Source organism: Eubacterium sp. AF19-12LB, assembly GCF_003479125.1.
Classification (GTDB): Bacteria; Bacillota; Clostridia; order Lachnospirales; family Lachnospiraceae; genus Eubacterium_U; species Eubacterium_U album.
On sequence record NZ_QUGP01000007.1, the window covers coordinates 104,627 to 154,647 of the forward strand.

The 50,021-nt window shown below is 33.0% G+C and carries 44 protein-coding genes and 2 pseudogenes (1 of these 46 cut by a window edge); 45 read left to right on the forward strand and 1 reads right to left on the reverse strand.

Features of this window, described 5'->3' with window-relative positions:
• From DWX29_RS08630 to DWX29_RS08830, 43 genes and pseudogenes are all read left to right on the forward strand, one after another.
• Positions 1-1,020, forward strand: the 3' portion of a protein-coding gene (locus tag DWX29_RS08630; RefSeq protein WP_118565643.1) for a hypothetical protein. Its footprint begins 357 nt before the window's first position; only the last 1,020 of its 1,377 coding nucleotides appear in the window; its start codon lies beyond the left edge, outside the window; the stop codon is at positions 1,018-1,020.
• 39 nt (positions 1,021-1,059) lie between these two features.
• Positions 1,060-1,935: a DUF2971 domain-containing protein gene (locus tag DWX29_RS08635; protein WP_118565644.1), complete on the forward strand. Its 876-nt coding sequence runs from the start codon at positions 1,060-1,062 to the stop codon at positions 1,933-1,935.
• A 133-nt stretch (positions 1,936-2,068) separates the two neighbouring features.
• Positions 2,069-2,218 carry a hypothetical protein gene (locus DWX29_RS12690; protein ID WP_158574525.1) on the forward strand — a complete coding sequence of 50 codons (150 nt, stop codon included), beginning with the start codon at positions 2,069-2,071 and terminating at the stop codon, positions 2,216-2,218.
• A 33-nt stretch (positions 2,219-2,251) separates the two neighbouring features.
• Complete coding sequence (locus tag DWX29_RS08640) at positions 2,252-2,941, forward strand: response regulator transcription factor (protein WP_118565645.1); 690 nt, start codon at positions 2,252-2,254, stop codon at positions 2,939-2,941.
• Positions 2,917-4,182, forward strand: coding sequence for a HAMP domain-containing sensor histidine kinase (locus tag DWX29_RS08645; RefSeq protein ID WP_118565646.1), 1,266 nt, complete (start codon positions 2,917-2,919; stop codon positions 4,180-4,182). Before DWX29_RS08640 ends, DWX29_RS08645 begins: the two co-directional genes overlap by 25 nt.
• A 177-nt stretch (positions 4,183-4,359) precedes the next feature.
• Positions 4,360-5,034 (forward strand): ABC transporter ATP-binding protein, encoded by a 675-nt coding sequence (locus DWX29_RS08650; RefSeq protein ID WP_015520995.1) that lies wholly within the window; start codon positions 4,360-4,362, stop codon positions 5,032-5,034.
• A complete protein-coding gene (locus DWX29_RS08655) occupies positions 5,031-7,475 on the forward strand; it encodes an ABC transporter permease (RefSeq protein ID WP_118565647.1) in 2,445 nt (814 codons plus the stop codon). Before DWX29_RS08650 ends, DWX29_RS08655 begins: the two co-directional genes overlap by 4 nt.
• Positions 7,476-7,746: 271 nt before the next feature.
• Positions 7,747-7,890: a hypothetical protein gene (locus DWX29_RS12965; RefSeq protein ID WP_243053250.1), complete on the forward strand. Its 144-nt coding sequence runs from the start codon at positions 7,747-7,749 to the stop codon at positions 7,888-7,890.
• Between the two features lie 415 nt (positions 7,891-8,305).
• Complete coding sequence (locus tag DWX29_RS08665) at positions 8,306-8,740, forward strand: Rrf2 family transcriptional regulator (protein ID WP_118565648.1); 435 nt, start codon at positions 8,306-8,308, stop codon at positions 8,738-8,740.
• Positions 8,741-8,920: 180 nt separating this feature from the next.
• Positions 8,921-9,316 carry a pyridoxamine 5'-phosphate oxidase family protein gene (locus tag DWX29_RS08670; protein ID WP_118565649.1) on the forward strand — a complete coding sequence of 132 codons (396 nt, stop codon included), beginning with the start codon at positions 8,921-8,923 and terminating at the stop codon, positions 9,314-9,316.
• A gap of 42 nt (positions 9,317-9,358) precedes the next feature.
• Positions 9,359-9,967, forward strand: coding sequence for a 4Fe-4S binding protein (locus DWX29_RS08675; protein ID WP_118565650.1), 609 nt, complete (start codon positions 9,359-9,361; stop codon positions 9,965-9,967).
• 3 nt (positions 9,968-9,970) lie between these two features.
• Positions 9,971-10,915, forward strand: coding sequence for a Sir2 silent information regulator family NAD-dependent deacetylase (locus DWX29_RS08680; RefSeq protein WP_118565651.1), 945 nt, complete (start codon positions 9,971-9,973; stop codon positions 10,913-10,915).
• Positions 10,912-11,688 (forward strand): protein-ADP-ribose hydrolase, encoded by a 777-nt coding sequence (locus tag DWX29_RS08685; RefSeq protein ID WP_118565652.1) that lies wholly within the window; start codon positions 10,912-10,914, stop codon positions 11,686-11,688. The genes DWX29_RS08680 and DWX29_RS08685 overlap by 4 nt, the downstream gene beginning before the upstream one ends.
• Before the next feature lie 162 nt (positions 11,689-11,850).
• A complete protein-coding gene (locus DWX29_RS12695) occupies positions 11,851-12,006 on the forward strand; it encodes a hypothetical protein (protein ID WP_158574526.1) in 156 nt (51 codons plus the stop codon).
• A 94-nt stretch (positions 12,007-12,100) separates the two neighbouring features.
• Positions 12,101-12,451 carry an arsenate reductase family protein gene (locus tag DWX29_RS08690; protein WP_118565653.1) on the forward strand — a complete coding sequence of 117 codons (351 nt, stop codon included), beginning with the start codon at positions 12,101-12,103 and terminating at the stop codon, positions 12,449-12,451.
• On the forward strand, positions 12,448-12,900 hold the full coding sequence (locus DWX29_RS08695; RefSeq protein ID WP_118565654.1) for an 8-oxo-dGTP diphosphatase: 453 nt from the start codon (positions 12,448-12,450) through the stop codon (positions 12,898-12,900). Before DWX29_RS08690 ends, DWX29_RS08695 begins: the two co-directional genes overlap by 4 nt.
• Before the next feature lie 173 nt (positions 12,901-13,073).
• On the forward strand, positions 13,074-13,346 hold the full coding sequence (locus DWX29_RS08700; protein WP_243053251.1) for a HigA family addiction module antitoxin: 273 nt from the start codon (positions 13,074-13,076) through the stop codon (positions 13,344-13,346).
• A 490-nt stretch (positions 13,347-13,836) separates the two neighbouring features.
• Complete coding sequence (locus DWX29_RS08705; protein ID WP_118565655.1) at positions 13,837-15,111, forward strand: substrate-binding domain-containing protein; 1,275 nt, start codon at positions 13,837-13,839, stop codon at positions 15,109-15,111.
• An 80-nt stretch (positions 15,112-15,191) separates the two neighbouring features.
• Positions 15,192-16,700: a sugar ABC transporter ATP-binding protein gene (locus DWX29_RS08710; RefSeq protein ID WP_022088107.1), complete on the forward strand. Its 1,509-nt coding sequence runs from the start codon at positions 15,192-15,194 to the stop codon at positions 16,698-16,700.
• Positions 16,701-16,718: 18 nt separating this feature from the next.
• Positions 16,719-18,371 carry a branched-chain amino acid ABC transporter permease gene (locus tag DWX29_RS08715; RefSeq protein ID WP_022088106.1) on the forward strand — a complete coding sequence of 551 codons (1,653 nt, stop codon included), beginning with the start codon at positions 16,719-16,721 and terminating at the stop codon, positions 18,369-18,371.
• A 315-nt stretch (positions 18,372-18,686) separates the two neighbouring features.
• Positions 18,687-20,291, forward strand: a complete 1,605-nt coding sequence (locus tag DWX29_RS08720) for a response regulator (protein ID WP_022088105.1) — start codon at positions 18,687-18,689, stop codon at positions 20,289-20,291.
• An 84-nt stretch (positions 20,292-20,375) separates the two neighbouring features.
• Complete coding sequence (locus DWX29_RS08725; RefSeq protein WP_117910730.1) at positions 20,376-22,265, forward strand: sensor histidine kinase; 1,890 nt, start codon at positions 20,376-20,378, stop codon at positions 22,263-22,265.
• Positions 22,252-23,220 (forward strand): substrate-binding domain-containing protein, encoded by a 969-nt coding sequence (locus tag DWX29_RS08730; RefSeq protein ID WP_118565656.1) that lies wholly within the window; start codon positions 22,252-22,254, stop codon positions 23,218-23,220. The genes DWX29_RS08725 and DWX29_RS08730 overlap by 14 nt, the downstream gene beginning before the upstream one ends.
• A complete protein-coding gene (locus DWX29_RS08735) occupies positions 23,213-24,241 on the forward strand; it encodes a galactose ABC transporter substrate-binding protein (RefSeq protein ID WP_022088102.1) in 1,029 nt (342 codons plus the stop codon). The genes DWX29_RS08730 and DWX29_RS08735 overlap by 8 nt, the downstream gene beginning before the upstream one ends.
• A gap of 23 nt (positions 24,242-24,264) precedes the next feature.
• Positions 24,265-24,828, forward strand: coding sequence for a DUF6553 family protein (locus DWX29_RS08740; protein ID WP_117910727.1), 564 nt, complete (start codon positions 24,265-24,267; stop codon positions 24,826-24,828).
• A gap of 107 nt (positions 24,829-24,935) precedes the next feature.
• Complete coding sequence (locus DWX29_RS08745; RefSeq protein WP_118565657.1) at positions 24,936-25,556, forward strand: methylated-DNA--[protein]-cysteine S-methyltransferase; 621 nt, start codon at positions 24,936-24,938, stop codon at positions 25,554-25,556.
• A 300-nt stretch (positions 25,557-25,856) separates the two neighbouring features.
• On the forward strand, positions 25,857-26,084 hold the full coding sequence (locus DWX29_RS08750) for a histidine kinase dimerization/phospho-acceptor domain-containing protein (RefSeq protein ID WP_118565658.1): 228 nt from the start codon (positions 25,857-25,859) through the stop codon (positions 26,082-26,084).
• A gap of 293 nt (positions 26,085-26,377) precedes the next feature.
• Positions 26,378-28,810 (forward strand): cation-translocating P-type ATPase, encoded by a 2,433-nt coding sequence (locus DWX29_RS08755; RefSeq protein ID WP_022088098.1) that lies wholly within the window; start codon positions 26,378-26,380, stop codon positions 28,808-28,810.
• Positions 28,811-28,969: 159 nt separating this feature from the next.
• A pseudogene (locus DWX29_RS08760) lies at positions 28,970-29,038 on the forward strand (L-serine ammonia-lyase, iron-sulfur-dependent, subunit beta); the annotation flags it as partial.
• Between the two features lie 43 nt (positions 29,039-29,081).
• Positions 29,082-29,750, forward strand: coding sequence for a response regulator transcription factor (locus DWX29_RS08765; protein ID WP_118565659.1), 669 nt, complete (start codon positions 29,082-29,084; stop codon positions 29,748-29,750).
• Positions 29,747-30,760 (forward strand): sensor histidine kinase, encoded by a 1,014-nt coding sequence (locus tag DWX29_RS08770; protein ID WP_118565660.1) that lies wholly within the window; start codon positions 29,747-29,749, stop codon positions 30,758-30,760. The genes DWX29_RS08765 and DWX29_RS08770 overlap by 4 nt, the downstream gene beginning before the upstream one ends.
• Positions 30,761-30,882: 122 nt before the next feature.
• Complete coding sequence (locus DWX29_RS08775; RefSeq protein WP_118565661.1) at positions 30,883-31,650, forward strand: ABC transporter ATP-binding protein; 768 nt, start codon at positions 30,883-30,885, stop codon at positions 31,648-31,650.
• The gene (locus tag DWX29_RS08780; RefSeq protein WP_118565662.1) at positions 31,640-33,676 is read left to right on the forward strand and encodes an ABC transporter permease; all 2,037 of its coding nucleotides are present in this window, start codon (positions 31,640-31,642) and stop codon (positions 33,674-33,676) included. The genes DWX29_RS08775 and DWX29_RS08780 overlap by 11 nt, the downstream gene beginning before the upstream one ends.
• Positions 33,677-33,968: 292 nt before the next feature.
• Positions 33,969-35,348 carry an aminopeptidase gene (locus DWX29_RS08785; RefSeq protein WP_117910717.1) on the forward strand — a complete coding sequence of 460 codons (1,380 nt, stop codon included), beginning with the start codon at positions 33,969-33,971 and terminating at the stop codon, positions 35,346-35,348.
• Between the two features lie 276 nt (positions 35,349-35,624).
• On the forward strand, positions 35,625-36,386 hold the full coding sequence (locus DWX29_RS08790; protein WP_118565663.1) for a tRNA threonylcarbamoyladenosine dehydratase: 762 nt from the start codon (positions 35,625-35,627) through the stop codon (positions 36,384-36,386).
• Positions 36,387-36,401: 15 nt separating this feature from the next.
• Positions 36,402-37,559, forward strand: a complete 1,158-nt coding sequence (locus tag DWX29_RS08795; RefSeq protein WP_118565664.1) for an ATP-binding protein — start codon at positions 36,402-36,404, stop codon at positions 37,557-37,559.
• A gap of 66 nt (positions 37,560-37,625) precedes the next feature.
• Positions 37,626-37,712: pseudogene (locus tag DWX29_RS13140) on the forward strand (hydrolase); the annotation flags it as partial.
• Between the two features lie 255 nt (positions 37,713-37,967).
• Positions 37,968-39,374 carry a phosphoribosyltransferase family protein gene (locus DWX29_RS08805; protein WP_022088088.1) on the forward strand — a complete coding sequence of 469 codons (1,407 nt, stop codon included), beginning with the start codon at positions 37,968-37,970 and terminating at the stop codon, positions 39,372-39,374.
• Between the two features lie 62 nt (positions 39,375-39,436).
• Positions 39,437-39,769: a cupin domain-containing protein gene (locus DWX29_RS08810; RefSeq protein ID WP_022088087.1), complete on the forward strand. Its 333-nt coding sequence runs from the start codon at positions 39,437-39,439 to the stop codon at positions 39,767-39,769.
• A 567-nt stretch (positions 39,770-40,336) separates the two neighbouring features.
• Positions 40,337-41,527 (forward strand): transglutaminase-like domain-containing protein, encoded by a 1,191-nt coding sequence (locus tag DWX29_RS08815; RefSeq protein ID WP_118565665.1) that lies wholly within the window; start codon positions 40,337-40,339, stop codon positions 41,525-41,527.
• A 98-nt stretch (positions 41,528-41,625) separates the two neighbouring features.
• Complete coding sequence (locus DWX29_RS08820; protein WP_118565666.1) at positions 41,626-42,120, forward strand: DUF4358 domain-containing protein; 495 nt, start codon at positions 41,626-41,628, stop codon at positions 42,118-42,120.
• A 14-nt stretch (positions 42,121-42,134) separates the two neighbouring features.
• The gene (locus DWX29_RS08825) at positions 42,135-43,547 is read left to right on the forward strand and encodes an MBOAT family protein (protein WP_022088084.1); all 1,413 of its coding nucleotides are present in this window, start codon (positions 42,135-42,137) and stop codon (positions 43,545-43,547) included.
• Between the two features lie 104 nt (positions 43,548-43,651).
• Positions 43,652-44,785 carry a DHHW family protein gene (locus DWX29_RS08830; protein WP_117910710.1) on the forward strand — a complete coding sequence of 378 codons (1,134 nt, stop codon included), beginning with the start codon at positions 43,652-43,654 and terminating at the stop codon, positions 44,783-44,785.
• A gap of 99 nt (positions 44,786-44,884) precedes the next feature.
• On the opposite strand, the gene DWX29_RS08835 is transcribed toward DWX29_RS08830, so the two are convergent.
• On the reverse strand, positions 44,885-47,656 hold the full coding sequence (locus tag DWX29_RS08835; RefSeq protein ID WP_118565667.1) for an ABC transporter ATP-binding protein/permease: 2,772 nt from the start codon (positions 47,654-47,656) through the stop codon (positions 44,885-44,887).
• A gap of 340 nt (positions 47,657-47,996) precedes the next feature.
• Here DWX29_RS08835 and add point away from each other — a divergent pair, with 340 nt between their 5' ends.
• Positions 47,997-48,989, forward strand: coding sequence for an adenosine deaminase (gene add / locus DWX29_RS08840; RefSeq protein ID WP_118565668.1), 993 nt, complete (start codon positions 47,997-47,999; stop codon positions 48,987-48,989).
• The gene (locus DWX29_RS08845; RefSeq protein WP_118565669.1) at positions 48,989-49,888 is read left to right on the forward strand and encodes a Precorrin-6B methylase 2; all 900 of its coding nucleotides are present in this window, start codon (positions 48,989-48,991) and stop codon (positions 49,886-49,888) included. The genes add and DWX29_RS08845 overlap by 1 nt, the downstream gene beginning before the upstream one ends.
• Positions 49,889-50,021 lie beyond the last annotated feature (133 nt).

The following is a 50,021-nucleotide window of genomic DNA, read 5'->3' on the forward strand; positions in this document are numbered from 1 at the left end:
CAGATACATAAACTTGATAAGACAGATATTGCTATAAGCGCAATTGCAGGTATTGTTGGCGCAGCAGTTGATATTCTTATGGTTGGAATTCCACAAAAAGGTCCAGAAGGCTTAGAAGCCGGTACCCTTTCAAACTTTATTAGAAAGAAATTTGATGAGGCTTTTCCAGCAGACGAAATGGAAAAATTGGCTAATTCTAAAGAGAGTAAGGTTCCCTTTGACGCGCAAGATAATAGAAATACAACAATTCGTGTTGAAGGTTTATCAGCTTATTATCATAGACTACTTTCTCTTGGCCATGATCCGTTATTGGGTTTTGTAGTTGGAGTGTTTGATATACTAACGGGAAGAATGACAACTATTGATAAGACTGGAAAATTCGTATCGCAGGTTATGGAAAACTATGCTGATAGAAAAGAAAGCAATATCTTTGCAGCATTGGCAAAACAGCTAGTTCATTTTAAATCAGATATTACTACTTCAATGGGATTGCCAGCCCCTTTAATGGGAGTGTTTAATCTATTTCAGTTTGGTAGTATTGGAGAGTATGAGCAGACTGTTGCTGAAATTGTACAGGGTATGTACTATGAAGGATATGACTTTATTCATTTCTGTTCAATGTCAATTCCTGTAATGATAACAGAAGTGATTGTCAGAATATCTTATGCGATTAAGAGAATAAACGAGGGGAAGAGTATACGTGACTCCATTCCATTTTCTTTGAATAGGGAAAAACATCCGAAATTGGCAACAATGCTTTTTATAGCACATTCCGGTGCAACAGCAATAAACGCTGGAAAAGTATATTTTACTAAGGATCCATTGGCAATAAATTATACTCAATGGATTGCTTTTGCAAAATATTCATATAAGCAGCTTAAGTGGGCCATTGTTGAAAAGCCTTTTGCAAGAGAGGCATATGTTAGCGGCAAGCTAGAGGATAGCTGGAAGGAACTTGAATCAGAAATTAGTGAGTCTTTTAATGATTTTTTAAAAGATTATTACGTGGTATTTGAATAAAAAATAGAATTGCTTTAGCAAGGTGAAGGGGGCTATAATTTGACAAGAGGAGAATTACGAAGACGCGAACAGGCAGTTGTTGCAGGATTTGTAGAAAGAGATGGAGATAAGGCTTTTAGATATGTTACGGAAATAATAGATATCCATGCGAATGATGGTGTGTTGTTTAGATTTAGACCACCCAAGACATATGAAATTGATACATTAGAATCAAAAAGAATATTCTTATGTAGACCATCAATTTATGAAGATAATGGCGATTGTGAGATACTTTTTGACATAGAAGACTTATGTAGATATTTTATGGTTGAAATGAAGCCTGATAAATATAAAAAGCTTGCAAGTTTAGTAAATAAAGATTTTTATAACTCTGTTATGGAGGCCATAGAGATTAGACCGGAATTTATAGAATTAAAAAAGAAAATACAAGATCAAGCCTTAGTTTCATGTTTTAGTGAACAATACAGTGAAAAAATGTGGGATGAGTATGCTAAGAATTCAGAAGGTATATGTTTAGTGTATAATTTAAGAGAGATTTTTATAAATTTACCTAAGAATTTGAAATTTTATCCGGTAAGGTATGTTGATGATAGAAAGAATCAATACGATATTAAGTTTACATCCCATGAATATAATAATGGTGACGATCCAGAACCTGAGCATCTGAAATTTCTTTTATCATGTTTAACAAAGGATAAAGTGCCTTATAGTAGTGAAGCTGAGTGGCGACTATTTTACGACAATGCTTCATTAAAAGATAATGAAAAAGGACAATGCTTTGATTTTGCTATAAAGCCTAAAGCGGTAATTATGGGAAGAAATATAGATAGAAATAAAGATTTTAGAAAAAGAGTTGAGGAATATGCATCTAATAATTGTATTAAGACTTTACGTGCTCAAGATATAATAATATAATTATTTTGTCCGCCGGAATGGTGCAACTTTTTGTGATTTACATATAGGGGTGCAAAAAACTATAGAAACACCAAATTGTGCGCGAATGTTAATGCGAACTAAAGTTTCAATGCATGTGTAGACTGGTGTTCTTTTGTCCAAACTGAAACAAAAGCCGGATGATTACATTAATGTCACGATTGAACTTGATGATGTGTATATAACATCTGCAGAGACTAAGGCAACATATGATGAGATAAAGAAGTATGTGGCTGAACGTAATGCCGGAATTGAAGCATTTTAAGATGAATAGTTAATAAAGAGAGGTGCATATGCTATGCCAGGTATACTCGTGGTTGAAGATGATGAAAATTTAAATCGTGGAATTACATTCTCACTGAAAAAATCCGGATATGAGGTTTTTTCAGCAGAATCAGTGAAAAAAGCGAAAAGAATTGCAAGTGATAATAATGTGGATGTTACCATTTGTGATGTGAATCTTCCGGATGGAAATGGACTGGAATTTGTAAGGTGGATGAGATGCAATTATAATACATACATTATTTGTCTTACAGCACTAGATCAGGAGATGGATCAGGTCATGGGATATGAAGCAGGGGCAGATGATTATATTACAAAGCCGTTTAGTCTTTCGGTACTTCTTTTGAAAATAGAAGCACATTTCCGCCGCAGACAGGAGAAAACGGAAGCCGGAAAGATGATTTCGGGAGATATCGTATTTATCGCAGGAGAAATGAAAGTCCTGATAAAGAGTCGTGAAATTAGTCTGACAAAAACGGAGTTGAAAATGCTGACTTTTTTTCTTCAGAATCCGAAACAGATTCTTTCAAAAACACAAATATTGGAAAATGTGTTTGAGCTGGAAGGGGATTTTGTGGATGAAAATACAATCGCTGTCAATATCAGAAGACTCCGTGAGAAAATCGAAGACAATCCGGCTGCACCGGTCTATATAAAGAATATCAGAGGTCTTGGGTATATATGGAATCAGGAGGTAAGGCAGTGACAAAGAGATATCGCAAGAAGATTACAGTAGTGCTCTCCTTGGTATTACCTGTCATATTATTGTTTGCAATATTAAATTGCTTTACCACGTATGTGTTTTATGAAGATTATAAATATAAAATGAATCTTATGACAGAAATTGCAGCAAAGGAAAAATTTTCCGGGCTGGATGCTGTTTCGGAATTGCTTAAGGATAAGGATATTGAAACCAACGAACAGGGAAGGCGATTATTGGAGCAATATGGATACTGGGGAAATAAAGGGAATGTGTTTTATTTGCAATTCCGGCATCAGGTTATGGTGACCGGTGCTGTAAGCACTGTGATATGCGTGCTTCTTTTGATTATTTTATTTTATTGGAAGAAGACAGAAGATGCGTGTCATCAGAAAATTTTAGACCAGTTAGAAGAAATTCTGATCAGATTCCGTGAAAATAAATTTGATGATTTACTTAAAACGGAAAATCACGCTGAACTGGAAAAATTGAATGACCAGCTTGAAGCAATCGGACATCATATTCAGTTGCTAAAGGAAGAAGCACGGGAAGAAAAAGAGAGCACGAAAGAAATGGTTTCTGATATCTCTCACCAGTTAAAGACACCGGTTGCAGCTTTGGATACATGTTTTAGTGTGCTGATGCAGAATGACTTAAGTGCCACAGAACAGGAGGAGTTTCGTATTCGTTGTCGGAGTGCTCTGGATGGACTGGAGACATTATTGCAGTCGCTTCTTGAAATATCCAAGATGGAAACCGGACTGATTCAGATTAATAAGAAAAAACTTTCGCTTATGGATACTGTCATATCTGCTGTGAACCGTACTTATCCAAAAGCGGATGAGAAAGAAATTGAATTCGTTTTTGACTATGCAAAAGAGCTGGAAACATGTATGGTTGTGCAGGATAAAAGGTGGCTTGGTGAAGCTGTGATCAACGTTTTGGATAATGCAATCAAGTACAGTCCGGGTGGTTCAAAAATATTTATCCGGTTACAAAAAAGAAACGATCTTGTAAGAATGGAAATTGAGGATCAGGGAATCGGTATTCCGCAGAATGAGTATCACAAAATTTTTCAACGATTTTACAGAGGAGGTTCCAGGGAGGTCAGGGAAGAGAGTGGCACGGGAATCGGACTTTTTCTATCGAGAGAAATTATCGAAAAACACGGAGGTACGATTACGGTAACCTCCGGCAAAAAGAAAAAAGGAAGCACGTTTGTGATTCAATTACCATATGTTGATTAAATTTTAAGTGAGCAGAAATCTTACAATTCTGTAAGATTTCTGCTCGTTTTTTGAAAGTGAAATGAAAGATTGTCCTGATACAATTTGGATGTAGGTTGAAAAATGACCAAATATATAAACAGGCAAAGAAAGCGTGCTGAAAAGGTACGCTTTACAGAATTGAAAAGGAGGCAACACATGAGTGTGATATTAGAAACCAAGCAGCTTTGTAAGTTTTATGGCGCAGGTGAGAATCAGGTCAAAGCGGTCAATCAGGTGGACATTCAGATTGAGCAGGGAGAATTTGTCGCAATTGTTGGAAAGTCAGGTTCCGGTAAAAGTACATTACTTCATATGCTTGGAGGGCTAGACACCCCGACAAAAGGCAGTGTTACTTTAGCAGGAAAAGATTTATACAGGATGAAGGAAGATGCCCTTGCTGTTTTCCGCAGAAGAAAAATCGGATTTGTTTTTCAGGCATTTAATCTGGTTTCATCTGTTAATGTCTGGGAAAATATTGTACTGCCACTGGGGCTGGATGGAAGAAAAGTGGATGAAGCGTATGTAAATGATATTATTGCAACTCTGGGGATTGAAAAGAGGATTTACAATCTGCCAAATCAGTTATCCGGAGGACAGCAGCAGAGAGTAGCAATTGCAAGAGCACTGGTGAATCGTCCGGAAATTATATTTGCAGATGAGCCGACAGGAAATCTTGATTCCAAGACCAGTGATGAGGTGATCGCCCTGCTTAAGATGACAGCAAAAAAATATGGACAGACAATTGTAATGATTACCCATGATGACGAAATTGCACAGGTTGCTGATCGTATTCTGGTAATTGAGGATGGACAGGTGGTGGATTTTAGATGAAGACAATAAGCAGGATTGCATATAGCAATGACAAAAAGAACAAGACAAGAAGTATACTGATTATGATGTCCATATGTCTGACTACGATGCTGCTTGTGATTATCAGTACTGTGGGAAATGGAATGATTCGTTTACAGAAAAGTCAGGCGGCAGGCTCATATGGAAGCAATTATGGTTTGTTTGTCGCAGCAGATGCCTCGCAGTTAAAGGAAGTAAGCCGACGTGCAGAAATAGATGCAATAGGAATTATGTGTACAGAAGGCATAATTAAAGGCAACGAAAACGGTGGTTTTGTCTGCATGGATGAGACTACAAGAAAAATGCTTCCTTATAATAAAGAATATGAGTTAAAGGAAGGAAAGTATCCGGAAAAAATGCAGGAAATTGCTGCCGGAAGAGCTTTTTTTCGTGCAATGGGATATGATGATGTAAAGGTCGGAGATACGGTTACACTGGATTACCGTGCAGGGATGCAGTCAGAATATAAGCCGGAAGAATTTGTTGTCAGCGGAATCCTATATGATCGGGATGAGTATACCATCGAGGCATCTTATGTTGCTTTCGGGTCACAGGAGTTTTATGATGAGCACGTCGCAGAGAATGACAGACAGTATAATATTTATTTTACTTTAAATGATTCTGCAAATGTATCTATGAATAATATTGAACCGGTTATAAAGCAGATTGCAGCAGCTTGTGGAATCGAAGAAAAAAACGTTATAGTCAATGATCTCTATTTGCAATGGGTCTTGCAGCCGAGTTATGAAACGATTGCGGTATGTGGAATTCTGATTCTTGCAATTGTACTTTTCTCTGTTGTGGTCGTTTATAATATTTTTCAGGTCGGTATTGTCAACAAGATACAGGAGTATGGAAAAATCAAGGCTCTGGGAGCGACAAAAAAGCAGATGAAACAACTGATCTTCAGAGAGGGCATTTTTTTGACCTTTTTTTCAATGCCGGTTGGATTGCTTTTTGGCTTTCTGATTGCAAAATGCGGTTTTAACTGGCTGGTAGAACAGGGAAACCTTGTATCAACCGGAACTGACTCTATGGGAGTCCAAAATCAGCAGGTGCCACTGTTTTCCCTTCCTGTTATGCTTCTATGTATTTTCGTATCATTTCTTACCGTTGCTTTGGCACTGCGTAAACCAATGAAAATTGTTTCACGGATTTCACCTATCGAAGCAACACGGTATTTAGAAAATGCAGAAACACAAAAAAAAGGAAAACGAAATGGCAGAAAAAATGTCACCGTATTTTCAATGGCAATGGCAAATGTAACGGGTAATCCCAAAAGAACTATTGGTACTATCCTCACAATGGGTTTTTCTTGCGTATTGTTTGTGACTATCTCTAATTATGTGGGAAATATTGACACGGAGCATGAAGCACGTCGTTACATAAATCATGGACAATTTGAACTGCAGCTTGACTATTCTGATGAGTATGATGAAAGATATCCGGAGAATAATCTGGATACGATTCTGACGGATAATCCATTGAATGATTCGCTGATTGAAGAAATCAAAAGCATTCCGGGAGTGACAGATGTCATAACGAGAGAGATTGTCTCTGTAAATCTGAACGGAACAAGATTTCCGGCTGATATTGTGAGTAAAAAGGATTTTGATTTTATGCGCCAAGATGGGGATATTGGCTCTATGGACTATGATCAGGCGGTAAAGAATGGTGATATTTTCTTTGGCTGGTCGGCGTGGATGGAACAAGATGGATATGCTCCGGGTGAATCCATTGCATTTGACTTTGAGAATGGAAGTGGAACCTATACCTATCAGGGGAAGATTGCAGGATCCTTTGTAAATGCGGACACTTATCTTGTCATTCCGGAAGGTGTATACCGTTCCATGCATCCGAGAGGAACAGCCTATGGCTATCTGTGGGTGGACTGTGATAAAAAAGATGTGGCATCTGTGGAACAGAGTCTGAATACTTTGATTTCTAAATCTTCACATATAAAAATGGATACTTATCATGCGCAGTTACAATATGCAGAAGTCGCAGCCCGCATGATGAAGCTTGGCTGTTATCTGTTTATGGCGGTTGTAGGACTCATCGGTTTTATGAATATGGCAAACACCATGATTATGAATATTACGACAAAAAAGCAGGAATATGGTGTATTGCAGGCTGTGGGTATGACAAATAAACAATTAAATTTATGCCTGCAGTTACAGGGACTGATTTTTACGGTTGGCACCATATGCGTAGCTTTGATCATTGGTCTGCCGCTCGGCTATGCACTTTTTTCCTATGCAAAACATAATGGAATATTTGGAATGAATATCTATCATGTTCCAATCGTACCAATTTTTATTATGATTTTTTTGGTCGGTCTGTTGCAGATTGTACTTTCCTGCGCTTTAAGCAGTAATCTGAAAAAGGAAACGCTGGTTGAAAGAATAAGGTATCAGGGATAGCAAGTAACCAGGCTGTCACTCGGACAATGAGTGACAGCTTGGTTTGCGAGTATACGTCAAAAGATTCTGTGCCCTTGTATTTTCCCTTATCAGAGTTCGTAAACTTATATGGGAATATATAACACAAGGGAAACAATAAGGGAAAGTTCACCTGAGACAAATCCAGCGTTTTCAAGGGTTTACAGAGAATTTAATAACAAAATATAACAGTTAATAAATCTCTTAAAATAGGTGAAATCTCAATCGGTATTTTTAAGGAGATAGATATAAAATGACCTTTCAATTAGTTTGTATAGAACCAAAAGAATTAACGCAATACAAGTCTGATATGCAGGAAACATTTCAGAAAGGTTTTGAAGATGCTTTCGGGAAAACAGATGCTGTTATTCTGCCTGAAAAGGACATTGACCAGTAGGTGAATGCGGAGGGTTCTGCTGTCTATAAAGCTGTTGTCGATGGAGAAATGGTGGGCGATGCAGTTGTTATTATCAATGAGAGTACACAGCATAACCATCTTGACCTGCTTTTTGTAAAGAACGGAGTTCAGAGCAATGGTATTGGTAAGAAGTGGTTCATTTCCATAAATAAAATATTGTTGAAGAAAAAGACTTTCCTCTGTATAAAATTCATCGTTTCACGTTTGGCTTATATAAATATATTTTATTACAAATTTGCCCGGCGGTATATGATATTTTGCACATTATATAAGCTTTGTAAAAACAATTTGTGCTATTTTCTGTGAAATTTCATATGTGTTCAGTAAAAATAATGTAACCATTGAAATTACATCTACTTTTTGATATGATTACTGTCAAAGTGAGGTGTTGATAATGCAGATTTCCAGCAGATTTACAATGGCAATCCATATGTTTGCCTGTATAGATACATTTTCAGACCAGAAGATGACAAGTGATTTTATGGCAACCAGTATTGGAACCAATCCGGTTATTGTCCGTAAAATATTGCAGCAGTTAAAGGCTGCCGGTCTTATTGAAGTTGCAAGAGGGACTGGTGGAGTGACGATTACCAGACCGCTTGAACAGATTACATTCCTAGATGTGTATAAGGCTGTAGAATGTGCACCGGATGAACAATTGTTTCATTTTCATGAGAAACCAAATCAGAAATGTCCTGTAGGAAAAAATATTCATCATGTTCTTGATAAGAGACTGTTAGAGGTGCAAAGAACTATGGAAGAGAAACTTTCAGAAATGACACTTGCTGATGTGAAAAAAGATATTGCAGTATATACAGAAAAAGAATAGAAGATAAGGCTTCGGATGTGATTTCCGGAGCTTTTTTGCTTGAATATCTGTTGTAATGAGAAAAGTTAAAAAATGTTTGATGTAACTATTGACGTTACAACAAATAAATGCTATAGTACACTTGCAAGATGTAACAATAAATGTTACAACAACTTATATAATTTAAGGAGGTACTATAAAATGCAGAAAGTAGTAGAATTTTTACAGAAAAACCCGGTTCAGTATTTAGCAACAGTTGGAAGAGATGGAAAGGCAAAATGTCGTCCATTCATGTTTTGTTTCGAGCAGGATGGAAAGCTTTGGTTCTGTACCAATAACACAAAGGATGTTTACAAGGATATGCAGGAAAATCCTGAGATAGAAGTTTCTGTTTCTTCTCCTGAATATGCATGGATTCGTCTTCATGGCAAAGCAGTATTTGAGAATAACATGAGCGTAAAGGAAGGATGCATGAACAATCCTATCGTTAAGGGACAGTATCAGACAGCGGATAATCCAATTTTTGAGGTGTTCTATCTTGAAAATCCTCATGGTGTGATTGCTGATTTTTCAGGAAATACACCTTATGAATTCTAACAATAGACAATCAACAGGAAAATTGAAAGGAAAGACTTTGAAATGACAAAAATGGATTATCTCAAACTTCTGGTGGATGAAATCCACTCAACAACAGTAGCTACAATAAGTTTGGATGGACACCCTCAGACAAGAATCATAGATATGATGTACTTTGATGAAGAAGGTGTATATTTCCTCACGGCAAAGGGAAAAGCATTTTATGACCAACTGATGGATCAGCAGTATGTGGCAATATCTGCAACAAAGGATAAAATAGCAGTATCCCTTCGTGGAAAAATAAAGAATATCGGGAAAAAGAATCTTGATATTATGTTTGAGAGAAATCCTTATATGAAGAAAATTTACCCCGGAGATACGAAAGAAGCAATCGAAGTATTTCAGTTGTATGAAGCACAGGGTGAATATTTTGATATCAGAAATCTATCTAATATTGTGAGGGATACTATAACAATCGGGAAAGTCGAAGCGTTTCAGACAGGTTATTTTGTTGGAAAAGACTGTATCGGATGTAAACTGTGTTATTCTGTATGCCCACAAAAGTGTATTGATATGTCATCTGTTCCGGTTGTAATCAACCAGAATCATTGTCTGCATTGCGGAAGATGTGCAGAAATATGTCCAAAGCAGTGCATTGAGAAAAGAGGTTAAGCTATGTTTTTTAAGAAAATCAGAAAAGGACATGTTGACTGGAGAAATTTTTTATGTAGTACTCCGGCAAGGGATTATGTATTTCAAAAGAATGCATATGAAGACCAGATTGGTATGGCGGCAAAATATATAAGAAATGCAGAGTGTGTTATAATCGGAGCAGGAGCCGGAGCATCTACAGCGGCAGGAATTCAGTATGGCGGTAAAAGGTTTACGGACAATTTTGCAGAATTTATAAAAAAATACGGTGGGCACTATATGACAGACATGTATGCAGCAGGATTTTATCCATATCCGTCTGAGGAGGCAAAGTGGGGATACTGGTCAAAACATGCATTGATGAACCGCTTTGCTCCTCCGGCATTACCACTTTATAAAGAACTCTATGATATTGTAAAGAATAAAGAATATTTTGTACTAACAACTAATGTAGATTACCAGTTTTATAAAGCGGGGTTTGATGAAAACAGAATATTTGCAACACAGGGAGATTATGGTAAAATACAATGCCAGAGAGGGTGTCATTCAAAGACATATGATGCGGAAGAACTGTTTAGAAAGATGGATGAAGCAAGAAAAGACTGTCTAATTCCATCAGAACTTGTACCAAAATGTCCGATGTGTGGCGGAAATATGGCTATGAACCTCCGTTGCGATAACTATTTTGTCGAAGATGAAGCGTGGCATGAGGCAGCTGACAGATATGCTGATTTTCTGGAGCAGAATAAAGACAAAAAAGTCGTGCTCCTGGAACTTGGAGTTGGATTTAATACACCAATCATCATACGCTTTCCTTTTGAAAAGATGGTGCGGGAGAATCCATCTTATAGCCTGATTCGTCTGAATATGGATGAAGCAGTCGTACCGGAAAGTTTAGGAAAACGCGCAATCGGTATCGGCGGTGGTATGGAAAAGGCAATTACAGATATAAGGGGACAGGTATTATGAACCAGAATGAGCGAAGAGAATATTTGATTAAGTATCTTTTAAAAGAAGAAATAAGGTTTGGTAGACAGAGTATTCCCGCGGATAAGCAGGGGCAGGAGAATCTGTTGCGCTCACTTATGAATGTCAGACCACCAAGACAAATAAGTCATGAATTTTTGAAAATACAGGATGAGTATCTTACTGAAAGAAATATAGAGCGTGGTATCACAGATGTTGCAACTCTTACACCTGTGAAATCCGATTCAAGATTATATATCTGGCAGGGAGATATTACCACTTTGAAATGTGACGCAATCGTAAATGCTTGCAACTCACAGATGCTTGGATGCTTTTCACCTATGCATGCCTGTATTGATAATTTTATTCATACTTATGCAGGAGTAGAGCTTCGTTTGAAAATGCATGAGATTATGACAAAGCAGGGGCATGAAGAGGAAACTGGAAAAGCAAAGATTACATCAGGATACAACCTTCCGGCAAAATATGTTCTTCACACAGTAGGACCTATCATACAATGGAAAGTTACAAGAGAAGATGAGGCTTTGCTTGCAAGTTGTTACACAGAGTGCTTAAAGCTTGCTGCTGATACAGGGGTGGAATCCATAGCATTTTGTTGCTTATCCACAGGAGTCTTTAGATTCCCACAGCAGAGGGCTGCTGAAATTGCTACGGAAACAGTAATGCAATTTTTGAAAAAAGATGACAGAATCAAAAAGGTAATATTTAATGTATTTAAGAACGAAGATTTAGAAATATACAGTCACTTGTTATAGGTATCTGTTGGAATATCTGATATATCTTAATGGGCAAAAGGAAACAGAGAAGATGTACACTTGACATTTGCTCTGTTTTTTTTATTTGCCCTTCAAAGTATGTTTATGTTATTTAGCCTAAATGTAATTAGTAGTTTCTTGCAAATTTACTGCAAAATCGTTATGATGAGTATGATGAATCAGGGATTAGAAGATGTAATTAATCGTAAACAGTTAACAATTTCGGCTATATATGCTGGTTGGTGGAATGCCGATTTATATAGTGCCATTTTTATAAATTATGCAGACATTAATAATAAAATCGGCAAAATAAGCTAGATTACATTGGCAATGAAGGATAGAAAAATATTGAATTTTGCAGTTAAGAAATTTATAGAATATTTAAAAGAAATTAATAAAGGATGGTGAAAAAATGTTATTTATATGTTATCCAAAATGTTCAACTTGCAAAAAGGCTAAAAAGTGGTTGGACGAACATAATGTGGAATACACAGAGCGTCATATAGTGGAAAACAATCCAACATATGATGAATTAAAAGAGTGGTTTAATAAAAGTGGTTTGCCAATTAAAAGATTTTTTAATACCAGCGGATTATTATATAAAGAGATGAAACTTAAAGATAAGTTGCCTACAATGAGTGAAGATAAGCAGTTACAATTATTAGCAACTAATGGCATGCTTGTGAAGCGTCCGCTTATAGTTGGAGAAAATACAGTGTTAACAGGTTTTAAGGAAAGTGAATGGAGCGAGGCAATTAAATGAGAACAGAACAGGTAACGCTAACAAATATGTGCATGGTATATGATGACAAAGGAAATGTACTTGTACAGGACAAGATAGATGAAAATTGGGGAGGCTTGACATTCCCCGGTGGTCATGTTGAAAAAGGTGAATCGTTTGTAGATTCGGTAATACGTGAAGTATATGAAGAAACCGGGTTAACAATAGAAAATCCAAGAATTTGCGGGACAAAAGATTGGCCGAGAGAAGACGGTTCGAGATACATAGTTGTATTTTATAAAACAAATAAATTCAGCGGAACCTTAAAATCATCAGATGAAGGTGAAGTAAAATGGATGCCTTTAGGGCAAATGAAGAAAGAAAAAATGGCAAGCGATATGGACGACATGCTGAAAGTTTTTCTTCAAGATGATATCAGTGAATTTCACTATGTGGTTAAAGACGGCGAGTGGAGACATGAGTTGAAATGAAAATTACTTAAAAGGTAATAGAAAAGATGAATGGAGTATAAGATTAGGTAATACCGGATATAGGGTTACTATGATTCCTTGTGATAATGAAGGACAGGAAATCACGGAAGGCGATATCTTATCTCAATGTAAAATAATTAAGATTGTAAAAGTAACGGAGGTGTCTAACCATTATGAGTAATGTGAAAAAATACAAAGATATAGTGGCATTTCACCCAGGCTATTATATTGCTGATATTATCGAGGATATGGAAGTTAGTCAGGCTGAATTTGCTAAAAGAATGGGAACAACAGCTAAAACATTAAGCAAATTGATTAACGGTCAGGCTAATATATCAAATGATTTAGCAAAGAAACTATCAGCTATGATGGGAACAAGTGTAGAAGTATGGCAGAATTTACAAAATACTTATGATAGAAAACTTATTGAAATGCAGCAGACATAAGAAAAAATTTTCCTGATATAACAATGGAGATGATGTATATTGTACCTATGTATAAAATATGTCCAAGATGCAAAAGGAGATATGCATGGAATCCTGACATAGGACGAATGTGGTGTCCGTATTGCGGACCGGGAAATACTTTAGAGGCAGGGAATATTCCATGGGTAAGAAAAATATTTAACAGGAAGAAAAAGTAAATTTTGCTAATAATTAGAATTAAGAAAAATCCTAAAATATAATATATTTATAGTTTCAAGGGGTGCAAATCAGTTATTGGTTTGCACTTTTTTTTATTAAGACGACATAAAATCCATATCAACAATAAAAACGATTTTAGTAAAAATATCTATAAAAATCGTAAAAAAACAGTAAAATTTTGATATTTTATCTAAAAATATTCTATTTTTTTTAGGGACTATAAAATTTATAATAAATTTAGTCAATGAGACAGGAAAAAAACGACAATATTAACAAATAGGAGGAATGTTTAATGAGAAAGTCAAAATTATTAACAGTTTTAGTAGCCGCAGTGCTCGGAGTATCAATGGTAGGTTGTGGAACATCTGGCGGAAGTTCAGGTGGCTCAGGTTCAGCTAGTTCAGTGGCAAATAAGGATAAACCATTATGTTGGTTTAACCGTCAGCCATCAAATAGCTCAACAGGTGAACTTGATACAACAGCACTTAATTTCAACAAAGATACATATTATGTAGGATTTGATGCTAACCAGGGTGCAGAACTTCAGGGACAGATGGTACTTGATTACATTAAGAAGAACATCGATAAAATTGATAGAAACGGAGATGGAGTAATCGGTTATGTTCTTGCAATAGGAGATATCGGACATAACGATTCAATTGCTCGTACATGTGGTGTTCGTTCAGCACTTGGAACAGCAGTTGAAAAAGCAGGAAGCGTTGATTCATCACCAGCAGGAACAAATGTTGATGGAACATCAAAGGCTGTAAAGGATGCAACTTTAGAGGTTAACGGAAAGACATACACAATCAGAGAATTAGCATCACAGGAAATGAAGAACTCAGCAGGAGCAACATGGGATGCAGCAACAGCAGGAAATGCAATTGGAACATGGACAGCTTCATTCGGAAAGCAGATTGATGTAGTTGTTTCAAATAACGATGGTATGGGAATGTCAATGTTTAATGCATGGGCTAAAGATAACAAGGTTCCAACATTTGGATACGATGCAAATAGTGATGCAGTAGCAGCTATAGCAGAAGGATACGGCGGAACAATTTCACAGCATGCAGACGTTCAGGCATATCTTACACTTAGAGTTCTTCGTAACGCACTTGATGGTGTAGATATTGATACAGGTATAGGAACACCTGATGATGCAGGTAACTGTCTCACAAAGGATGAAGATTACAGATACAGTGAAGAAGAAAGATCATATTACGCATTAAACGTTGCTGTAACAGCAGATAACTATAAAGACTTTACAGATTCAACAAAGATTTATGACAAAGTTTCAAATCAGCTTGATTCAGGCAAGAGCGCAGAAAAGAAAGTATGGCTTAACATTTACAATGCATCAGATAACTTCCTTAGTTCAACATATCAGCCATTACTTGAAAAATACGATGATCTTCTTAACCTTAAAGTAGATTACATCGGTGGTGACGGACAGACAGAATCAAATATTACTAACCGTTTAGGTAACCCAAGCGAATATGACGCATTTGCAATTAACATGGTTAAAACAGATAATGCAGCTTCATATACATCAATTCTTTCAAAATAGAATTGTAAGTTTGGATAATTTAATAAGAAGGGTGGCAGATAAAGCCTCCCTTCTTTAAAAAAGAAAGAGGAAGTGTAGATATGGTGGAAGATAAGAATGAATACATCTTGTCGATTAATGGCATGAGTAAATCATTCGGCCGAAATAAGGTTCTGAAACATATTAATTTAAATGTTAAACCGGGATCAATAATGGGCCTTATGGGTGAAAATGGAGCAGGCAAATCGACAATGATGAAGTGTCTCTTCGGAACTTACCAAAAGGACGAAGGAACTATAATATTAGATGGCAGGGAAGTTAATTTTTCCGGACCTAAAGACGCACTTGAAAATGGAGTTGCTATGGTTCATCAGGAACTTAATCAGTGTCTCGAAAGAAGCGTTGTTGACAACCTGTTTTTAGGCAGATATCCTAAGAACTCATTAGGCGTGGTTGACGAAGGTAGAATGAAAAAAGAAGCTTCCGATTTATTTAGAAAATTAGGAATTACAGTTAATATGACACAGCCAATGAAGAAAATGTCTGTATCACAGAGACAGATGTGTGAAATTGCAAAGGCTATATCATATAACTCAAAAGTAATAGTACTTGACGAACCAACATCATCATTAACAGCACCTGAAGTAGAAAAGCTGTTTAAAATGATGAGACAGTTAAAGAGTCAGGGAATTTCATTAATATATATTTCACATAAGATGGATGAAATATTTGAAATATGTGATCAAATTTCAGTTTTACGAGATGGAAGTCTGGTAATGACAAAGGACAGTAAAGATACAAACATGAATGAACTTATATCAGCAATGGTTGGTCGTTCTCTTGATAACAGATTCCCACCTGTAGATAATGAACCGGGAGAAGTAATTTTCTCAGTTGAAAACTTGTCTACTAAGTATGCACCGAAACTTCAAAATATTTCATTTGACATAAGAAAAGGTGAAATATTTGGATTTTATGGATTAGTAGGAGCCGGTCGAACAGAACTCCTTGAAACTATATTTGGTATGAGAACAAGAGCAGCCGGTAATGTAATTTATGATGGAAAGATAATGAATTTTTCATCGCCTAAAGATGCCATGGATCATGGATTTGCTTTGATAACAGAAGAAAGAAAAGCGAATGGTCTTTTCCTTAAGGGTGACATTACATTTAATACAACGATTGCAAATATGAACCATTACAAGAGAGGCATTGCATTGTCAAAGGATGATATGGTTCGTGCAACTGCAGAAGAAATAAAGGTAATGCATACTAAATGTATGGGACCTGATGATATGATTTCAAATCTTTCAGGAGGAAATCAGCAGAAAGCCATATTTGGTAAATGGCTTGAACGTTCACCAAATGTATTTATGATGGATGACCCTACAAGAGGTATTGATGTTGGTGCAAAATACGAAATTTATGAACTGATAATTAACATGGCAAAGCAGGGAAAAACAATAATAGTTGTTTCATCTGAAATGCCTGAGATTTTAGGAATTACAAATCGTATTGGTGTTATGTCTAACGGACATCTTGCAGGAATAGTTAATACAAAAGAAACAAATCAGGAAGAATTATTAAGACTTAGTGCTAAATATTTGTAGAAGAGAGGAGTATTTGATATGGCAGAAAAAGGCGTTATTCTTTCAGCTGAGGAAGAAGAAAAACTTCTTAAGCCGATAGATGAATATGTAGGTAAAATACAAAGTCAGATTGACGAATTACGCGCAGATGGTTCTGATAAAGTCAGAAGTTTAAAGAATCATATTGCTATCGTAAAAGAAAATAAAAATTTAACTAAAGAAGAAAAAGCAAAAATTATTGAAAGTGATAAGAAGGCTTTAGAACAGGCAAAAGCAGTTGAAAATTCAAATAAAGATAAGGTATCAAAACTTATTGCCCAGGCTGAAGATTATCTTTCAAAGAATTACAACAGCCAATATTACAATAGAGTAGTAGCTAGTTGTGAAAGCGAAAAAATTGATGAAAAAAACAAGTATGAAAAGACTTGCGCTGAATTGAAGACAGAACATGAAAATGCTTTAAGCAAATTGTCTGATTCAGATGAAATTAAAGATGAAAAATATGTATATAAAAATAAATTGTATGATTCAAAAATGACTCACGAGTCAAAGTGTCAGGAAATTAAAGATAGAAAACATGATGCATTTATGCATAAGTATCATTTAATTGATTTATTGCGTACATCAAAATATACATTTGCTCAGAAAACAGAGCAGCGAATTGAAAATTATAAATATACTTTCAACTTGTCACAGTTCCTATATAAAAATGGTTTGTATATTGTTATCATTTTGATATTTATTGGGTTATGCGCAATTACTCCGGTTGTTAAAAATACTCAACTCCTTACATACACAAATATACTTAACATTTTACAGCAGGCATCACCTAGAATGTTCCTTGCCCTCGGTGTTGCAGGCTTAATCCTTTTGACAGGAACTGACCTCTCGGTTGGTCGTATGGTTGGTATGGGTATGGTTGCATCAACAATCATAATGCATAACGGCATAAACACAGGTGGCGTATTTGGACATATATTTGATTTTTCAAATATGGCTCCGAGCGCAAGAGCAATTTTAGCTTTAGTTGTTTGTATAATCCTTACAACATGTTTTGCAATGATAGCCGGATTCTTTATGGCTAAGTTCAAAATGCATCCGTTCATATCAACTATGGCCAACATGCTTATTATATTTGGTCTTGTAACTTACGCAACAAAGGGTGTTTCATTTGGTGCAATCGATGCAGCAATTCCAAATATATTTATTCCTCAGATTGGAGGATTCCCAACAATTATTTTATGGGCAATAGTTGCAATAGCAGTTGTTTGGTTCATTTGGAATAAGACAACTTTTGGAAAGAATTTATTCGCAGTAGGTGGAAACCCGGAAGCAGCAGCAGTTTCAGGTATTTCAGTATTCAAAGTAACAATGGGAGCTTTCATTCTTGCAGGTATCCTTTATGGATTTGGTTCATGGCTTGAATGTAACAGAATGGTTGGTTCAGGTAGTGCAGCTTATGGACAAGGATGGGATATGGATGCTATCGCAGCCTGCGTAGTAGGTGGTGTTTCATTTACAGGTGGTATTGGTAAGATTTCAGGTGTTGTAACAGGTGTTCTTATATTTACATCTCTTACATACTCACTTACAATCCTTGGTATTGATACAAACCTTCAGTTCATTTTCGAAGGTATCATCATTCTTGCAGCAGTTACTCTTGACTGTCTCAAGTATGTACAGAAGAAATAAAATAATGAAAAATATGTCATACGGATTGTTTATTATAATACAAACTCCCACAATCCTGACATGTTAATAAATATTTTAATCATACGTTCAAAAAGTCGTTCTGATTATCTATAGGATAATGGGAACGGCTTTTGTCGTAACAAAAATGTTGACTTTTATATAAAATATTTTATTAGAATAGATTATTTGTTATAATAAATTGACAAAAGATAAACGGAAAAAATAAAATTAAAAGAGGTCGATTTTCTATTAAATATATGAAGATTGCCTGAGAAAAATATTGCATTAAATTTAGAGTGAGATAAGGAAAGTATTATGGATAAATATAAAGTTATCCTGGTTGACGATGAGGCAGAAGTTATTGATGTTATTGAACAAAAAATAGCGTGGAATGAGTTAGGCTTTGAAGTTGTCGGAAGTGCAACAAATGGAGTAAAGGCATTAGAACTTGTCGAAAAAACTCAACCGGATGTTGTTATTACAGATATTAAAATGCCATATATGGATGGACTTGAGTTGTCCAAAAGGCTTAATGATGATTATAGAAATATTCACATAATTATATTTACCGGATTTGACGAATTTGAATATGCAAAAGAGGCAGTTCATCTTGAAGTTGAAGAATATATGTTAAAACCGATAAATTCTGACGAATTAACTGAATGTTTAAAGAGAGTAAAAAACTCACTAGATTTGGAAAGAGAAGAAAAATTAAATGTTCAAAAACTTGAAAATTATTTTAATGATGTACTCCCAATTCTTCAGACAAATTTGTTTGTTTCGTTGATTGAAGGAAGAGTTGATGAAGAAGAATATGTAAAATTTGTCGATTCCTATAAAATAGATTTAAAGGGCCCGTTCTATTGTTGTGTGGTTTTCCATACATCTACACATCATGTTCCTGAAAATATGGAACCCTTGCTATTATCAATGTCTGTAGAAAGAGAAATAAAGGAAAGAATTGCGAAAAAATTTAATTGCAAAGAATTTATTTATTTGGGGAATACAGTACTAATTGTTGAATTAAGCTCTAAAGAAAAAATGGTAGAGTTTACGGATATTTGTGATAAATTCTGCAAATGGGTTAACAGAGTTATTGGTGCTGTTGTTACAGCAGGTATAGGAAGAGTATGTGATAACATATTAAACATAAACAATTCTTATGAAGGAGCAAGAGAAGCAGTATCATACAGAGTTTTATATGGAACAAACAGGGCAATTAATATTGAAGAAATTGCACCTAACGAGCAGAACATGACTTTACAGTCAGAAGATTCTAAAATGCATGATTTGTTTAAAGCGATATATTTAGGAGACAACAAATCAATAGAAGATGCGGTTAGTAAAGAAATTGAAAAATTACATAAAAATGCAAATACTGTAAGTCAGTATAATTTAGTGATTATGGAAATGGTAGGGGCATTTTATAGATTTTGTGCCAATAATTTTATAGATTTTAATGACTTTTTAGGAGATATAAATAATCCTTACGAAAGGGTGCCTCAGATGGACGAAAGCACTTTGAAAAACTGGCTTATTAAATGTTCATTAGGAGTAAGTGAAAAATTAAAAAGTGTTCGAAACAGTAAATCCAGAAGTTTGGTTAATGATGCACAAAATATAGTAACAGACAGGTATATGGAACCTGATTTATCACTGGATAAAGTATGCTCTATAATGGGAGTATCAAATTCTTACTTTTCATCTGTATTTAAGAAAGAAGTAGGTAAATCATTTGTTACATATCTTACAGATTACAGAATGGATATCGCAGCCGGATTGATACTTGATACAAATGAAAAAAGCTATAAAATAGCTGAGCAGGTAGGATATTTAGATGCAAATTATTTTAGCTATGTGTTTAAGAAGAAATTCGGAGTATCTCCATCAAAGTACAGAAATGAGAGATTAAATAAATAATATAAAACAACGTGTAGCATGAAACAATCCGTAGTCATCAAAATCGGGGCTTTTGCCCCAAACATCATAATATATACAGGGAATATGGGAAGATTGAATAAAGTTAAAAAAAAAGAAAGCAAAAATGTAAAAATAAAAAGATTTCGAAGCTGGTTTCACCGTGGCGAATTTATTAGATTAGACATTCAATCTATTATCATGGCGGTCTTTACAACGTTAACAATAGTGACAACTATTGTTATGGGAATGCTTATTTATAATAGATTTAAAATTTCAAATAAAGAAACTTTAATATCAAGTACACAGGGAATTATAGACAGTATAGTAGATAAAATGGACTCTGACTTATTAAATATAAGACAGATTTCAAATGCTGCAAATTACAATATAGTTCAGCAATATGATGTTTCGAGTCAGGAGTTTAACAGACAGTTTAGTTTATTGTATGAAATTAATTCAGATAAGATTCAAAGTATGGCACTATATGACAATTCCGGAAATCTGATAGCATCAGAGCCTATAGCATCTGAAAAAGATAATGTTGATGTTAAAAGTCAGAGTTGGTTTAGTATGGCTAAAAGTGAAATTGAAAATATTCATTTTTCTATTCCTCATATACAGAATCTGTTTGAAGATGGTGCTTATAAATATTATCGGGTTGTGTCGCTGAGCCGTTCGGTGGATGTAAATGATGGGGAAAAGCCGGTAAGTGGAGTACTACTGGTGGATATGAAATATTCAATCATTGAAGAAACTTTAGATAGAATCAATAAAGATTCAAATGGAATTTATTATTATTTATGCGATTCAGATGGACAAATTATCTATCATCCTAGAATAACTGAGATAGACAGGGGTATTTTTAAGGAAAATAATAATAAAATGGCAAAATGTGAAGAAGGAATACATGAATTAGAGTTTAATGGACATAAAAATAATTATATAATAAGCAGTATTTCATACACAGGATGGAAGGTAGTAGGTGTAATTCCGGACAAGGTACAGACAGTGAGTATAAAGCAATTCAGGTATTATATAATTACGACTGTAATTATTTTAGTGATGATGCTTCTTGAGGTAAACAGAATTATATCAAGAAAAATATCAAGACCAATACTTAACCTGAATGAATCTGTTAAGGCGTATGAAGCAGGTGGAAAAAATGATATTTATATAGGTGGTTCATCGGAAATAAGACATTTAGGATATTCAGTGCGAAAATCATATGAACAGATAGAAGAGTTAATGCAGGAAATAATCAGGCAGCAGACTGAACTAAGAAAAAGCGAAATGGATGCATTGCAAAGTCAGATTAATCCGCATTTCTTATACAATACGCTCGAATCAATTACATGGATGGTTGAGGCAAATAAAAATAAAGAAGCTGTGTTTATGATATCAGAACTTGCTAAGTTATTGCGTATAAGTTTGTCTAAAGGAAGAACAATCATAAAAATATCTGATGAAATACAACACAGCAGAAGCTATATGAATATACAGATGGCAAGATATAAAGAACGATTCAAAATCAGATTTGAAATAGATGATGAAATTAATGACTATTGTATTGTGAAACTTGTTATTCAGCCATTGTTAGAGAATGCTATATATTATGGTGTAGGAAATATGGATATAGATGATGACGGTGAAATAATTGTCAGAGGTAAAAAGATAGATAATGAAATCTTTATAACCGTTGAAGACAATGGAATGGGAATGAGAGAAGAAGAGGTTGAAAATATTCTTAAGGATAATAATAAAACACCTAAACATGGTTCAGGAGTTGGTGTCATAAACGTTCATTCAAGAATTAAGCTAATGTTTGGCAATGAATATGGATTAAGTGTAGAAAGTGAAGCTGACGAAGGAACAAAGGTTACAATTCATATACCTGCAATTCCATATAATGAAAGTAATCTCACAAATTTAGAAAAACAAAATGTAGAAAGGAAGGTTGAAAATGAAAAAAAATAAAATAGCCTTTCTTATTGCAGAAATATTACTTTGTGTTATGGCAATATTTTTTATTACTAAAATATTTGACCAGAATACTCCTGAAAAAAAAGTGGCAGTAATTATACCAAATTCAGGAGATAAAAATTGGGAGGCACTTATTAAAGGACTAAAAGATTCAGCTAAGGCAAATGAAATACATTTAATAATATGTAACACAGATGATATTGAGGAAGTAGAAGATGAAATCGAATTAATAAATGAGCAGAAGCAAAATAATATAGATGGGTTTATTATTTGCCCTGCACCAGGAAGCGATACGAGAACACAATTAAAAAATGTATGCGGCAAAATACCATTCATGTTAATTACAGAAGATGTTTTTGTGAGTGGGAATGGTGGTGAATCAGGCTATCCGGTAATAAAACCTAATCACTACAATATCGGATATGAGATAGGAAAAAGACTGATAGCAGATTCAGGCGAAAAAGAAAATAAGAAAGCAGGCATTGTTTTTGCCCAGTATGCGAAAGAAGAAACCATTGACAAATATAAAGGATTTTGTGATGCCATAGAAGGGACTAACATAGATATAGGTTGGACATATAATGGTAAAACGGAGCAGGATATTTGTGATGTTGTAAATGGCAAGGATAAAGTAGATTATTTAGTTATTATGGATAATTATTCTTTAGATGACTTAGGCGAAAAAAGCGATAATGGAATATATAACGGAGCGCAGATATATGGTATTGGAAATAGTACGAAATCATTAAATTTGCTTCAGCATGGCAATGTAAAATGTCTTATTATTCCTGATGGATATGAGATTGGATACAATAGTGTAAAAGAAATAAGTAAGAAAATTAATAATTCATTTTACACCATGAAAGGCTATGATGTTGATTCAAAAGAACTTTATCAAAATGATTTATTTTCTAATGAAATAGAAAGGTTTTTGTATTCTTATGAATAAAAGAATTGTTAGTTTAATAATGGCATTTGTATTGATTTACAATTTTACAGGATGTCAGAAAAAAGAAAAAAATTTTAATGAAACACTTAGGGTAGGTGTTGTAACATACACGCAGGATGATCCATTCATAAATGCAATGACACAGGAACTTAAAGATAATCTAAAGTCAATGGAAAATGATAATTTTAGAATAATAGTGTCTGAAAAAAATGGAGATGATAGTCAGCGTGATCAGGATGAAGTTGTTGAGGAAATGATTGATGCAGGTTGCGATATAATGTGTGTTAATTTAGTTGACAGAACAGCTCCGGGTAAAATTATTAAACTGGCAAGACAGAATAATATTCCAATTATTTTCTTTAACAGAGAACCGGTAAAAGAGGATTTGATGCAATGGAACAAATTATATTATGTTGGGTGTGATGCAGAACAGTCAGGAGTAATGCAGGGACAGATTGCAGCAGATTATATAAAAGCGAATAAAAATGTAGATAAAAATAATGATGGAAAAATACAATATGTTTTGCTAGAGGGTGAGGCCGGGCATCAGGATGCAATAAGCAGAACAGACTGTTCAGTAAAAACAATTATTAATAATGGAATTAATTTAGAAAAACTTAGTTACCAATTTGCTGATTGGAACAGAGGACAGGCAGAAAATAGAACGACACAGCTAATAGATCAGTATGGCAACAATATAGAAATGATTATTTCAAATAATGATGAGATGGCGATTGGTGCAGTGGAAGCTTATAAAAAATCAGGTTATGGCGAGGATGAATGGCCTATTATATGTGGAATAGATGGACTTAATGATGCATTAATTGCAGTAAAAGAAGGTCAAATGCAGGGGACTGTGTACAACGATAAGGAAGACCAGTCTATGGAAATAGCAAAATTAGTTGTGGATATTTTTAAAGGAAATGATTTGAAAAAACACAACTTGGATAGTGGGAAATATTATGTATCCCAATATAAAAAAGTTGATATTAATAATGTAGATGATTTTATAAGTAGATAATAAATATGGAGAAAAACGGAAATATGCAGAATACATGGATAGAAGAATTTTATAATGAAACAAATGCAGACAACAGACTTAGAATATTAAATGATAATAAAGATAATAGTGAACTTGATTCATTTAGAGAAAAATTATGGATTGCAAGATATGGAAAAAGGAAACCTAAAAAAGATAAATTTGTTGGATACCTCATGGAAATGAAATATTTATCTGAGGGTAATTCTGTAGATATTAGTGGAAGCAAAAGAAAGCAGTTGTATGAAATAATTAATGGCTTATGTTTATTGAATTCAGATGAAATACAGGATGAAAAGCGTGAAATTTTGTTTTTGGAACTTAAAAATGTATTTTTTAAATTTATAGAAGTAAGTAAAAATGGAAGAGGATTTACGTCAGCAGTTTTTGGAATGGGACAGTTATCAGATGAAGGAATAGCAAAAAAAATCGCTGAACAAATAAGTGCGATTGCATTTTCCACTCCACATGCATTTAATTTAGATAAAGAATTTTCTATTTTGCAAAAAGCCGCATTGGTAGCGTACAGAGAAAAGTATCCTAACAGAGAACATTTTCTTACGAAATAATTTTGAAAGTGTGGAATAATATAAAATTTTATAGTGTTAAATAGCAAATAAAAATGAAGCTACAAGAAAAAAAGAGTTTAAGATTAATCATAAAGAGGAAAAAGATATTGAGAACAAGACAGGAAGCAGTAGAATTTGGTTTGACATTTAAAGATACATATGTAGAAACACCATTTAGAGATACTAATTGGCAGCTTGTAAGAGTAAAGAAAAGCAAGAAGGCATTTTTATGGATATATGAAAGAGATGGATTTATCAACTTAAATATAAAAGTTAACCCTGAATGGAGAGATTTTTGGAGAGAAACCTATAAATCTGTAATTCCCGGATATCATCAAAATAAAGAACATTGGAGTACAATAATTCTTGATGGAACTGTTCCCGAAAAAGAAATAAAGAGAATGATATCTGAAAGTTATGATATTATCACAGACAGCCCGACAAAAAGAATTTATGAGGCGGTTAAGAAAATCCCAAAAGGTCATGTGGCAACTTACGGAAGAATTGCAGAAATGGCAGGCGAACCTAAAATGGCAAGAGCAGTTGGAAATGCACTTCATAAAAATCCGGACCCGGATAATATTCCATGTTTTCGTGTAGTTAATTCTAAAGGAGAATTGGCAGGAGAGTTTGCTTTTGGTGGAAAAGGAGCTCAGGCAAAATTACTTGAAGCCGATGGGGTTGAAGTAGTAAATGGAAAAGTTGATTTAAAGAAGTATGGAATATAGGGTATTTAAAGTAGTATAGGTATATGGGCATTTATAAAAGTATGGAAAATGGAGATTAAAAAAAGTATTGAATATAAGGGACAAAAGAGTATGGAATATTTTTATCTTCATACTTTCTGCAAAGGCGGTCGGGGCACCGTATTCGTCCCATAGGTTCAGTATAATTATAAGTCAAATCAAGATAAATAAATAATCTTCAGAAATTGAAAGTGTATAAAAATCTTCAGCAAAAAAATCAAAGAATTAGATATAAAAATTTCTTATTTAAAATTTAAAGATATTACATCTTATCATGAAGAATTGCAGAAGATTAATGAGAAACTTAAAAGTGCAGAAAAAGAAAGTCAGGCAAAGACAGACTTCTTATCAAATATGTCTTATGAAATAAGAACTCCTATGAATGGAATTATAGGTATGTTAAGTCTTGCGAAAGCTCATAAAGTTAATCCAAATCTTGTTGATGAATATTTGAATAAGGCAGAAAATTTATCACAGTTTTTATTAAGAAAGTATCTATTGCCACTGTAAAAAAAGTAGTAGTTTATATTAATTTTATTACATTAATAATTCTATATTAAGTCTTACAACCATATTATTTAAAAAAAGTAACATAATTTTAATAAATTCTTTACGATATTAACTAAAAAAATTGGTAAAATATTGTTATAAAATGATATCGAGGTTAAAAACACGACTTTGATGCTTACGGATTGTTCTGTGTTACGAACTCTTACAATCCGTCAAAAGTCATTCGCCCACTTATGAATAGATATATGTGGGCTTAGATTTTTAGAACATGGCATTATAATCTAGGAGCGTATATGAAGGATAAAGAATTTAGAAAAAATAAAGAACATCGTGAACGTGTGCAAACTAACAGATACATGGCTGACGTTAATAATGGATTAAACAGACAACAGGTTGAAGAATATACTAGAAATGGATGGACAAATGAACCGGTTGATCCACCATCAAAATCTGTACAGGAAATAATACAAAGTAATGTATTTACGTATTTTAACTTAGTATTTGCGGTACTTGCTGTATTATTAATTGTGGCAGGTTCTTTTAGAAATCTTACATTTTTACCGGTTATCATTGCTAATACATGCATTGGTATTTTTCAGGAAATAAGAGCAAAAAATACTTTGGACAAGCTTTCGGTATTAAATGCACCAAAGGCAGTAGTTGTTCGTGACGGACAAAAATGGGAGATTCCTGCAGAAGAACTTGTTCTTGATGATATTGTACTTTTTAAGGCAGGCAATCAGATATGTGCTGATGCCATCGTAGTTGAAGGTGAGGTCTCAGCAAATGAATCATTACTTACAGGTGAATCTGATGAAATAACAAAGAAACCGGGGGATCTATTAATGTCAGGAAGCTTTGTTGTTTCAGGAGAGTGTTATGCAAGACTTGATAGAGTAGGCGAAGATTCCTATATATCAAAACTTACATTAGAAGCAAAGGCAATGAACCACGAAGAACAGTCAGAAATGATTCGTGTTTTAGACAAATTAGTAGGAGTTGTAGGTATTATAATTATACCGATTGGAGTATTGCTTTTTGGACAGCAGTTTATATTTGCGAAAGCATCATTTAGCAAGAGCATTACTTCTATGGTAGCTGCAGTTATAGGAATGATTCCGGAAGGTTTGTATTTGCTTGCAAGCGTGGCATTAGTTGTAAGTGTAATGCGACTTGCATCGAAAAAAGTTCTTGTGCATGATATGAAGTGCATTGAAACTTTAGCAAGGGTAAATGTTTTGTGTGTAGATAAGACAGGAACTATAACTGAAAATACAATGGAAGTTAACGGTACAGTTCCAATGGACGGATATGATAAAGAAAATATGCCATCTATTAAAGAAATGCTTAGTGATTTTGCGGCAGGAATGTCAAGTGATAATATAACTATGGAAGCAATTAAGAATTATTTTAATTCTCCATCAGGAAAAAAGGCAGTATCAATAAGTTCATTTTCGTCAGAATTTAAATATTCAGGTGCAGCATTTGATGATGCAAATTATGTTTTAGGCGCACCGGAATTTGTCCTTAGAGATGACTATGAAAAATATAAAGAAGAAATAGAAAATTACAGTAGTGAAGGATATAGAGTACTTGTATTTGGAAAATATGATGGCGAAATAAATGGAAAAGAACTGACAGAAAAGGTTGTACCTATTGCTCTTGTATTTTTGTCAAATCCAATAAGAGAAGAGGCACCTGAAACATTTAATTATTTTGCGAATCAGGGTGTTGAAATAAAAGTAATTTCCGGTGATAATCCTATTACAGTGTCGCAGGTAGCACAACAGGCAGGAATTGAAAATGCTGAAAAATATATAGACGCAACAACGCTTGAGAGTGAAGAAGACATTCAGGAAGCAGTGCTTAGATATACAGTATTTGGACGAGTTACACCAAACCAGAAAAGACAGTTCGTGCAGGCACTAAAGAAAGCAGGAAGAACTGTTGCAATGACAGGGGATGGTGTAAATGATGTGCTTGCATTAAAAGATGCGGATTGCTCAGTGGCTATGGCGTCAGGAAGTGATGCAGCGGCTCAGGCATCTCAATTAGTATTACTTGACTCAAATTTTGCATCAATGCCTTCAGTTGTTTTGGAAGGGCGAAGAGTTGTAAATAACATAGAGCGTTCAGCAAGTCTGTTTTTAGTAAAGAATATATTTTCATTTTTGTTGTCACTGTTTTCAGTGTGCTTTATGATAAATTATCCTTTAGAGCCATCTCAGGTTTCGCTTATCAGTATGTTTACAATAGGAATTCCGGCATTCTTCTTAGCATTGCAACCGAATAAAAACATTATACAGGGTAGTTTCCTGACGAATGTCTTAATAAAGGCACTTCCGGCGGGAATTACAGATGTGTTGGTGGTTGGAGCACTGGTTGTATTTGGACAGGTATTTGAAGTAAACGAGACGGATATATCTACAGCATGCACTATGCTTTTATCGATAGTTGGATTTATGATTTTATACAATATAAGTAAACCGATGAACACACTTCGCTGGTGCGTATGGGGAGGAAGCATAATCGGACTATTATTGTGCAGCATATATTTAGGTGATTTATTTGCAATTAGAGGAATGTCAACAAAATGCATTATGCTGTTTGTCGTATTTGCAATTGTTACTGAACCAATGATGAGATACGGAACAATGATAATTGAAAAGATTGGAAAAAGAATAACAAGAAGAATAGAAAAAAGAAAAAAAGAAAAAATGTTATAAAACTAAAGGCACAAATACTGAGCTACTTAATGTTAGCTCAGTATTATTTTTATGTATAAACTATAATGTCCTATATAAAATAAGAGGTAAAATACTGTATTTATTAGATATGTGGGTATATAATAAACAAAAATGTTAGTATATGGTTAGGAGTAGAATATGGATATATTTGATATTGTTGGACCGATAATGGTGGGTCCTTCTAGTTCTCATACAGCAGGTGCGGTTACTGAATCAGCAAAGAATTATTTAAAATAAATAAGGGGTAAAAATGGCAAAGAAAAAAATATTGATTATAGAAGATGAAAAAACAATTTGCCAGGAGCTAACAGAGCTTCTGACAAATGAAGGTTATGAAGCAGAGTATTTAGAGCAATTTGATAATGCAAAGAATGATATATTAGAAAAAAATGCAGACTTATTATTGCTTGATATAAATATTCCGGGAATAAATGGAGAAATGCTGCTTCGTGAAATAAGAAAAACATCGGATGTTCCAATTATTATGGTTACAAGCAGAACAGGTGAAACAGATGAAGTCCTGTCTATGAGTTATGGAGCAGATGATTACATAACAAAGCCATATAACCCAACAATTTTGTTGTTAAGAATTGCAGCCATATTAAAGAGAGCGGACAGTGGAAAAAATATTGCAAATTACAAAGATGCTCAGGTAAATTTTAGTAAAGGAACAATAAGCAGAAATGGGCAGGAGCTGGTTCTTACAAAGAATGAAATGATTATTTTCCAGATGCTTCTTAATAATAGAAACCGTATTGTATCTAGAGATGAGTTAATGACTGATTTGTGGGATAACAATGAATTTGTAAATGATAATGCACTTACTGTAAATATTAGCAGATTAAGGGGAAAACTGACAGAGATAGGATACGAAGATGCAATAGAAACAAGAAAAAAACAGGGGTATTGTTTAACATGAAGTTTGGCAAATATATAAAAGACAATAAAATATCAATAGTAATATGGATAGCATTTTTGTTAATTACATTTTTGATATTTTCCATATTTAAAATAAAATTTGAAGCCATAGTAATGTATGTAACGCTATGGCTATTTGCATTTACATTTTCTATATTATGGGATTTTTTTAGAAAAAAGAAATATTATGATGAACTTATAAAGAATACGGATGGGCTTGATAAAAAGTACTTTATATGTGAAACCATCAGGAAACCGGATTTTTATGAGGGCAAAATTCATTATCAGGTTTTGCAGGATATAAATAAATCAATGATTGAAAATGTTAAAATTTATGAAAACAGTGTTAATGATTTTAAGGACTACGTGGAAATGTGGGTTCATGAGGTCAAACTTCCAATAGCAAGTCTTAGACTCATGTGTCATAATGACAAAATGGATAAAAAATACGTAGAACAAATTAAAAGAATTGATGACTATACGGAACAGGTCTTTTATTTTGTTAGGTCGGAAAATGCAAAAGAAGATTATAAATTTACAAAAGTTTCGTTACAGTCTTTAATAAAAAATGTGGCAATGAAAAATAAAGACATGATTCTTGAAAATGGAATAAATTTTTCTGCCAACGATGTCGAAAACGAAGTAGTTACAGATAACAAATGGATGGAATTTATAATTAATCAGATAATGAGTAATTCATTTAAATACATGAAAGACCATGGCGAAAAAGAATTGAAAATATATAGTGAAAAGAGTGAAGAGGGAGTTGTACTGCATATTTTAGACAATGGAATAGGAATACCCAAAAGAGATTTATCACGCGTATTTAACAAGTCATTTACAGGAGAAAATGGAAGAAAATATGCAAAATCAACAGGAATGGGTCTCTATATTGCGAAAGGACTGTGCGAGCAGCTTGGACATAAAATAGATATTGAATCGGAGGAAGGAAAATACACTGAAGTCAGAATAACATTTGGAAAGAATGATTATTTTGACACGGTGGTTTAGGAAAATAATTTAAAATGGTAACATTACAAAATTGTAATGTTATGTAATATTAAAAAAACGACTAATATGTGTTTTTCATATAAAATTATGTCAGTATAAAAAATGTGAAAGGAGATTTAAATATGGAAAGCATATTAAGAATCGAACAAATAGAAAAATATTACGGAAACAAATTAAATCTTACAAAAGCAATAGACAATATTTCATTTGACATGGATGAAGGAGAATTTGTTGCCATAATGGGAGCTTCAGGAAGTGGAAAAACAACTTTACTTAACTGTATTTCTACAATTGATAAGGTGACAAGCGGACATATATTTGTAGGCGGTGAAGACATAACAAACTTAAAAGGCAACAAGTTAAATAAATTTAGAAGAGAAAAGTTAGGATTTATTTTTCAGGACTTTAATTTACTTGATACATTAACAGCTTATGAAAATATTGCTTTGTCATTATCAATCCAGAATGTACCCGCAACAAAGATTGACGAAGCAGTAAAAAAAGTTGCAACACAACTTGGAATAGAAGAAGTTTTAAATAAGTACCCATACCAGATGTCAGGAGGTCAGAAACAAAGAGTAGCTTCAGCAAGAGCACTTGTTACAAATCCTGAATTAATATTAGCTGATGAACCAACAGGAGCATTAGACTCAAAGTCAGCAAAGATGTTACTTGAAAGATTTTCGCACTTAAATAAATATTATAAAGCTACAATTTTAATGGTAACTCATGATTCATTTACAGCAAGTTATGCATCAAGAGTAATATTTATAAAAGATGGAAAAATCTTCAATGAATTAAATAGAGGTGATGATACAAGAAAGGAATTTTTCGATAAGATTATCGATGTAGTTACTTTGTTAGGGGGTGACTTAAGCGATGCTCTATAAATTATCATTTCAAAACATTAAAAAAAGTATGAAAGACTATGCAATCTATTTTTTTACTTTGATATTAGGTGTTGCAATATTTTATATATTTAATGCAATAGAAACACAGTCGGCAATGTTAAAAATTTCAAATGACACAAGGAAAATAGTCAAATTATTAACACAGATTATGTCATGGGTTAGTGTGTTCATTGCATGTGTATTAGGATTTCTTGTAATTTACGCAAGCAGATTTTTAATGAAGAGGCGTAATAAAGAGTTTGGTCTTTATCTGGTATTAGGAATGGGAAAGAGAAAAGTTTCGTTGATTCTATTCTTTGAAACATTAATTATCGGAATTATTTCATTAGTAGTCGGAATAATTATTGGAATAGGAGCTTCTCAGTTTACAAGTTTTCTGGTAGCAAGTATGTTCCAGGCTGACATGTCAAAATATCAATTTGTATTTTCAAGTCAGGCTTGTATAAAGACCATTTTAAATTTTGCATTGATATATGTAATTGTAATTATATTTAATACTTTTAGTATTAATAAATGCAAATTAATTGATTTATTTCAGGGTAATAGAAAGACTGAGAAAATTAAATTAAAAAATCCTATTATCTGTGGAATTATTTTCGCCATTTCTATTGTAATGCTTATAATAGCATATTATAACGTTACTGCAGGATACAGTAAAATAACAAACGGAAAACAGTTAGCAATTTATATTGTAATGGGATGTGTTGGTACATTTCTATTTTTCTGGTCAGTTTCGGGATTATTACTTAAAGTTGTTTCATCAATGAAAGGAATTTATTATAAAGGATTAAATACATTTACTTTCAGACAAATGAGCAGCAGGGTAAATACGAATGTATTTTCAATGACAATAATAAGTTTAATGTTATTTATTACAATTTGTGTACTCTCAAGTGGGTTATCTATTAGGAATTCATTAAATGATAGTTTAAAGCAGGGAGTACCGGCTGATATTAACTTTAATAAAGTTGTAAATTTAAGCAAAGAAGACGGATATGGTAAGAAGGAAGTTGAAAGTTCTAATAAGAGTATTTTTCAGTTTTTTGAGGAAAACGGTTATAATATTGAACCATATTTAAAGGAATATGTAGATTTATATATTTATCAGTCAGAAAATGTTACATTGAATGACACATTAGGAAACAATGATGAAAAGGATGATTCTCCGACAATGCTTGAGGTACCGGAGAACATTGTAAAAGTTAGCGATTATAACAGACTTGCAAGATTTTACGGAAAAGATACTATTGAATTAAATGATGATGAGTATATTGTTTTATGTGACTATAGTCCAATGATAAAATTAAGAAATAAATCGTTAAAGGCAGGAGTGAAAATTAATGTATTTGGTAATGAATTAATACCAAAATACAAGGAATGCCAAGAAGGTTTTATAGAAATGTCAGGAAATCCTTCAAATACAGGAATAATAATTGTTCCTGATGGCATAGTTGATGAAAATCATAAAATAAGAGAATTTATTGCAGCTAACTATTCTATGGATGATAAGAAAGAAGTAGAAAAATTTGAACAGAAAGTAGAAAAGATTTATGATGAGACTAGATGGAATTATATGGTACCAATGGTTAATACTAAAAATAATATTATAGACAGTGCAGTTGGTATTGGAGCAATAGGTGCATTTATAGGTCTTTACATTGGAGTTATTCTTCTGATATCAGGTGTAGCAATTCTGGCTTTGAAAGAATTATCAGAAAGTGCAGATAATGTGGAAAGATTTAGAATGATTAGAAAACTTGGTGCAGATGAGAAACAGATTAATAAGGCATTGTTCAGACAGACAGCTTTGTTTTTCATATTCCCATTAGCACTTGCAATTGTTCATTCGATATTTGGAATGATGTTTTCAAAACAAATACTTGATTTTATTGGAACGAAAATGATTGGACCATCAATTGGTATGACAGCAATAATTTTACTTGTAATATATGGTGGATATTTCTTAATATCATATTTCTGCAGTAAAAATATAATAAAGGAATAATTGGTGTTTGTTTAATATATAAATATTATTTCATACACATATTTGATATTTTGTTTTTATAAAATAAAGGAGGACGTCGCTAAAACAACGCCCTCCTATTATTATTTATAAAAGAGTTATGACTTTTGAATATATTTTTTTTAATAATGTATCGCTGAAATAATGTTAATTATAAAAAAGGGGATAGTGCTTTATATTGACTTGTATAAATAATTCTTCTAAAATGGTGGCAGAATAAAAATAGAAAAAGATTTAAAAGTCTTGAACATAGATTTGGAAAGGAATGAGCAATATGGAAAGAAAAAATGCATGGAAGACATATGATGAAGCACAGATGAAAGAATTACAGCAGTTAAATGCAGATTACATTAATTTTTTGTCAGAGTGTAAAACTGAGAGAGAATGTGTAAAAGATACAGTAAGAAGAGTAGAAGAAAAAGGATATATAAGTATTGAAAAGGCGATGGAAGAAAATAAAACTTTACAGCCGGGCGATAAAATTTATGCTGTATGCATGAATAAGACAGTTGCTTTATTTAACATAGGAAATAAGCCACTTGAAAAAGGAATGAATATTTTAGGTGCTCATGTGGATTCTCCAAGAATGGACATAAAGCAGAATCCTTTATATGAAAAAGAAGGAATGGCATATTTAGATACTCACTATTATGGTGGAATTAAAAAATATCAGTGGGTTACACTTCCTTTAGCAATACATGGTGTTATTGTAAAAAAAGATGGAACAACAATTGATGTAAATATAGGAGAAAAACCGGAAGACCCTGTATTTTGTGTAACAGATTTACTTATTCATCTTGCATCTGCCCAGATGGAAAAGAAAGCTACTAAGGTAGTTGAAGGTGAAAATCTTGATATATTAATTGGAACAATTCCTTTAAATGATGAAGAGAAGGAAGCAACAAAGAAAGGCGTTTTAAAGATTTTAGAAGAACAGTATGAAATGGAAGAAGAAGATTTCATGTCAGCTGAACTTGAAGTAGTGCCTGCAGGCAGAGCAAGAGAAATGGGATTTGACAGAAGTATGATTATGTCATACGGTCAGGATGATAGAGTTTGTGCATTTACATCTTTAATTGCAATGCTTGACATGGAAAGCGTAGATAAAACATCATGCTGCCTTTTAGTAGATAAAGAAGAAATCGGAAGTGTTGGTGCAACAGGTATGCAGTCAAGATTCTTTGAAAACACAGTAGCTGAACTTCTTAATTTAACAGGAGAATATAGTGAAATTAAACTTAAAAGATGCCTTGCAAACAGCAGAATGTTATCATCTGATGTAAATGCTGCATTTGATCCTTTATACGCAGACGTATTCCAGAAAAACAGCTCATCATTTATGGGCAAAGGTGTTGTATTTAACAAATTCACAGGACGAGGCGGAAAATCAGGTTCTAATGATGCAAATGCAGAATATTTAGCTGATTTGCGAAAGATTATGGATGATAATGGTGTTAATTTCCAGATGGCGGAACTTGGAAAAGTTGATGCAGGCGGTGGCGGAACAATCGCTTATATTATGGCATTATATGGAATGGAAGTTATTGACAGTGGTGTGGCAGTATTAAGTATGCATGCCCCATGGGAAGTAACAAACAAGGCAGATGTATATGAAGCATACAGATGCTACAAAGCATTTTTAAAGGACGCATAGAAATAAAGTTGTTTATATTTAAAGATGTTAGGAGCAAAAACCCCTTACTTTGATGAAATTTATTTGAAAATTCAAATACAGGTTTTTATATAACAATTACCAATTTTATAGTACAATAATAAGCTGTGGTTTTATGATTTAGACATATAAGACCGCAGCTTATTATTCGTTGACAAAAATATTATGCAATTTTATAATAATCCTATTATAACAGTAGGAAAACGGCTTCCGATTGATTAAATTAGAAAACACAGTAGAAAGATAGAGAGAAAAATTATGTTAAATCAGTTTTCAAGAACAGAACTTTTATTTGGAAAAGAAGCAATGGAAACACTGGCAAATAAAAGAGTGGCTATATTTGGTATAGGTGGTGTCGGTGGATATGTATGTGAAGCACTTGTCCGCAGTGGAGTAATGCATTTTGACCTTATAGATGATGATAAAGTATGCCTTACTAATTTAAACAGGCAGATTATTGCTACGAGAAAGACTGTAGGCAAATATAAAACTGAAGTTATGAAGGAAAGAATTTTAGAGATTAATCCTGACGCAGAAGTAGAAATCCATAACTGTTTCTTTCTTCCTGAAAATGCAGATGAATTTCCGTTTGACAAATATGATTATATTGTAGATGCGGTGGATACGGTCACGGCAAAGATTTCTTTGGTAATGAAGGCTAAAGAATTAAATATACCTATTATAAGTTCAATGGGAGCGGGAAATAAATTGGACCCTACAATGTTTAGGGTTGCAGATATTTATAAAACGAAAGTCTGTCCTTTAGCTAAAGTTATGCGTCGTGAATTAAAGAAGCGCGGGGTTAAGAAATTAAAGGTAGTTTATTCAGAAGAAATGCCAAAGAGACCAATTGAAGATATGGCAACAAGCTGTAGAACTCACTGTATTTGCCCACCGGGTGCTAAGCACAAATGCACTGAAAGAAGAGATATTCCGGGAAGTGTAGCATTTGTTCCTTCAGTTGTTGGATTAATTATCGCAGGAGAAGTATTAAAAGATTTGGCACAGATACAAAGGTAATATGGGAGATTATATATGAGTGTTTCAATAGAACAGTTAAAATCCATGAACGCGGATGAATATCAGTTAATAGATATGCGAAATGAATCAGAGATTGCACACGGAGAAATTCCGGGAGCAATAACTATTCAGGCAGAAGAAATAGAAAACAGTGAATTGATTGATAAAACAAAAAGATTAATTATTTGCTGCAGCAGAGGACAGAATAGTATTGAAGTAGCACAAAATCTTGTGGAAAAGGGATATGATGCTGAAAGCCTTGAAGGTGGGTATGTTGCATGGCTTTTAGATATGATGAAACAGCAGGAAGCAGAGGATATAAGCAAAGATGTTGAGCAAAGCCTTCGTAAGAAGTTTAAGAAAAAAATCTGGTGCAAATTTACAAAAGCAATTAATCAGTATGAACTTGTAAAAGAGGGAGACAGAATAGCGGTATGTATTTCAGGTGGAAAAGACTCAATGCTTATGGCTAAGCTTTTTCAGGAATTAAAACTTCATAATAAATTTGAATTTGATGTTAAATTTTTAGTTATGGATCCGGGATACAGCCCGGCTAACAGAAAAGTCATAGAGGAGAATGCAAGAAAGTTAAACATACCTATTCATATATTTGAATCAGATATATTTGAGTCAGTTTTTAATGTGGAAAAATCACCATGTTATTTGTGTGCAAGAATGAGAAGAGGACATTTATATCATTTTGCTCAGGAATTAGGCTGTAATAAGATTGCTTTAGGACATCATTATGACGATGTAATAGAAACAATTCTTATGGGAATGCTTTATGGCTCACAGATTCAGACAATGATGCCAAAACTTCATAGTACAAATTTTGAGGGAATGGAATTAATCAGACCATTATATCTTGTAAGAGAAGATGATATTAAGGCGTGGAGAGATTATAATAATTTAAGATTCATCCAGTGTGCATGCAAATTTACCGATACATGTACTACCTGCAATAATGAAGAAAACAGATCTAAGAGAGTTGAAATTAAAGAACTTATAAAAACATTGAAGCAGACAAATCCATATGTAGAAGGAAATATTTTTAAGAGTATAGAAAATGTAAATTTAGATACGGTTGTTGCATATAAAAAAGATGGTGTTAAACATCATTTCTTAGATACATATGATCTCCCGAAAAACAACGGAGAAAAAAAGGATGAATAAGAAGGAAATAGAAACAGCCTTCATAAAATCAATTCCAATAATGTGCAGTTACTTATTTGTAGGAACGGCATTTTACATGATTTCGATTTTGAAATGTATCCGGAGGAACATTGCATAAAAGAACAGGAAATAATGAGAGAGCGTGGAGCAGATATGCTTGGCTGGACATTGGATGATTTGATAACACAGACAATAGAAGCATTAAAAACATTCAGACCATAAATAGTAAAAATGCTTGGTTGGAAATATTTCAAAACTGTTTATTAAAATTACTATTTATGCTACAAAACAGTAGAACCTTATAAACTTTTCTGCTAAAATATATTGGTTGAGATTAGAATCCCGTCTAAAAATGCAGACGGTGATAAACAAAAGTAAAATATATTATAGAATACGAGGTAATAACTAATGGGTGGATTTTTTGGAGTGGCATCTAAAGAAGATAGCGTTTTTGACTTGTTTTTTGGAATTGATTATCATTCACATTTAGGAACAAGACGTGGTGGAATGGCAGTTTATGGAGAAGACGGATTCAATCGTTCAATTCATAATATTGAAAATTCTCCTTTCCGTACAAAATTTGATAAAGACATACAGACGATGAAGGGAAAATACGGAATCGGTTGTATTTCAGATTATGAACCACAGCCATTAATTGTACGTTCACATCATGGTACATATGCACTTACAACAGTTAGTAAGATTAACAATATGGATGAACTTACAAAGATGTTATTTGACAAAGGTCATTCACATTTTCAGGAGATGAGTGGTGGAGAAATTAATGCAACAGAACTTGTTGCAGCACTTATAAACCAGAAAGATAACCTTATTGAAGGAATGAATTACGCACTTGAAAAAATAGACGGTTCATTATCAATCTTACTTATGAATCATGCAGGAATTTATGCTGCAAGAGATAAATACGGAAGAACACCGATTGTAATCGGAAGAAAAGAAGGTGCATTTTGTGCGTCATTTGAAAAGTTTGCTTATAAAAATTTAGGATATACAGATTATAAAGAATTAGGTCCTGGAGAAATTGTAGTTATGACAGAAAACAATTGCATAACTCTTCAAAAACCAGGTGATGATATGAAAATCTGTACATTTTTATGGGTATACTATGGTTATCCGGCAAGTTCATATGAAGGTGTAAGTGTAGAACAGATGAGATATAACTGTGGAATGAAGATGGCACAGAGAGATAATGTTAAGCCTGATATTGTAGCAGGTGTACCAGATTCAGGTATTGCACATGCTGTTGGTTATGCAAATGAATCAGGAATCCCATTTTCAAGACCATTTATCAAATACACACCAACATGGCCTCGATCATTCATGCCAACAATTCAGAGTAAGAGAAATTTAATTGCAAAAATGAAATTGTTAGCAGTAGAAGAATTAATTAAAGATAAAAGCCTTTTATTAATTGATGACTCAATTGTAAGAGGAACACAGCTTAGAGAAACAACAGAATTTTTATATGAGAGTGGTGCTAAGGAAGTACATATAAGACCTGCATGCCCACCATTATTATATGGCTGTAAATATTTGAATTTCTCACGTTCATCATCAGAAATGGAATTAATTACAAGAAGAGTTATAGAGAGACTTGAAAATGGAAATGTAACAGATGAAGTTTTAGAAGAATATGCTAATCCGGATTCTGAAAAATATGAATGTATGGTTGAAGAAATCAGAAAAGAACTTAACTTCACATCATTAAAATTTAACAGATTAGATGATATGTTAGATTCAGTAGGAATAGATAAATGTAAATTATGTACATATTGCTGGGATGGAAAAGAATAATATTAATATTTTTTATGCAAATGCAAATAATAAGCAGTAGCATAATATAAGAGGTGAATTAAATGGAACAGTTAATTAAAAATATTAGTAAAGCAGAAGTTCTGACTTTAAAAGAACAGGTATCTTATCAGGAAGGACAGGTAGTCAGTAAGACTCTTGCACAGAATGATGCTGTAAGTGTTACATTATTTTCATTTGATAAAGGTGAAGAAATAAGTACTCATGAATCAGGCGGAGATGCATTTGTAACATGTCTTGACGGAGTTGGGGAAATTACAATTGATGGAAAAAAATATGAACTTCATGAAGGAGAATCAATTGTAATGCCAGCAAAACATCCACATGCAGTTCATGGTAAAGAACAGTTTAAAATGCTTTTGGTAGTTATTTTTTAATAAAAATATTAGAACTTTTAATTTGAAAATTTAATTATTTAAATGAAGTAAAAGAGTTGTCGCTTGAATTACTCGTTTTCACATACACAAGTATAAAAAATATTTGCTACTTAGATTAGAAATGAGTAAATCGTTAGCGACTGCTCTTTTTTTGAGCTTTTTTATGATAATTTTCTCAGATATATTTAATAATATGTAATTAGCAATAAAATGTATTTTTATCGATATACTGAACCATGGACGTAGATATCGTCCTGACTGCATTTATAGGGGAAATGAAGAGAAAATATTTATAATTTACAAAAAGTTACAAAATTTATAATAGAAGCAATAACATTGTTATAGGTACTTAAGAAAATATTAAAAATTTTCATAACAATATATGTATTATTACAAGACTATAATAATGTCGTAGCCAAAAGTTACCAACTTATGAGCAAGCTCATATGGACTTAGAACTTTTGACTTTGGCATCATATATACAATTGGGTTAGAAAAAAGATACATTGTGGATTTAGATTTTTGACCGCGTTATCTAAAATTCAGATTACAAAAAAGGAGTAAATCATGGAAAAGAAAAAATGGATTGCAGTATGGTGTATTTTAGCTGTACTGGTAGTAGGAATGGGAGCAAGTATTACATTAAGTGCTGTAATGTTTAATAAAGTCAGTGGATTAAAGACAAGTGTTGACAGTACCCTTGCAAAAGATGAGGATGTGGCACAGGAAGATGATGTTGTTATTGCTGACGAATACACAATTAAATCAACAAAAAATATTTCTGATGCATATAAAGAAGGAAGAGAAGATTCTTTAAATAAAGAAGATAAAGATACTCTTGATATGGCTAAGAAAGTTCTTGATGAAATAATAACAGATGGAATGTCAGATTATGAAAAAGAACTTGCTGTGTACAATTGGATGGTAAAAAATATAAAGAATGATACAGGAATGATGTCTGTAATTCCAACATCAGGTCAGAATGCAGCAACTCCAAATGGTGTTTTAAAATCTAAAACAGCGGTTTGTGTAGGATATGCAACAACTTTCAGATTATTTATGCAGATGATGGATATTGAATGTAAAGTAGTACATACAACTGACAGAATCCATTCATGGGATGAAGTAAAACTTGATGGTGAATGGTATCATACAGATATTTATTCAGATGCAGGAAGTCCAAATTATTCACATTTTAATATGAATGATAAAGAATGTAGTGACAATTATGAATGGAATACAGATTTCTTCCCGGCAGCAACAGGAACAAAATATAACTACGCAGTAGTGAATAATGAAAAATTAGATGATGTATATAAACTTCCAAAGAAAATAAAAAAAGCAATCGAAGATAAGAAATATTTTCTCGCTTATAATTTAGGACAGGATGTAGATGATGAAAAAGTCAGCATAATAAATGCAATTGTACAGTCGATTTCAAATTATGTTACAGATAGTTATAATTTATCAGCTAATTTGATTGATGCAGACAATGGCGATAAAGTAATGGCTGTATATATCTCATCTTATAACGATACATCAGCTATGGATAATTTATCAGATAAGGTTACTGAGAAGATTAACAAAGCTGTAGATAAAGCTTTTAGTGATTTTGCAGAAATGTCAGGAATGGAAGACGAAGATTTAGGAGACATAACAAGTAATTCAAGAACAATTGGTTCATCAGATGAAGCAATAGAGAATGAAATCTTAAATGAAGGAGCAGCTGATGAAAGCGAATCAGTAGCAGCTGAATAAGAAAACTTATGTGAACTTAGGTCTTTTGATTCTGGTAACATAAAAGATTTTAATGAGAGGAGTCCAAGGTGCTGTAATGGCACCTTGGAAATATTAATATGAAAAATAAGTTTATTAAAAAAATATTTAACATTGCATTAGTGTGTGTATTTGCAATTCAGTTGGTTGGATGTGGAAATAACAATAATAAAATAGATATGACTAAACTTGAAAAAACAATGATGGCAGCAGACACAGATATGCCAACAATGTTAGCAGTAAATTCTGATTCAGATAATACAAAAGATTTATTTGCGTATCTTTCGGATATGGATTACAGTAAGGTTGACAAATATTTTTTAGATTATGCACAGGAAGGAACGGCTGAAGAGGTTGCTGTTATCAGAGTTAAAAACAGCAAAGACGTAGATGAAGCAAAAAAGAGCCTTGAAAAACATATTCAGGACAGAATTTCATTTTACAAAACTTATGACCCAACACAGGTAGACAGAGCAAATGATGCACAGATATTTGTTAAAGATGATTATGCTGTTTTAATTGTAAGTGATAATGCAAGTGAAATAAAGAAAGCATTTGAAGATAGCTTTAAATAAAAAAGGAAAAATATATGGTATTTAGCAGCGGAGTTTTTTTGTTTTTATTTTTGCCTATCGTATTGGCAGTATATTATATATGCCCTGGAAAGCTAAGAAATACAGTACTATTTGTATTCAGCCTTATTTTTTATGCATGGGGTGAACCGATATATGTTGGAATAATGATTTTCTCAACAGCATTTGACTATTGTAATGGAATGCTGATAGAAACATTTAGAAAAAAACATAATGAAAAAATCTGCAAAATCGTAATGATAATGTCGGTATTTGTAAATTTGGGAATACTGGCATTTTTCAAATATACGGATTTTGTAATTACAAATATAAATAATTTATTTGGTGCATCTGTATCATTATTGCAGATAGCCCTTCCGATAGGTATATCATTTTATACATTTCAAACATTATCTTATACAATAGATGTTTATCTTGGAAAAGTTAAAGTTCAGCACAATATAATAAATTTTGGAATGTATGTGAGCATGTTCCCGCAATTGATAGCAGGACCGATTGTAAGATATAGTGATGTTGAAAATCAGATAGCCAGACGAAATGAAAATATAGATGACATAGCAAATGGTTTTAGAAGATTTATTGTTGGACTTTCTAAGAAAATACTCGTAGCAAATCAGGTCGGAAATTTATGGGACGAAATATCGGCAATGTCTTCAATCACTACATCAATGGCATGGGTAGGAGCTATCGCATATACTTTTCAAATTTATTTTGATTTTTCAGGGTATTCGGATATGGCAATTGGCTTAGGGCAAATGTTTGGATTTAAATTTCCTGAAAATTTCAACTATCCATATGAGTCAAAAAGCATTACTGAGTTTTGGCGCAGGTGGCATATGACTCTTGGAACATGGTTTAGAGAATATTTGTACATACCACTTGGTGGAAATAAAAAAGGAGTTCCAAGACAGATATTTAACTTATTTATAGTTTGGTTCTTAACAGGATTATGGCATGGTGCAGGTTGGAATTTTGTCTGTTGGGGATTATATTTCTTTATAATTTTAGTTTTGGAAAAATTTGTGTTAAAAAAAGTGTTAAATAAATGCCCAAATATTTTAAAACATATCTATTCATTGATTTTAATAGTATGTGGCTGGGTTATATTTGCATGTACTGACATGTCAGAAATGGGTACATTCTTTAAGGCAATGTTTGGAATTAAAACTCCGTTTCTTGGAGAAATGTCTTTATATTATATAGGATCATACGCAGTTATTTTAATAATTGCAGCTATAGCAAGCACAAAATTACCAAAATATATTGTAGGTCAGGTTGCAATTAAAATGAATGTTTCAAATAATGTTAAATTAATTGTAAGTAATGTGGCATGTTTAATTCTGTTCTTTATATGTGTTGCATTTTTAGTAGGAGATTCATATAACCCGTTTTTATATTTTAGATTTTAAAGGAAAGGGTAAGTATATTTTTAATAGAGATATGTGTTTATACTATAAGAAAAAATTAGTATTAATATGTAAGTCTTGTTAGAAGAACATTAAAAGGTGAAAATATGAGAAAAATAAATTGTATATTTGTCATTGTGATGGTACTTATTCTTGCCGGAACGGGAATAGAGATTTTTGCCACAAAGGATAGAAGCTTTTCGGAGAATGAAAACAGATATTTAGAGGAAAGACCCCAAATTAGTTTAAGCAATATAGAAAATACTGATTTTCAAAAGTCATTAGAAAATTTTATTAGTGACCAGATTCCTGAAAGAGAAAAATTGATTACTTTAAGGAGCGTGGCTAAAGAGTTAACGGGAATTAAGGATATAGAAGGAGCTTACATTGGAAAAGATGGTTATTATCTTGAAAAAATAACGAATGAAGATGTGAGTGAAGAACAGCTGAAAAATAATATAAGATACATAAATACATTTTTTAATAAAAATAAAGAACTTAAAAGTTATGTAATGTTAATTCCTGGTTCCGGAAATATATTAACTGATAAATTACCAAAACATGCAGATGTTTACGACTATAATTATTATGAAAAAATAGCAGAAAAGGAATTTACAAATAATGCAGACAATAATACTCAAATCGTAAACACATATGACGCGTTGAAGAAATTATCGAAAGATTATATTTATTATAAGACAGACCACCATTGGACAACTAAAGGTGCATTTATTGCTTATAATGAATTTTGTAAAGCGGCGGGAATAGAAAGTGAACCTTATGAAAATTTGAAAATGAAAAATGTGACAGATAAATTTTATGGAACATTATATTCAAAGGTTCTTGATAAAAAGAAAAAAGGCGATTCGATAGAAATAGCAGAAAATATTCCCCAATGTAATGTGATGATTAATGGTAAAAAATCAGAAATTTACCATATAGATAAATTAAAAGAAAAAGATAAATACCAGGTATTCTTTGGTGGAAATTATGGTGTAGTTAGTATTGAAAACAATGAGGCAAATAACGATAAAAATTTGTTAATAATAAAAGATTCATATGCAAATAGTTTTACACCATTTTTATTAAAAGATTATAAGACAATTACAATTGTGGATTACAGATATTTTAGTGGAAATCTTCAAAGTATTGTACAATCTAATAATATAACAGATGTGCTTGTTTTATATGAAATGAGCAATTTTATGAAAGATAAGAATTTGGTAAAGATGATGTTTTAGTTTGAAATATACTTAAAGCCCGGAGTGTGGACAACGCCCCGGGCTTTAGTATAAAAGTGTTTATCATATATATAAATCACAGATATTTTAAGAATTAATTTATTCACTTCTCAACGCTGCAACAGGGTCTTTCTTTGCTGCATTTTTAGCAGGAATAAATCCGCCAATCAACGTTAAAATAACACTTAAAACAATTAATATAATTCCACTTTGAACAGGTAAAAATGCATTTACATTAGTTGAGTCTGTAACTGCATGAATAATTGCATTTATAGGAAGCAGTAGAAGACAGGTTATTCCTATACCTATCATTCCGGAGAATAGTCCTATAATAAATGTTTCAGCATTAAATACCTGAGAAATATTTTTCTTTGATGCACCAATTGCACGAAGAATACCAATCTCTTTTGTTCTTTCAAGTACAGATATATAAGTTATAATACCAATCATAATAGATGAAACTATAAGAGAAACTGCAACGAAAGCAATTAATACATAAGTTATTACATTAATAATTGTAGTGATACTTGACATAAGTAAAGCAACGTAATCAGTATATGTTATTTTATCCTTATCGTCCTTTACATCTTTATTATACTTGTCAATACAATCAGATATTGAATCCTTATCTTCAAATGTATCAGCATAAATGCTAATTGATGAAGGAGCGCCAAGGCTTACGTATCCAAAATTTTTCATATTATCATCATAGCTTCCAACATCTATATAGTTATCATATATAGAAAGCATTTCTTCATCTTTAGGATTCTCTAAATATGAATCAAGCATGGCAGCTAACTGGGTTTCAGTCATTGAATCAAGCATTTGAATCTGCTCAGGAGAATCAGCATATGCAGTCATTGCCATGGATTTCCACATATTTGCTTTGTCTGATGTAGAAAGGTTTGACAAATAAGTTTTGGCATCATCAATTTTTATACTGTCATTGTCCGGATTAAAATGTAAACCGTTTAATACATTTACGTCAGGACTATTTTTTTGAGCTTTAACAATATCACTTTTATTTCCATAATTAATTAAATAATTAGTAAGAGCCTTAGTGTAGCCAACACTTCCTGATATTTGAATATTAGATGAGTCATCTGAAGTCTGTCGGATGATACCTGAAACTTTCAAAGTAATACCTGATTTTAGTAATTCTTCAACTTTATTATTGTCATTGCCAACATATTTAAATAAATCAGATTTATTTTTCTGATAAAGGTCGCTATCCGCAATTAAATAAAAGTTGTGATTACATATGTCTTCATATGATATCTTGGAAGTTTCCGGATTGACTTCTTCCCCTTTATTAATTTGCTTTAAAATATCTTTATAATCTTTTGATGGTAAAAGCCCAAGATAATAAAGAGTAGTAAGTGATACTTCATTATTTTTATCTAAAACAAGAACAACTTCATCATAAGCTTTAGGCCAGTCACCATATACAACTTTATAATTATCTTTTATGACATTACTTACGAGTTCATCATTTTTGCCGGATAACATTTCAGTAAATGGACTGCTATTCATATTTCCTGTCATCATATCGGTGCTCATAGAAGTGCTCATATCCGCATTCATTGAGACTGACATACTGCCATTCATCTGGGCAATTGAACTTGTATTAGAATTAGAATTTGAAAATGTGCTTCCATTAGTATTTACAAGAGTATTGTCTGAATCATAAGAAAATACAGAAAATGGAACATCATAAGAATAGACTATTCCGTTTTCACCAACATAATTGTTGATTTCACTGTCCTTATTATCAAGATATTTTTTAAATTCAGTCAAATTATTTTCGCTAATACTTGTTGCCATTTTACTTGTCATCATAATATCTGTTCCATTTGAAAAAACAGCATTTAATTTATGATTAACTTTCTTTTTAGAAGCCTGTTCGCCGGCATTCATCATGCTGGAAAGGTCAAATGTTTTTTGTTCTATGGTTATTGGATATGAAGTCATGGTATCCTTTTGAATATCAGTGATGTATTGATTGACACCTGTTGAAAGCGATAATATTAATGCAATTCCAATAATTCCTATTGAGCCTGCAAATGCAGTTAAAAATGTTCTCCCTTTCTTGGTTTTTAAATTATTAAAACTAAGGGCAAGAGAAGTCAAGAACGACATTGACGATTTACCCATATTTTTATGCTCGGGCGGAGCTATTTTTTTGTCATTAAGTTCAAATGGATTAGAATCATCTAATATATGACCGTCTTTTACTCTGACAATTCTGTTTGCATAGAGATTTGCAAGTTCAGGGTTATGAGTAACCATAATGACAAGTTTGTCTTTAGCAACTTCCTTTAAAAGTTCCATAACCTGAACACTTGTGTCACTGTCTAATGCTCCCGTAGGCTCATCAGCAAGTAAAATATCAGGATTATTAACTAAAGCTCTGGCGATTGCAACACGTTGCATCTGACCACCTGAAAGCTGATTTGGACGTTTGTGAATCTGTTCACCAAGCCCCACATCCGTAAGAGCCTGCTTAGCTCTTTCCTTGCGTTCTTTTTTTGAAATTCCTGAAATTGTAAGCGCCAATTCAACATTTGATAAAATGGATTGATGAGGTATAAGATTGTAACTTTGAAATACAAATCCTATAGTATGATTTCGGTAAGAATCCCAGTCTTTATCTTTGTATTTTTTTGTGGAAATTCCATTTATAATCAAATCTCCGGTATCATATCGGTCAAGACCTCCAACGATATTAAGTAATGTAGTTTTACCGGAACCGCTAGGCCCTAAGATTGCAACGAATTCATTGTCACGAAAATTCAAACTCACATTATTGAGGGCAGTTTGCACAAAATCACCAGTTGTATATTTTTTTGAAATATTTTTAATTTGCAGCATAAATCCTCCTAAGATTTTTAAGTAGATGTATGGGTAATTTATATATATCAATTATAAAAAAGACAAAGCTAAAATCCTATAAATATGTTATGTCTATATAAGAGTATTCTTTAAAATTTATGCCCGCCAAAAAATAATAAATTTTCTTATACAAAACCCAATAATATCATAACTATAGTTTATAAATAAAATAACAATATTTTGTTAACAAATAATTATTTAGGAGTATAATTAAAGAAAAGAGGAAACAAAATGAATGAAGTTCATTTTAATAAGTGTTTACGCTAAACAGCCACTGACAAAAGGGAGGGGCATTATATATTAAAGGATAGGTGCGGATATGAAAAAAAGATATATTGAGTTGCATCTTCATTTAGATGGAGCAATTACGCCTGATATAGCAAAAGATTTGGCAGCATTGCAGAAAATAAAACTTCCATATAAAGACGAACGTGAATTAGAAAAAGCTCTTATGGTTTCTAAAGATTGTAGAAGTTTAAATGAGTTTTTGGAATGCTTTAAATTACCTTGTAGTTTACTGCAGACAAAAGAAGGAATAGCGAGAGCTGTTTATTTGGTTCAGGAAAACATAAAAAGACAAGGTGTAGTATATGCGGAAATAAGATTTGCACCACAACTTCATATGGATAAAGGTTTGACTATGAGGGAAGTTATTGAAAGTGCTTTGGATGGATTAAAGAAGTCTGATTTGAAATGTAATCTTATTTTATGTTGCATGAGAATGGCTGATAATAGAGAACAGAATTTGGAAACAGTTAAACTTGCAAAAGAATATTTGATAAATGAAGAAAGCAGTGAAGATTACGGAGTAGTTGCACTGGATTTAGCAGGAGCTGAGGCATTATATAAAACAGAACAATTTATTGATGTTTTTAAACTTGCAAACGAATTAAATGTACCATTTACTATACATGCAGGGGAGGCCGATGGCGCAGAAAGTGTAAAAAAAGCAGTTGAATTTGGCGCAAAAAGAATAGGACATGGAGTAAGAAGTGTAGAGAACTTGGCACTTATAAAAACACTTTCAGAGAAAAAAATATGTTTGGAAATGTGCCCTACAAGTAATTTGCAGACAAAGGCAATTGAAAAGATTGAAGATTTTCCGATAAGAGAGTTTATGAAATCAGGAATTCCTGTTACAATTAATACAGATGATATGGCAATATGTGGAACGGACATGGGGCATGAGATGAACTTAATAAGAAATAAATTTGACATTACGGATAATGAAGAAAGTGAAATTTATGCAAATGCAGTAAGATATTCATTTGCTAAAAATAAGATTAAAAAACAACTAATGGAGGTACAATAATGGCAGAAAAAGTAGAATTTTCCAGCAAGCAGATGTTGGATTGGATGGGATATATTGCAGATATGTTGCAGATAAGTCCGGAAAAAATTAAGTTGTTAAATACATGCAGCAAAAGAAGAAATGTATTGGCAACAATAGCAACTCATAAGAGAGTTTTGATTTTTGCTGATGAAACAAATGAAAATATGCTTTATAAATTATGGGAAGCAGGATACGGCGATTATGAAATGTATTACGGACAAGGATATGAGCCGGGTGAAATGAAACACTGTAAAGTATTTGAACTCATGGATGTAAATATAAGTGGACCTACAGTTATTTTTGTAGTAAATGAAAATACACGTGAGTCTATGATATTTGGAATGAAAAATGAAAACTTTTCAACAGGTAGTGTAAAATATGTTGGACACGAAATCCGCTCCGTAATTATGAATAAGTTAGAAATGGATGTAAGGGATACAGTACTTATTGCCAGTGGTGAAAGTATTGTAATAGAAGCATCAATGGTTGCATATGAAGGTGTGGTAATTGCTGTTGAAAGAGATAAAGGTTCACTTGCATCAATGGAAGAAAATGCAGCAAAATTTGGAGTACATAATGTAGAAATAGTATCGGATTTAACAGAAGAAACATTAAAGGATAAGCCGGTTCCAAGACTTGCTTTTCTAGTTGCACAAAAGGATACAATTGAGCAGGATATTGTAACACTTAAAAAGATAAATCCGGATATGAAAATTATAATATATACTTTAGAGCTTGATATACTTTCAGATATTCCATATTTATTCAAGAAACATGGAGTTAATTTGTCTGAAGTAATGCAGATATCTGTTTCAAAGACAGATAAGGACAGTGTATTTGTTGCACAGCCTGCACCATGGATAATTTCAGGTGAATAAATGGGCAGGTATCAAGGCATTGCATACACTTATGAGCAAACTTATGAGGGCTTATATCTTTTGGCCTTGGTAATATATATAATATTTAATATAAGATGCTGTTTCGATAGCAAATTTAATTTGCTATCGAAAC

Bases quoted from the DNA above. Each gene is read 5' to 3' on its own strand.
- DWX29_RS08640 (WP_118565645.1), top strand. From the start codon at position 2,252: ATGCCAGGTATACTCGTGGTTGAAGATGATGAAAATTTAAATCGTGGA.
- DWX29_RS08645 (WP_118565646.1), top strand. From the start codon at position 2,917: ATGGAATCAGGAGGTAAGGCAGTGACAAAGAGATATCGCAAGAAGATT.
- DWX29_RS08650 (WP_015520995.1), top strand. From the start codon at position 4,360: ATGAGTGTGATATTAGAAACCAAGCAGCTTTGTAAGTTTTATGGCGCA.
- DWX29_RS08655 (WP_118565647.1), top strand. From the start codon at position 5,031: ATGAAGACAATAAGCAGGATTGCATATAGCAATGACAAAAAGAACAAG.
- DWX29_RS12965 (WP_243053250.1), top strand. From the start codon at position 7,747: ATGACCTTTCAATTAGTTTGTATAGAACCAAAAGAATTAACGCAATAC.
- DWX29_RS08665 (WP_118565648.1), top strand. From the start codon at position 8,306: ATGCAGATTTCCAGCAGATTTACAATGGCAATCCATATGTTTGCCTGT.
- DWX29_RS08670 (WP_118565649.1), top strand. From the start codon at position 8,921: ATGCAGAAAGTAGTAGAATTTTTACAGAAAAACCCGGTTCAGTATTTA.
- DWX29_RS08675 (WP_118565650.1), top strand. From the start codon at position 9,359: ATGACAAAAATGGATTATCTCAAACTTCTGGTGGATGAAATCCACTCA.
- DWX29_RS08680 (WP_118565651.1), top strand. From the start codon at position 9,971: ATGTTTTTTAAGAAAATCAGAAAAGGACATGTTGACTGGAGAAATTTT.
- DWX29_RS08685 (WP_118565652.1), top strand. From the start codon at position 10,912: ATGAACCAGAATGAGCGAAGAGAATATTTGATTAAGTATCTTTTAAAA.
- DWX29_RS12695 (WP_158574526.1), top strand. From the start codon at position 11,851: ATGATGAGTATGATGAATCAGGGATTAGAAGATGTAATTAATCGTAAA.
- DWX29_RS08690 (WP_118565653.1), top strand. From the start codon at position 12,101: ATGTTATTTATATGTTATCCAAAATGTTCAACTTGCAAAAAGGCTAAA.
- DWX29_RS08695 (WP_118565654.1), top strand. From the start codon at position 12,448: ATGAGAACAGAACAGGTAACGCTAACAAATATGTGCATGGTATATGAT.
- DWX29_RS08700 (WP_243053251.1), top strand. From the start codon at position 13,074: ATGAGTAATGTGAAAAAATACAAAGATATAGTGGCATTTCACCCAGGC.
- DWX29_RS08705 (WP_118565655.1), top strand. From the start codon at position 13,837: ATGAGAAAGTCAAAATTATTAACAGTTTTAGTAGCCGCAGTGCTCGGA.
- DWX29_RS08710 (WP_022088107.1), top strand. From the start codon at position 15,192: ATGGTGGAAGATAAGAATGAATACATCTTGTCGATTAATGGCATGAGT.
- DWX29_RS08715 (WP_022088106.1), top strand. From the start codon at position 16,719: ATGGCAGAAAAAGGCGTTATTCTTTCAGCTGAGGAAGAAGAAAAACTT.
- DWX29_RS08720 (WP_022088105.1), top strand. From the start codon at position 18,687: ATGGATAAATATAAAGTTATCCTGGTTGACGATGAGGCAGAAGTTATT.
- DWX29_RS08725 (WP_117910730.1), top strand. From the start codon at position 20,376: ATGGGAAGATTGAATAAAGTTAAAAAAAAAGAAAGCAAAAATGTAAAA.
- DWX29_RS08730 (WP_118565656.1), top strand. From the start codon at position 22,252: ATGAAAAAAAATAAAATAGCCTTTCTTATTGCAGAAATATTACTTTGT.
- DWX29_RS08735 (WP_022088102.1), top strand. From the start codon at position 23,213: ATGAATAAAAGAATTGTTAGTTTAATAATGGCATTTGTATTGATTTAC.
- DWX29_RS08740 (WP_117910727.1), top strand. From the start codon at position 24,265: ATGCAGAATACATGGATAGAAGAATTTTATAATGAAACAAATGCAGAC.
- DWX29_RS08755 (WP_022088098.1), top strand. From the start codon at position 26,378: ATGAAGGATAAAGAATTTAGAAAAAATAAAGAACATCGTGAACGTGTG.
- DWX29_RS08765 (WP_118565659.1), top strand. From the start codon at position 29,082: ATGGCAAAGAAAAAAATATTGATTATAGAAGATGAAAAAACAATTTGC.
- DWX29_RS08770 (WP_118565660.1), top strand. From the start codon at position 29,747: ATGAAGTTTGGCAAATATATAAAAGACAATAAAATATCAATAGTAATA.
- DWX29_RS08775 (WP_118565661.1), top strand. From the start codon at position 30,883: ATGGAAAGCATATTAAGAATCGAACAAATAGAAAAATATTACGGAAAC.
- DWX29_RS08780 (WP_118565662.1), top strand. From the start codon at position 31,640: ATGCTCTATAAATTATCATTTCAAAACATTAAAAAAAGTATGAAAGAC.
- DWX29_RS08785 (WP_117910717.1), top strand. From the start codon at position 33,969: ATGGAAAGAAAAAATGCATGGAAGACATATGATGAAGCACAGATGAAA.
- DWX29_RS08790 (WP_118565663.1), top strand. From the start codon at position 35,625: ATGTTAAATCAGTTTTCAAGAACAGAACTTTTATTTGGAAAAGAAGCA.
- DWX29_RS08795 (WP_118565664.1), top strand. From the start codon at position 36,402: ATGAGTGTTTCAATAGAACAGTTAAAATCCATGAACGCGGATGAATAT.
- DWX29_RS08805 (WP_022088088.1), top strand. From the start codon at position 37,968: ATGGGTGGATTTTTTGGAGTGGCATCTAAAGAAGATAGCGTTTTTGAC.
- DWX29_RS08810 (WP_022088087.1), top strand. From the start codon at position 39,437: ATGGAACAGTTAATTAAAAATATTAGTAAAGCAGAAGTTCTGACTTTA.
- DWX29_RS08815 (WP_118565665.1), top strand. From the start codon at position 40,337: ATGGAAAAGAAAAAATGGATTGCAGTATGGTGTATTTTAGCTGTACTG.
- DWX29_RS08820 (WP_118565666.1), top strand. From the start codon at position 41,626: ATGAAAAATAAGTTTATTAAAAAAATATTTAACATTGCATTAGTGTGT.
- DWX29_RS08825 (WP_022088084.1), top strand. From the start codon at position 42,135: ATGGTATTTAGCAGCGGAGTTTTTTTGTTTTTATTTTTGCCTATCGTA.
- DWX29_RS08830 (WP_117910710.1), top strand. From the start codon at position 43,652: ATGAGAAAAATAAATTGTATATTTGTCATTGTGATGGTACTTATTCTT.
- DWX29_RS08835 (WP_118565667.1), bottom strand. From the start codon at position 47,656: ATGCTGCAAATTAAAAATATTTCAAAAAAATATACAACTGGTGATTTT.
- add (WP_118565668.1), top strand. From the start codon at position 47,997: ATGAAAAAAAGATATATTGAGTTGCATCTTCATTTAGATGGAGCAATT.
- DWX29_RS08845 (WP_118565669.1), top strand. From the start codon at position 48,989: ATGGCAGAAAAAGTAGAATTTTCCAGCAAGCAGATGTTGGATTGGATG.